Origin of the sequence: Pedobacter terrae (assembly GCF_036946585.1) — a bacterium.
GTDB classification, from domain to species: domain Bacteria; phylum Bacteroidota; class Bacteroidia; order Sphingobacteriales; family Sphingobacteriaceae; genus Pedobacter; species Pedobacter terrae_C.
Map to the genome: position 1 here is coordinate 115,344 of NZ_JAQIIV010000009.1, position 55,022 is coordinate 170,365.

At 38.9% G+C, this 55,022-nt stretch carries 47 protein-coding genes, 1 tRNA gene and 1 pseudogene (1 of these 49 only partly in view); 22 read left to right on the plus strand and 27 right to left on the minus strand.

The annotated features are described in order from the left end of the window. From PGN18_RS13760 to PGN18_RS13775, 4 genes are all read left to right on the plus strand, one after another. Nucleotides 1-896: the 3' portion of a chorismate mutase gene (locus tag PGN18_RS13760; RefSeq protein WP_134203313.1), read on the plus strand. Its footprint begins 244 nt before the window's first position; the window shows 896 of its 1,140 coding nt (coding positions 245-1,140); the start codon falls outside the window, past its left edge; its stop codon occupies nt 894-896. A gap of 136 nt (nt 897-1,032) precedes the next feature. Beyond that, entirely contained in the window at nt 1,033-2,322 is a 1,290-nt protein-coding gene (gene aroA, locus PGN18_RS13765) for a 3-phosphoshikimate 1-carboxyvinyltransferase (protein WP_335320101.1), read from the plus strand. Between the two features lie 95 nt (nt 2,323-2,417). After that, the gene (gene aroC, locus PGN18_RS13770) at nt 2,418-3,515 is read left to right on the plus strand and encodes a chorismate synthase (protein WP_335320102.1); all 1,098 of its coding nucleotides are present in this window, start codon (nt 2,418-2,420) and stop codon (nt 3,513-3,515) included. A gap of 10 nt (nt 3,516-3,525) precedes the next feature. Next, on the plus strand, nt 3,526-4,128 hold the full coding sequence (locus PGN18_RS13775; protein WP_335320103.1) for a DUF1684 domain-containing protein: 603 nt from the start codon (nt 3,526-3,528) through the stop codon (nt 4,126-4,128). A 201-nt stretch (nt 4,129-4,329) separates the two neighbouring features. On the opposite strand, the gene PGN18_RS13780 is transcribed toward PGN18_RS13775, so the two are convergent. Continuing rightward, the gene (locus tag PGN18_RS13780; protein ID WP_335320104.1) at nt 4,330-6,750 is read right to left on the minus strand and encodes an alpha-ketoacid dehydrogenase subunit alpha/beta; all 2,421 of its coding nucleotides are present in this window, start codon (nt 6,748-6,750) and stop codon (nt 4,330-4,332) included. Between the two features lie 171 nt (nt 6,751-6,921). Between PGN18_RS13780 and PGN18_RS13785 the strand changes: the two genes are divergently transcribed. The 3 genes from PGN18_RS13785 (at nt 6,922) to PGN18_RS13795 (ending at nt 10,437) form a co-directional block, all read left to right on the plus strand. Beyond that, the gene (locus tag PGN18_RS13785) at nt 6,922-7,314 is read left to right on the plus strand and encodes a DUF1573 domain-containing protein (RefSeq protein ID WP_090987962.1); all 393 of its coding nucleotides are present in this window, start codon (nt 6,922-6,924) and stop codon (nt 7,312-7,314) included. A gap of 62 nt (nt 7,315-7,376) precedes the next feature. After that, entirely contained in the window at nt 7,377-8,576 is a 1,200-nt protein-coding gene (locus tag PGN18_RS13790; RefSeq protein WP_335320106.1) for a pyridoxal phosphate-dependent aminotransferase, read from the plus strand. Between the two features lie 658 nt (nt 8,577-9,234). Further along, a complete protein-coding gene (locus tag PGN18_RS13795) occupies nt 9,235-10,437 on the plus strand; it encodes a hypothetical protein (protein WP_335320107.1) in 1,203 nt (400 codons plus the stop codon). On the opposite strand, the gene PGN18_RS13800 is transcribed toward PGN18_RS13795, so the two are convergent. Then, entirely contained in the window at nt 10,434-10,664 is a 231-nt protein-coding gene (locus PGN18_RS13800) for a hypothetical protein (RefSeq protein WP_335320108.1), read from the minus strand. The genes PGN18_RS13795 and PGN18_RS13800 overlap by 4 nt on opposite strands. Nucleotides 10,665-10,984: 320 nt before the next feature. On the opposite strand from PGN18_RS13800, the gene PGN18_RS13805 reads away from it, so the two are divergent. From PGN18_RS13805 to PGN18_RS13815, 3 genes are all read left to right on the plus strand, one after another. After that, on the plus strand, nt 10,985-11,563 hold the full coding sequence (locus PGN18_RS13805; RefSeq protein ID WP_335320109.1) for a hypothetical protein: 579 nt from the start codon (nt 10,985-10,987) through the stop codon (nt 11,561-11,563). A 155-nt stretch (nt 11,564-11,718) separates the two neighbouring features. Further along, complete coding sequence (locus PGN18_RS13810) at nt 11,719-12,144, plus strand: MauE/DoxX family redox-associated membrane protein (protein WP_335320110.1); 426 nt, start codon at nt 11,719-11,721, stop codon at nt 12,142-12,144. Between the two features lie 131 nt (nt 12,145-12,275). Further along, entirely contained in the window at nt 12,276-12,596 is a 321-nt protein-coding gene (locus PGN18_RS13815; RefSeq protein WP_335320111.1) for a hypothetical protein, read from the plus strand. 36 nt (nt 12,597-12,632) lie between these two features. On the opposite strand, the gene PGN18_RS13820 is transcribed toward PGN18_RS13815, so the two are convergent. The 4 genes from PGN18_RS13820 to PGN18_RS13835 are packed head-to-tail and all read right to left on the minus strand — an operon-like array spanning nt 12,633 to nt 18,578. Continuing rightward, nucleotides 12,633-13,988, minus strand: coding sequence for a RagB/SusD family nutrient uptake outer membrane protein (locus PGN18_RS13820; RefSeq protein WP_335320112.1), 1,356 nt, complete (start codon nt 13,986-13,988; stop codon nt 12,633-12,635). Between the two features lie 15 nt (nt 13,989-14,003). After that, nucleotides 14,004-17,192, minus strand: coding sequence for a SusC/RagA family TonB-linked outer membrane protein (locus tag PGN18_RS13825; RefSeq protein ID WP_335320113.1), 3,189 nt, complete (start codon nt 17,190-17,192; stop codon nt 14,004-14,006). Nucleotide 17,193: 1 nt separating this feature from the next. Then, nucleotides 17,194-18,447 (minus strand): TlpA family protein disulfide reductase, encoded by a 1,254-nt coding sequence (locus PGN18_RS13830; protein ID WP_335320114.1) that lies wholly within the window; start codon nt 18,445-18,447, stop codon nt 17,194-17,196. Beyond that, entirely contained in the window at nt 18,444-18,578 is a 135-nt protein-coding gene (locus PGN18_RS13835) for a hypothetical protein (protein ID WP_335320115.1), read from the minus strand. Before PGN18_RS13835 ends, PGN18_RS13830 begins: the two co-directional genes overlap by 4 nt. A gap of 1,246 nt (nt 18,579-19,824) precedes the next feature. On the opposite strand from PGN18_RS13835, the gene PGN18_RS13840 reads away from it, so the two are divergent. Continuing rightward, nucleotides 19,825-20,082, plus strand: a complete 258-nt coding sequence (locus tag PGN18_RS13840) for a helix-turn-helix domain-containing protein (RefSeq protein ID WP_335320116.1) — start codon at nt 19,825-19,827, stop codon at nt 20,080-20,082. A 201-nt stretch (nt 20,083-20,283) separates the two neighbouring features. Then, entirely contained in the window at nt 20,284-20,721 is a 438-nt protein-coding gene (locus PGN18_RS13845; protein WP_335320117.1) for a hypothetical protein, read from the plus strand. Between the two features lie 358 nt (nt 20,722-21,079). On the opposite strand, the gene PGN18_RS13850 is transcribed toward PGN18_RS13845, so the two are convergent. The 8 genes from PGN18_RS13850 to PGN18_RS13885 form a co-directional block, all read right to left on the minus strand. Further along, complete coding sequence (locus PGN18_RS13850) at nt 21,080-22,429, minus strand: alkaline phosphatase family protein (RefSeq protein WP_335320119.1); 1,350 nt, start codon at nt 22,427-22,429, stop codon at nt 21,080-21,082. 9 nt (nt 22,430-22,438) lie between these two features. After that, complete coding sequence (gene eboE / locus PGN18_RS13855; protein WP_335320120.1) at nt 22,439-23,605, minus strand: metabolite traffic protein EboE; 1,167 nt, start codon at nt 23,603-23,605, stop codon at nt 22,439-22,441. A 3-nt stretch (nt 23,606-23,608) separates the two neighbouring features. Continuing rightward, entirely contained in the window at nt 23,609-24,772 is a 1,164-nt protein-coding gene (locus PGN18_RS13860) for a 3-dehydroquinate synthase (RefSeq protein WP_335320121.1), read from the minus strand. 24 nt (nt 24,773-24,796) lie between these two features. Next, a complete protein-coding gene (gene eboC / locus PGN18_RS13865) occupies nt 24,797-25,681 on the minus strand; it encodes a UbiA-like protein EboC (protein WP_335320122.1) in 885 nt (294 codons plus the stop codon). Between the two features lie 4 nt (nt 25,682-25,685). After that, nucleotides 25,686-26,666: a TatD family hydrolase gene (locus PGN18_RS13870; protein ID WP_335320123.1), complete on the minus strand. Its 981-nt coding sequence runs from the start codon at nt 26,664-26,666 to the stop codon at nt 25,686-25,688. A 24-nt stretch (nt 26,667-26,690) separates the two neighbouring features. After that, nucleotides 26,691-27,548, minus strand: a complete 858-nt coding sequence (locus tag PGN18_RS13875) for an EboA domain-containing protein (protein ID WP_335320125.1) — start codon at nt 27,546-27,548, stop codon at nt 26,691-26,693. 21 nt (nt 27,549-27,569) lie between these two features. Further along, the gene (locus tag PGN18_RS13880; RefSeq protein WP_335320126.1) at nt 27,570-27,950 is read right to left on the minus strand and encodes a transmembrane 220 family protein; all 381 of its coding nucleotides are present in this window, start codon (nt 27,948-27,950) and stop codon (nt 27,570-27,572) included. Between the two features lie 137 nt (nt 27,951-28,087). After that, complete coding sequence (locus PGN18_RS13885; protein ID WP_335320127.1) at nt 28,088-28,954, minus strand: LysR family transcriptional regulator; 867 nt, start codon at nt 28,952-28,954, stop codon at nt 28,088-28,090. Between the two features lie 72 nt (nt 28,955-29,026). Here PGN18_RS13885 and PGN18_RS13890 point away from each other — a divergent pair, with 72 nt between their 5' ends. The 3 genes from PGN18_RS13890 to PGN18_RS13900 are packed head-to-tail and all read left to right on the plus strand — an operon-like array spanning nt 29,027 to nt 31,710. After that, entirely contained in the window at nt 29,027-29,566 is a 540-nt protein-coding gene (locus PGN18_RS13890) for a GNAT family N-acetyltransferase (RefSeq protein ID WP_335320128.1), read from the plus strand. Continuing rightward, entirely contained in the window at nt 29,566-30,468 is a 903-nt protein-coding gene (locus PGN18_RS13895) for a DMT family transporter (RefSeq protein WP_335320129.1), read from the plus strand. Before PGN18_RS13890 ends, PGN18_RS13895 begins: the two co-directional genes overlap by 1 nt. A gap of 42 nt (nt 30,469-30,510) precedes the next feature. Continuing rightward, the gene (locus PGN18_RS13900) at nt 30,511-31,710 is read left to right on the plus strand and encodes a winged helix-turn-helix domain-containing protein (RefSeq protein ID WP_335320130.1); all 1,200 of its coding nucleotides are present in this window, start codon (nt 30,511-30,513) and stop codon (nt 31,708-31,710) included. A gap of 70 nt (nt 31,711-31,780) precedes the next feature. Here PGN18_RS13900 and PGN18_RS13905 read toward each other — a convergent pair whose 3' ends face one another. Then, complete coding sequence (locus tag PGN18_RS13905) at nt 31,781-33,478, minus strand: S41 family peptidase (RefSeq protein ID WP_335320131.1); 1,698 nt, start codon at nt 33,476-33,478, stop codon at nt 31,781-31,783. A gap of 153 nt (nt 33,479-33,631) precedes the next feature. Here PGN18_RS13905 and PGN18_RS13910 point away from each other — a divergent pair, with 153 nt between their 5' ends. The 3 genes from PGN18_RS13910 to PGN18_RS13920 all read left to right on the plus strand — a co-directional run bounded on the left by PGN18_RS13910 (nt 33,632) and on the right by PGN18_RS13920 (nt 36,462). After that, complete coding sequence (locus tag PGN18_RS13910) at nt 33,632-34,702, plus strand: sensor histidine kinase (RefSeq protein WP_335320132.1); 1,071 nt, start codon at nt 33,632-33,634, stop codon at nt 34,700-34,702. After that, nucleotides 34,699-35,388 (plus strand): LytR/AlgR family response regulator transcription factor, encoded by a 690-nt coding sequence (locus PGN18_RS13915; RefSeq protein ID WP_335320133.1) that lies wholly within the window; start codon nt 34,699-34,701, stop codon nt 35,386-35,388. The genes PGN18_RS13910 and PGN18_RS13915 overlap by 4 nt, the downstream gene beginning before the upstream one ends. Nucleotides 35,389-35,595: 207 nt before the next feature. Further along, nucleotides 35,596-36,462, plus strand: a complete 867-nt coding sequence (locus tag PGN18_RS13920) for a DUF5694 domain-containing protein (protein ID WP_335320134.1) — start codon at nt 35,596-35,598, stop codon at nt 36,460-36,462. A 541-nt stretch (nt 36,463-37,003) separates the two neighbouring features. Here PGN18_RS13920 and PGN18_RS13925 read toward each other — a convergent pair. From PGN18_RS13925 to PGN18_RS13935, 3 genes are read right to left on the minus strand one after another with little or no spacing between them, the layout of a single operon-like run. Further along, entirely contained in the window at nt 37,004-37,531 is a 528-nt protein-coding gene (locus PGN18_RS13925) for a DUF892 family protein (protein ID WP_335320135.1), read from the minus strand. A gap of 17 nt (nt 37,532-37,548) precedes the next feature. Then, the gene (locus PGN18_RS13930) at nt 37,549-37,911 is read right to left on the minus strand and encodes a response regulator (protein ID WP_335320136.1); all 363 of its coding nucleotides are present in this window, start codon (nt 37,909-37,911) and stop codon (nt 37,549-37,551) included. 23 nt (nt 37,912-37,934) lie between these two features. Further along, complete coding sequence (locus PGN18_RS13935) at nt 37,935-38,771, minus strand: PAS domain S-box protein (RefSeq protein WP_335320137.1); 837 nt, start codon at nt 38,769-38,771, stop codon at nt 37,935-37,937. A 495-nt stretch (nt 38,772-39,266) separates the two neighbouring features. Here PGN18_RS13935 and PGN18_RS13940 point away from each other — a divergent pair, with 495 nt between their 5' ends. After that, entirely contained in the window at nt 39,267-39,902 is a 636-nt protein-coding gene (locus PGN18_RS13940) for a hypothetical protein (RefSeq protein ID WP_335320138.1), read from the plus strand. Nucleotides 39,903-40,152: 250 nt separating this feature from the next. On the opposite strand, the gene PGN18_RS13945 is transcribed toward PGN18_RS13940, so the two are convergent. From PGN18_RS13945 to PGN18_RS13980, 8 genes are all read right to left on the minus strand, one after another. Further along, nucleotides 40,153-40,704 (minus strand): hypothetical protein, encoded by a 552-nt coding sequence (locus tag PGN18_RS13945; protein WP_335320139.1) that lies wholly within the window; start codon nt 40,702-40,704, stop codon nt 40,153-40,155. After that, nucleotides 40,704-41,945, minus strand: a complete 1,242-nt coding sequence (locus PGN18_RS13950; RefSeq protein WP_335320140.1) for an AAA family ATPase — start codon at nt 41,943-41,945, stop codon at nt 40,704-40,706. Before PGN18_RS13950 ends, PGN18_RS13945 begins: the two co-directional genes overlap by 1 nt. A gap of 595 nt (nt 41,946-42,540) precedes the next feature. Beyond that, the gene (locus tag PGN18_RS13955) at nt 42,541-42,825 is read right to left on the minus strand and encodes a GIY-YIG nuclease family protein (protein WP_335320142.1); all 285 of its coding nucleotides are present in this window, start codon (nt 42,823-42,825) and stop codon (nt 42,541-42,543) included. A gap of 37 nt (nt 42,826-42,862) precedes the next feature. Next, nucleotides 42,863-42,946 (minus strand) — tRNA-Leu (locus PGN18_RS13960). 112 nt (nt 42,947-43,058) lie between these two features. Continuing rightward, nucleotides 43,059-43,823: an MBL fold metallo-hydrolase gene (locus PGN18_RS13965; RefSeq protein ID WP_335320143.1), complete on the minus strand. Its 765-nt coding sequence runs from the start codon at nt 43,821-43,823 to the stop codon at nt 43,059-43,061. Nucleotides 43,824-43,948: 125 nt separating this feature from the next. Next, complete coding sequence (locus PGN18_RS13970) at nt 43,949-44,221, minus strand: hypothetical protein (RefSeq protein WP_335320144.1); 273 nt, start codon at nt 44,219-44,221, stop codon at nt 43,949-43,951. A gap of 1,732 nt (nt 44,222-45,953) precedes the next feature. Next, nucleotides 45,954-46,604 carry a LolA family protein gene (locus tag PGN18_RS13975; protein WP_335320146.1) on the minus strand — a complete coding sequence of 217 codons (651 nt, stop codon included), beginning with the start codon at nt 46,602-46,604 and terminating at the stop codon, nt 45,954-45,956. Between the two features lie 60 nt (nt 46,605-46,664). After that, complete coding sequence (locus tag PGN18_RS13980) at nt 46,665-49,259, minus strand: FtsK/SpoIIIE family DNA translocase (protein ID WP_335320148.1); 2,595 nt, start codon at nt 49,257-49,259, stop codon at nt 46,665-46,667. A gap of 1,098 nt (nt 49,260-50,357) precedes the next feature. Here PGN18_RS13980 and clpB point away from each other — a divergent pair. The 3 genes from clpB to PGN18_RS13995 all read left to right on the plus strand — a co-directional run bounded on the left by clpB (nt 50,358) and on the right by PGN18_RS13995 (nt 54,366). After that, nucleotides 50,358-52,958, plus strand: coding sequence for an ATP-dependent chaperone ClpB (clpB, locus tag PGN18_RS13985; protein ID WP_335320149.1), 2,601 nt, complete (start codon nt 50,358-50,360; stop codon nt 52,956-52,958). 245 nt (nt 52,959-53,203) lie between these two features. Next, a complete protein-coding gene (locus PGN18_RS13990; protein WP_335320150.1) occupies nt 53,204-53,857 on the plus strand; it encodes an outer membrane beta-barrel protein in 654 nt (217 codons plus the stop codon). A gap of 11 nt (nt 53,858-53,868) precedes the next feature. Next, on the plus strand, nt 53,869-54,366 hold the full coding sequence (locus PGN18_RS13995) for a hypothetical protein (RefSeq protein WP_335320151.1): 498 nt from the start codon (nt 53,869-53,871) through the stop codon (nt 54,364-54,366). 279 nt (nt 54,367-54,645) lie between these two features. Here the strand turns inward: PGN18_RS13995 and PGN18_RS14000 are convergent. Beyond that, nucleotides 54,646-55,022 (minus strand): annotated as a pseudogene (locus PGN18_RS14000) (MFS transporter); the annotation flags it as partial.

Here is a 55,022-nt window from a genome sequence, read left to right on the forward strand (position 1 = left end):
AAACCGGTTTACCAACAGCTGTAGAGGTTGCAAATGCAAAACATGTTGAAGAAGCTTTAGCAGCTGGTGTTGATATTCTTTGGATCGGTGCACGTTCTACGGTAAACCCTTTCACTGTTCAGGAAATCGCTGATGCTTTAAAAGGCCATGATGTTCCGGTATTGATCAAAAACCCGGTTAACCCTGATTTACAACTATGGATCGGTGCAATTGAGCGGATCAATGGAGCAGGCATTACTAAAATAGGTGCTATCCACCGCGGTTTCTCCTCATTCGAAAAAAGTTCTTTCCGTAACGAACCGATGTGGGAGATGGCTATCCAGTTAAAAACATTATGTCCTGAACTTCCAATCATTAACGATCCAAGTCATATCTGCGGTAACCGTGAGTTAATCCCTTACGTTGCTCAAAAAGCATTAGATTTAGATATGCAAGGTTTAATGATCGAGTCTCACGTAGATCCTTCAGTAGCCTGGACAGATGCCAAACAACAAGTTACACCAGCTGCTTTAGCTGATTTGGTAGACCGTTTAACCGTACGTGAACCTGAAGTACCAAATGAAGCATCTGCTGATAAATTAGCTGAACTGCGTAAATCAATCGATAAAATTGATGATATTTTATTACAGAAATTAGGTGAGCGTATGGCCATTGTAGAAAAAATCGGTGAGTTTAAGCGTGATAACCAGGTGACAATTCTCCAGGTTAACCGTTGGGATGCCATCATTAAAAAAGGCCATGCTTTCGCAAAAGCTTTAAAATTAGACTTAAACTTTACAGAGAAATTCCTGGAATTAATGCACGGTGAATCCATCCGTAAGCAGACTGAAATTATGAATGCTGGCAAAGCTGAAAAAGGCATCGCTGCAGAACAACATAACGAGGTTAAAGCGTAATTGAGGTGGAGGGTTTAAAGGTTTAAGGTGGAGGGTGAAACCTGACATTAAAAAGAAATCTTCTACAGATAACATTATTAATGAAGTGTCAGATGGTAACATCTGACAATTCATTTAAGTATAAAACAGAATAAAAATGTTTAAAAATGCCTTAGTTTCTTTTAAAGGAATCAAGAATATTAATGCGGAAATCCAATTAACAGGCTCAAAAAGCGAATGCAACAGAGCACTAATTATTAGCGCTTTAAGCAAGAAACTGGTTAAAGTAGAGAACTTATCGAATGCCGCTGATACCGTTACCTTAAATGGTATTCTGAACAAATTGGGAGTTGATGGTGGTGAATTGGAAGGAAACTCCAAACCGAAAACTGCAAACTCCGAACTGGTCGATGTAGGCCCCGCAGGAACGGCGATGCGTTTCTTGTCTGCCTATCTTTCAGCTAAAAATGGTAATTTTTTACTTACAGGGACCGAGCGCATGAAGCAACGTCCTATCGGTATTTTAGCTGAAGCCTTAAAAACCATCGGTGCTGATATTGCTTATGCTGAGGCTGAAGGTTTTCCGCCACTCAATATCAATGGTCCATTAGATCAGAAAACAAACCAGGTGAAAATTAAAGGCGATATCAGCAGTCAGTATATCTCGGCCTTGCTGATGATTGCCCCTATCCTACCTCAGGGTTTAACTTTAGAAATTGAAGGTGAGCTTACTTCTAAACCATATGTAGATATGACCCTGGATATGCTTGCAGAAGTTGGGATCGAACATCACTGGGAAGGAAATTCAATCTCCATTAAACCACAGGCTTTTAAACCAGGTACCTTGGTTGTAGAACCTGATTGGAGTGCAGCATCTTATTGGTATAGCATTGCCGCTTTAGCGGATGAAGCAGAAATTAGTCTGCCTGCCTTAAAGGAAAAAAGTTTACAGGGCGATAGCCAGATCAAAAACATCATGAAGATTTTTGGCATTGCCACCAGCAAAACCGACAATGGAATTGCAATTAGCAATTTGGGCCTTTCTTTAGATACAAAGCAAGTTTTAGACTTAAAAACCTGTCCGGATTTAGCACAAACTGTTATTGTTATTGCTGCAGCTTTAGGTAAAAACATGGCTTTTACAGGTCTGGAAACCTTAAAAATTAAAGAAACAGACCGTATTGCAGCCCTTCAAAACGAACTTTCTAAAATTGGCGTTACTTTAACTGAAGATAACCTGGTTTATACGCTGAATACCGATAATCTTTATTTCCCGGATAAAATTACCGTTGCCACTTACGAGGACCACCGTATGGCCATGGCTTTTGCGCCACTTGCCTTGTTGATCAGAGAAGTTGAAATTGAAGACATGCAGGTAGTAGAAAAATCTTATCCATATTACTGGGAAGATTTGAAGAAAGCAGGGTTTGAGATTAGTATTAAGTAGCAAGTATAAGTATCAAGTAGTAAGTAGCAAATAGCAAGACTGGGAGTTTGACCCCATTCTATCATTCAAAAAATTAACCATTCACTTATTAAAATATGGCAGGCAACTCATTCGGGCAACTTTTTCGCATCACAACCTTTGGCGAATCTCATGGTGTGGCTATCGGTGCAATTATCGACGGCTGTCCGGCACAATTGGATATTGATATGGATTTTATCCAATCAGAACTGGACAAACGTAAACCAGGTCAATCCAAAATCACCACACAAAGAAAAGAAAGTGATACCGTTCAGATCTTATCAGGTGTATTTGAGGGAAAAAGTACGGGTACACCGATTGCACTTTTAATTCCGAATGAAGATCAGCGCTCAAAAGATTACGGGCATAATGTTGATATTTACCGCCCAAGCCATGCCGATTATGTTTACGACGCTAAATATGGAATCCGCGATCACCGTGGTGGCGGGCGTTCGTCTGCGCGCGAAACTGCTGCCCGTGTAGCAGCCGGAGCCATTGCAAAATTATTTTTAAAACAACAGGGCATCGAAATTTTCGCTCATGTAACTTCAGTAGGCACAATTGAAGCGCCAAATTTGGAAAGCAACGATTTATCTGCTTTATTGCAAATCAGAGAAGAGAATATTGTGCGCTGCGCCGATCCTGCCACGGCACATGAAATGATTGAATTTATTGATTCAGTTAGAAAAGATGGCGATACCGTGGGCGGAAAAATAAGCTGCGTAATAAAGGGCTGTCCGGCAGGTTTAGGCGAACCTGTTTTCGACAAATTGCATGCAGATTTAGGTAAAGCCATGCTCAGCATCAATGCCGTTCATGGTTTCGAATATGGTTCTGGTTTTGCCGGAAGTGAATTAAGGGGATCCGAGCATAATGATATTCCCCAGCCAAAAGCTGCAGATTCCAAAGTGTTTAAAACCACTACGAATTATGCTGGCGGCATTTTAGGAGGTATTTCTAATGGAATGGATATCACCTTCAAAGTGGCATTTAAACCTGTTGCAACCATTATGCATAATCAACAAACTATCAATGCCGCAGGCGAAGCTTCGGAAATTAAAGGCAAAGGCCGACATGATCCTTGTGTGGTACCCAGAGCCGTAGTTATTGTTGAAGCCATGGCTGCACTCGTTTTAGCCGATCAGTTTTTAAGAAACAAAGCTAGTGCTATTTAATATTTTGTAAATGAAAATCATCACCCTTTTATTGCTATTAGTCAGCATAAATAGCTTTGCCCAAAGTTACACTGAACAGATTGCAAAACACCGTGAAGCTTATAAACAGGATTTTATTAAAGACGAACATTCACCGCTTAAGAAGAACGATCTGCAAAACCTGCACTTTTATGATGCGGACAGTACTTATAAAATTTTGGCTACTGTAGAATTATTAGAGAACGAAAAAGTTTTTAAAATGCCTACTTTTAACGGCTCGAGCAGCGATTATTTTAAATATGCACATGTAAATTTTATTCTGGATAACAAAAAAATCCAAATGACGCTATATAGAAGTGTTTCTTTATCCAATAATCCCGTGTATAAAGATCACCTCTTTTTGCCCTTTACGGATGAAACCAACAATAAGGAAACTTATGGTGGTGGCCGATACATTGATCTGGATGCTAAAGAAATCGTGGATAACCATATCACAATCGATTTTAATAAAGCCTATAACCCTTATTGTGCCTATAGTGATGGCTACCGCTGCCCTGTACCACCAGAAGAAAACGACTTACAATTGCCTATAAAGGCAGGAGAAAAATTGTATACAGGAAAAAAGAAACATTAAGAAAAAAAATAACTTTACCTTTGTGCCGTGCGGCACATGTTACACCGCACTTTTTTCCAAGTTTGAAATGGTCCACGTTTATTAGCACAAAGAGCATTTTCAAAAAACTTTTCACCATAAGCCTAAATGGCTTAATAGTTTGATCTACAGTAAAGTGCACAACACCGTAACAACCGGCACTTTTCCCCGAATTTTATGTCTTTAGAATAGCGAAGGGTATTTAGTTGGATTTGCGTCATGCATCATCTGATAAACGGCTTCGATTACATCATCAACGGATGGCTTACTGAAATAATCACCATCTGATCCGAATGGTGGGCGGTGTGCTTTAGCCGATAATGTTTTGGGCTGACCATCTAAATGGAAATAACCCTTTTGTTCCTCCAAAACTTTTTGAAGGATATATGCAGATGCTCCTCCTGGAACATCCTCATCTACCACCAATAGTTTACTGGTTTTAGCCAGCGAGTTAACACAAACCTGGGTGGTATCGAAAGGCAAGAGCGTTTGTGGATCTATAATTTCTACAGAAATACCCATTAAGTTCAGCTCCTCCGCCGCCTCCTGTACTATTCTTAAGCTAGAACCATAAGAAATAACCGTAACATCAGTTCCTTCTTCCAAAACCTCTGCTTTGCCTAGCGGTACGGTAAAATCGCCAGCATTATTTGGCAGTTTTTCTTTAAGGCGATAACCGTTTAAACATTCAATCACAATGGCTGGTTCATCAGCTCTAAAAAGAGTATTATACATACCGGCAGCTTGGGTCATATTTCTTGGTACGCATACATGCATCCCTCTTAAAGTGCTTAAGATCATACTAATTGGTGAGCCGGAATGCCAGATTCCTTCCAAACGATGACCACGGGTACGTACAATAACCGGCGCTTTTTGAATTCCTTTGGTTCGATAAGAAAGTGAAGCCAGATCGTCGCTGAGCACATTTAATGCAAAAATCAGATAATCAAGATATTGAATTTCGGCAATGGGCTTTAAACCCCTCATAGCCAAACCAATACCCTGTCCCATTATCGTCATTTCCCTAATTCCGGTATCGGTAATCCTTAGTTCGCCATATTTGGCCTGCAAACCTGCAAAACCTTGATTTACGTCTCCAATGTTTCCTAAATCTTCTCCAAAAGCCACCAGCCGAGGATCTCGTGCAAAGTTTTCATTAAAACAAGCGTTTAGCACTTCCCTACCATCAACCATTTTCGGTTGCTCATCATATACAGCTTCAACCAGGGCAATGGTCTCCGGACTTTCTTTACCGTTGGTATGCAATTTGGAGTTGTAACGGTCATAATTTAATTGATTCTGTTGTTTATACCATTCCAATAAGTTGGTACGTTCAGGATTGTTCAAACCAGCTGATAAACGTATGGCTTTGCGTGCAGCAGCAAATACTTCCCGGCGTTGCGCATCGGCAATTGCCGCTAAACTCGCAGCAAGTTTTGCTAGCTCGGGCTGATGTTTAGCTACGCCGCTAACTAAATCAACCACTTGTTTCTGTTCAGGTTTAATACTATCCAAAAATTCATTCCATGCTTCTTTTTGTGCATTACGAACAAAAATCTTTGCATTTTTTTCAAGCGCTGCGATTTCCTCTTCTGTTGCCAAGGCGGATTCTAGCATCCAGGAACGCATTTTCTGAATACAATCGTATTCGGTTTCCCAGGATAAACGTTCTTTTGATTTATACCTTTCATGGGAACCAGATGTAGAATGCCCTTGAGGTTGAGTAAGTTCGGTAACATGAATTAAAACGGGAACGTGTTCATCTCTACAAACCTGTATGGCCTTTTCATAAACCTCGCACAAAGCCGGATAATCCCAACCTTTTACTTTATAAATTTCATATCCTGGCTGATCAGCATCACGTTGAAAGCCCTTTAAAACTTCTGAAATATCTTCTTTTGTAGTTTGATATTTTGCAGGTACAGAAATGCCATAGTCATCATCCCAAATAGAAATGGCCATTGGTATCTGCAAAACGCCAGCAGCATTAATGGCTTCGAAAAATACCCCTTCCGAAGTTGACGCGTTACCAATGGTACCAAATGCCACTTCATTTCCGTTTACGGAAAAGTGTTTTAAATAATTGAGTTCTTTATTCTGTCTGAATAACTTAGAGGCATAAGCCAAACCTACCAAACGGGCCATTTGGCCGCCTGTTGGTGAAATATCAGAGGAGCAGTTCTTAATTTGCGTTAAATCGTTCCAGCTGCCATCTTCATTTACAGATTTTGTTGCAAAATGACAGTTCATTTGCCTTCCCCCCGAAAATGGATCAGCTCCTTCGGTTGGATTGGCATAAAGCTGCGCAAAAAATTCTTTAATGGTAGAAATCCCTGTGGCAAACGCAAAAGTCTGATCACGGTAATAACCCGAGCGCCAATCACCATTTTTAAATGCCTTGGCCATAGCCAGCTGTGGGACCTCTTTACCATCTCCAAAAATGCCAAATTTAGCCTTGCCTGTTAATACTTCCCTACGGCCTAAAATACTGGCCTGCCTACTTTCGAAGGCAATTTTATAGTCGTTTATAACGATGGATTTAAAATCGTTAAAACTAAGTTCGGAAGCATCAATAGTTTTGGTCATCAATTTTTCATTCGGCATAGTAATCAAAGATTGGTTGCGGCAAATATATGCAAAATTAAAAGCTTGCCTTTATCCTCCATTGTAAAATTATATATGGATTAGCAAAATATATTTGGAATAGTTTTTGTTTTATGGAGAAAACATTAAATTTGTTTTAGAATTTTTAAAAATAAATTACACCCACATAACATGAAAAAGATCTTAGTATTATTCGCTTTTGTTTTAGGTTTGGGCCTTGCAGCAAATGCGCAAACCAAACCTGCAGAATTCAAATTTGAATCAGAAACACACGATTTTGGTAAAATTGTGTTAAACAAACCAGTAACTTACGATTTCAAATACACCAATGTTGGCGAAGCACCTTTAATTATCACCAAGGCTGAAGCAAGTTGTGGATGTACAGTGCCTAAATATACTTCTACCCCGATCAAAAAAGGCGAAACCGGTGTAATTTCAGTTACGTTCAATGCAGCTGCTGGTCCGTCAACTTTTTCTAAAGCCGTAACCATTACATCAAATGCTAAAACGCCAATTAAAGTGCTTTACATTAAAGGTGAAACAGTTGCCGCATCTTCAAAATAATTTTTTAAACGATAATATTTAAAAAGTCCGGATTTTCATCCGGACTTTTTTATTTTTGTGCCATGCCAAAAATTTCACAAAAAGGTGTGCAGATGCCTGCGTCACCAATCAGAAAGTTAACTCCATTTGCAGATCAAGCTAAAAAAGATGGTAAGAAAGTTTTCCATTTAAATATTGGTCAGCCAGATATAGAAACCCCTGAAGGAATGTTAAACGCCATCAAAAACATTGATTTTAATGTTTGGGCCTACACACCATCAGAAGGTACGCTAGCCTACCGTTTAAAACTTACCGAATACTACAATAAATTAGGTTACAATATTACGCCAGAAAATATCCTGGTAACCGTTGGTGGTTCAGAAGCCATCACCATAGCCATGCAAACCTGTGTAAACGAAGGGGATGAAATTATCATTCCAGAACCTTTTTATGCGAATTACAACGGCTTTGCCTGTATGAGCAATGTTGTGGTGAAACCAATCCTTTCTTATATCGAAAATGGTTTTGCATTACCTCCAATTGCCGAATTCGAAAAATTAATTACAGAAAAAACCAAAGCGATTATTATCTGCAACCCTAATAACCCAACCGGTTATTTATATTCTAAAGAAGAATTAGAAGCTTTAAAATCACTCTGTGTGAAATACGATCTGTTTTTGTTCTCTGACGAAGCTTATCGCGAATTCTGTTATGATGGAAGGGAATTTATTTCACCTATGCATTTAGATGGTTTAGATGAAAATGTGGTGATTATGGATACGGTTTCTAAACGTTATAGTGCATGTGGTGCGCGCCTAGGCTGTTTAATTACCAAAAATAAAGAAGTTATTGCGTCAGGATTGAAATTTGCGCAGGCCAGATTAAGCCCTGGTATGGTGGAACAGATTGCTGGTGCAGCGGCTGTAGATACGCCTGACAGTTATTTTGAAAAGGTAAATACTGAATATACTTTACGCAGGGATACGTTGGTCAATCGGTTAAATAGTATCAATGGCGTTTTCTGTCCTAATCCAGGAGGTGCATTTTATGTCGTGGCCAAATTCCCTATTGATGATGCCGATAAATTCTGTCAATGGATTTTAGAAGATTTTAACCATGATAACCAAACGGTAATGATGGCACCTGCCACCGGCTTTTACTCTACTGCTGGTTCCGGTAAAAATGAAGTTCGTATGGCTTACGTATTAAATACCGATGATTTAAATACCGCTATGGACTGTTTAGAGATAGCGTTGAAGCAATATCCTGGAAGAATGGATTAACAATATGATTATTTAAGCCGATTGATTAGTTACTGAGCATTAGCTCATTTATACAATTAATCGGCTTAAACAGTTAATAAAAAGTGTCGAAAAATACATTTTAGCATTTAAACATCCAATCTTAAAATATTTCTTTGAACTACTTACCAATAGTAGTTTGTTTAACCTGAACCTACCCTTACCAAAACAATAAGCGAAATGCAGTGATTTTTAAATCATGACTGCATTTAATATTGAAATTAACCATGACGATCAGGTACTAACACTGACGATTACCCAAAGGATGATTATGTTAGCATCGTTTACTTAGCGGAGACTTTACGCGTTTTAAGAAAACAGGGATCTGATTGGATCTTAATGAAAGCAGAAGAGATCGATCCTGAAACGCGAGCTGATCATAAACTGACTGGAAATGGTCATCATATTTCATTAGGCGTAGTGAGATAAATCAGATATCGGGCGCAATAAAAAATCATCTACAATCATAAATCAGTGGATAACTACCCGATTTAAAAATTCCGAAAGCGTTGTTCATTTTCCTTACCGTCTTGCTTTAAATGCGTATCTAACTTTTAACATCAACAAAACCTGCCTATAATTGCCCACAACCGTTAAAATTTAGTTTCACCACGTTAACGCTGCGTTTTACCAAGTTAATTTGAACAATGAAAATAAAAGTGCTAAAATTAAGCAACTGGCTGTTAAGCAAATGATGTATGAAATTATAAGCTTCAGGGAATTGATTTTAGATGCGATTAAAATTGGAACGGCGTATCAATGCCCTAACAAAGCATTGCAAGACAAAATTTTAAAGGAAAGCAAACGGATAACTAATTCCATTTTGCATCATGTTGCGCAAGTTGAGCCCGACAAATCAAAAACATATGTTAGGCAACATCAAAGAGGGTTGATGCAATTAATAAATGAGTTAGAAACTGTGATAACTGATGGTGAGCCTTATGCTGATCAAGCACAGAGAAATGAGGAGATTAGTAGCATAGTCAACTTACTCCATCAGATGGTTTTGGACCTTCAGCAACATTTACCTTATTATTTTGACTTTGATTGCCCCGTTTCAGCATTTTGCCAAAAACAACTCTTTTTAGATATTGCAGCGAATTCCAGCCAGGTGCTAAAAAAAGTTGAAGAATTGCAGGCGGATCATGAAACCATTACCTTATTTAAGCAGATGTTCGAAAACTTGAATAATCATCCAGGCCGTTTTACTTTTGAACAGGCCGGGTATCTGTACGACTTTTTCGAATCCCTGAAAATGGCATTAGATAATTTTTTGCTGCCTTTAGATCTATCCCAGATTATTCTTTTACTCGTATCGTTAAATTTTAATCATCCCTCTTTTTATCATGCCTGCTGTCAGCACCTTAATCTTGAACTTCAGAACTGCGAAAATATTAGCGAGCAATATAGATTAATCCATTTCTTTAAAAAACTGATCGGGCAGGTTTTTAAAACCATCAGCACACCTTACAATAGAAATTTGCCAGATATTGATGAAGCCATATTGAGATATATTGAAAACGAAATCAGTTACCTCCGATCAATAGATACCATCGCCGAAGACCTGAGTCGCGGTGGGATTTTAGAAAGCAACTTTAAAGTAACCTTTACCGTTAGGCAGCTTGCCCTGTTTGTCAATCTACAGGTTGAGGCAGGCATTATTACAACACAGAGTCCGAAGCTGCTGCATCAATACATCACGAAACACTATAGCACATCCGAAAAAGACATCATATCAGAAAAAAGCTTTAAAAATGCATACTATGGTAATGTTGAGAAAGATATTCAAAAAGTAATCGAAAAAATCGCGACCATGTTAAGCATTGCCCAGCTCAAATGCTAGCCGAGCAGATTTAATAATTCTTTTCTATATAAGAAATCTACAAATTCAAGATACCAGTGTTCTGAATAATCCTCAAGCGTAGATAACTCTCTTTGTTTTGCTCCAATGATATCCTGAAGGGTAAAAAAGCCCATTAATTTGCTTCTAAGCTTAAAATTCTCGGATAGCGGAAGTTCTGCAATAGGCAGGTTGAGGAGAAAATAATTCGACTGGGAGGAACTGTCCATAAAAAGCGTGGGTTAACCCGATATCTGCTTTAGAGGCACCGCAAAATGCCTAGACACAAGATAAACAGGCACCCACGCGTAGCGTAGGCAACCATCTATTTTATCCTGTGTCTTTTTGAAGTTTTGCGGTTTTCTAAAACAGTAAAATAGCTATTGCTACAATATCAATATATAATTAATTTTTATTTCATGGCTCAAATATAACAGATCTGCGCCTTTTATTTTCTTAAAACAAAAAAATAACGGGGTTGCCGGGGGTTGCTGCAACAGCAACTTGACAAACTTTAAAATATGCATTTCTTTACCCTTAAAAACAGGTTATGGAAAAAGAACAATACCTCACCAAATTATCCTCCTATCAAAAACTTTCGGTCGGCTTAAGGGCTTACCTTAACTACTCGATGTATCAGACAGATTTCAATAGAATGGAAAAAATTTCATCCAGCAGTATAGCACTTGGCCGTTTTTGTTACCTGGCAAAAGGCGGTGGAAGAATATTTATTTATGACATTGAAAATGAGCAGGAGATTACCGTTATGTTCTTCCAATCACAAGATATGTTGCCAGATTTTAAATCCATCTCTAAGTATATGCCAGGGCAGCTTTTTATACAATTTTTAGAAGACTCAGCTGTCTTAAGCATCCCCTTAAAACACAATGATAACATACACAAACTCTTCCATGAATCTGCCAATTTGTATGACGAAATAGATGCGGAATTACTGGCAAAATTGATCATGATAACAATTGGCTTAAAAACGCAAAATGCTAACCAAAGGCTAAGTAAACTTCTTGAATCTATTCCGACAGTTTTTAGCCAGACTGCAGTCAAAGATGTAGCATCATACCTTGGCATTCATAGCAGTACTTTGAGTGCTATGAGAAATAGAAATAAATAGTACGCCCCATAATTTATTTGCCAACTGCTCAATTACACCATTATAACCCGCGTAGCTGGCATCACTTTACTTCAAGATTCATGTTTTTCCCATTTAGCTGTGAGGTGGTTTAGCAGATAATAATCCAATTTCGAAATAGCAAAGAAAAATTGGATATGAAAACATCGCTAGTACAGGTTATTTCTGCAGCATTCATTTTACTCTGGATATATACCGCGGGGAGCAAATTGGTTGACTTTCAAGCTTACAAACAAGAGATGAGCCTGCAAGTTTTCAGTCCAGGTGTAACACTCGTGCTATTATATGCAATACCACTGTTGGAAATCCTTGCCGCAATACTGCTATTGGTTAAAAAAACAAATAAGGCAGGCATGATTTTGTCGCTCTTACTCATGCTGGTTTTTACGGCATATATTATACTCATCATTTCAGGATATTTCCCTAAAAAACCATGCAGTTGTGGTGGCATAATTAAAGCCATGGGCTGGAAAGCTCACCTCATTTTCAATATTTTTTTTATTAGCGCCTCAATTCTCTCACTATTTATTACACTAAAGCCGGAGGTAAGTGACAACGATTAAAAGCTCTACAATGGTCCTGGCCGAACCAACAGATCAAAAACTACAAGCTGTATTGATGGCCAAAAAAAATCAAACAGCCGGGCTAGCTGCTTAAGCCCTATTTGATAAGCAGGATATCAAACTTAAAAACCATGTTAAAAAAAATCAATTTAGGCCTTGTAGCCCTCGTATTGGGGTTCGGCCTTATCGCAACACAAAGTGCTTTTACTACCACCAGAGCAACTACTTTCTGGGCTTACCAGCCAAATCCAGACAATAATTTGAGAGACCATACAAAGTATGTACATACCTCAATGCCTTCAGCAAAGTGTACTGAAGATAATGAGCCGTTACCATGTGTTATCGAAGTTCCGGAAACAGTTGTTACCCAATCAGATCTTCAAGATTTTTTTGTAGGTAAAACCAATAGCGATATAATTGCGTTATCGAATCAACGTACACCAGAACAATAGTCTTAAAATTAGTGGGGGAAAATTCCCCCACTAATTTTATCTAGGATTTTGCTCAATACCACTTATTGCAATCACATCTTGCGGAATTTCAAGGGCATACCTTTCATCATTGGGTTTAAGTTCATAGTTAATTCCATTAGCCGTTCTTTTTAACGTAATATTTGCGCCTTCAAGATTAAACCGTTTTAAATCAGTCCAGCGCAGGCCCCTCATCACAAGTTCCTTTCTTCGCTCTTTTAAAATCACGCCTAAAATATCCAATGAATTTACTGTGTAAGGAATGTAGGCACCACTTTTGAAACGTTTGATCAATAGGGTATTCAGATCATCTACCGCAATTTGTAAATTTCCCAAACGGGCATTACATTCCGCCCGGATGAGGTATTGCTCATCAACGGTAATACCTGGGAATACACCCTGCCCAGCCCGGTAACTCCCTCTCCAACCATAGGTTCCATTATTGTTATTTTTAAAATAAAGTACTTTCCTCAGGTCGTTATCGGTATATTGGCTAATAAGTTCAGGAATAATCTTTGCTCTTGAATTATTCAAAATCTGCGGGATAGAAGCAGCAGATTCATAAATAACCTCGGCATTGAACCTGGCAAAAGGAAATGTAGGCGTAGTACTGATCAGGTTATAATCCAATAAAACAGCTTTAATCTTAAGACATGAATCTGCGTATAAGGCTGCATTTCTATACTCTCTCATACTAAGGTAAACACGGGCCAGAAGGCCAAACGATGCCTGCTTACCAGGGCGGAGCGGATGTACCGATACATTTGGCAGCAAGCGTTTAGCTTCAAAAAGATCAGCAAGCACATAATTGTAGCCCTTGGCTACCGATGATCTGACTGAAGTTTTATTAAAATCAGTAGATTCTCTTATTACCGGGCCTAAATCGGTCTCTGCTGTACTGCTATTATAACCTACAGACCAAAGTTGTAACACATTGTAGTAAGCACGTGCGCGATTAAAATATGCCTGCCCCTTTATATTATCATATTGGCCAGCATTTGAAGAAGTCCGCTCGATTTTCTCCAGATTCTCCAGAACAGTGTTAGCGGTATAAATTAATCTGTACAAGTATTCCCAGTCATTGGGAAAGTTTTCACTCGTAAATAAATTGTCCTTTTCCCATGTGTACAATCTTTTATTCTGCTCAATTGATAAACTATTCAAGTCTGCATCAGTAACAAAATAGTCATCAGCACTAACTTCAGCAGCGCCCGGATCTACCGCATTGTTTAAATTTTCGTTATTCAGCAGTGCCTGCAGATCGTCCAGTCGTTCTGGTACGGCCAACTTCATATCAGATTTTTCATCCAAAAACTTTTTACAGCCAAGTAATGACATCGTCAACACAATAGCTACTAGATATAATATTTTCATAAAATTCATTTAAGATTAAAAGCTCGTCCGAAGGCCAATTGCAAATGTTTTAGGAGGTACCAGACCAGTTAGACCGATTTCATAGTCAGGATCTAAACCCTGCCTGTTTGCCGCCCATATCAGGCCTAAATTCGAAACGGTAGCATAAACCGTAAAACTTCTGAATACCTTTGAACGGATTTTCGGACTATAACCCAGATTGATATATTGTAAGCGGATATGATCACCTTTTGTGATCAGTACCTCTGACCCCCTGTAGAAATTATCTCTGGCACTAACGGTGGGGTATATCTGGGAAGGAACGTCTGTGTTGCGTTCATCTCCTGGTTGTTTCCAACGCGATTCATAATCTGCATGGCCCAGTCCCGCAATATTCAGATTAGCATACTGAATGGAATTTCTTCTAAAAAAATAACCAAGCTTAAAACTAAACTGAACATTAAGTTCGAGGTTACCATAGTGAAAACCGTTGCCTAAGCCACCAAATATCCTGGGTACAGCAGAACCATAATAAACCAGGTCTGAAAGCTGTGTACCCTGCCCTGTAATCAGGTTATAATCCTTACTCGTGTTCCCATTGAGGTAACCGATGGGATCGCCGTTAGCTGGATCCAAGCCGCCCCACTTGTAACCATACATCGAGTAAACCGGACTTCCAATTACGCCAGAGATTGAAGGTCCCCCTGCAATGCCTAAAAAATTGCTCCCCTGGTAATTTGACAATAAATATTTATCAACCTTATCCCTGTAACCGCTTATATTAAAACTGCTTTTCCAGATTAGCCTGCCTTCGGTATTGATGGAGTTAAGCTGAATCTCCCAGCCATTCCCGCTCATCTCAGCCACGTTTTTTACAATAGATTGTCCTACACCACCCGAATAATCTAAGCTCGCAACACCAAATAAATCTCTTCCCTTCTTATGGAAATACTCCAATGAACCCGACAAGTGGTCGTTCCACATCGAAAAATCCACACCCAGATTTGTCATTGCGGAAGTTTCCCATTTTAATGACGGATTTGAATAGGTATTGAACCTGGCATATGGTAGTCCGGTATTGGAAGAATTTCCTACGTAAACGATAGTTGAAATTGAGGTCATGGCAGGATCAATGTTACCGGTAAGCCCATAAGTTGCCCTGATCTTTAGCGAACTGAAAAAGTCTTTGTTAAAAAAATGCTCATTTGACAGGTTCCATAGTAACCCTGCTGACCAAAGTAAATTCCATTTATCATTGGTGTTAACCCCAAAAAGATTTGAGGCATCCCTTCTGCCGCTCATGGTAACGGTATATCTGGATTTATAGGAATAAGATAGATTTGAAAAAACGGAAACAAATCTTGTGTTTGTGGCTATTATTCCATTTCTGTCTGGTATAAACGAATTATTTCCGGTGGTAAGCGAGGGATATGCAGTTGTATAATCAACTACTCCGGCAGAAATAATATCATCCCTAAAGCCATACAACCTGGAAGACAGCCCATTAACCGACGCCCCCCTTGTTTCTGCACCAATAAATCCTGCTATAACATGAACCGGTGTATTTAAGCCATAGTTAAGCTGCCCCCGCATATTATGTACCTGTAAAGAATTGAAAGCATTATCCAGAATTCCTCCCTTCGGTATCTTATAACTTAAAGTGTTGTTTGCATATTGAGCGAAATCATTAACTAGGTTCCGTGCAAAATAACTTTGCTCATCGCTAAGCACCGGATTTTTACGCTCCTGGTTTTCATATTGGTATTTTAATGTAACAGAAAATCCATAAGGTAATTTTTGTATTAAAGCGGCGTCAAGAAGCAGGTCTCCTATCTTAGTTTGGTTGTTAACATGCTGATAATCGGTCAAAGGATAATATTTCCAATCGCCCAAACGGCCACCTGCCAATCCACTCAGATACGATGCACGCCTATCCTTTGGAATAGCAAGGGCGTTGCCACCGGCATCCGCGAATTCTGCATAAGGATAGAGATTTCCTGATACAGAACTGATGCTGCCATAATCTGGCTTTCCTGTACGCGCAGTGCTATTGGTATAATAAAATCCGGTGCTAAGCTCGAGGCTTTTATAGGGCTTGTAAGTCATGCTCATTTTTGAATTCAACTTCCTGAAAACAGCATCTGTTACCGATCTGTTATCATCAATGGCAACGGACGAGTACCATTTAAATGATTCCTGCCCACCGGAGATATTAACAGAAGCCTGATTATTTAACCCTGCTGAATAAAAATACTGCTTATACTGGTCCCTTACATCCAACGATTTTAACCGGTCAATCTCTGCCTGTGCGGCATCATTCGATACCATTCCATTCTCTTTTTTCAGCAACAGTTCTACAATGGGGCTTAAGGCCGGCTGTTGAGCATTATTGATTTGAGATTGATAAAAACCTTTTGAAAAAAGAAAGATTTCGTTATCAATATAATCAGTCGAAGTGATCTGCTTTAACCTGGAAAAGTCAGGGCTTTGGACGACATTGGTATTGATATTTGCATCGATCTTGATTTTCGAATTAAATCGCCCATTTTTTGATGTGATAACCACCACTCCGTTTCCAGCACGTGCGCCCCATATACTTGAAGCAGCTGCATCTTTCAAAATTGTGATACTTTCCACATCGTTAGGGTTTATATTGTTGATATCGCCCTCATAAGGAAAATTATCAAGTACAATCAGTGGCGCTTTGGGCCCCTGTATCGAACTTAATCCACGGATCATCAGCCTTCCACCGCTGTTGGTAGACCGGTCAACGATCAGACCTGATGAAACTGCCTCTAATCTGGAGATAATGTTAGGCCCCACCTGTTGCGACAATAGTTTATTGTCTAAATTGGTAAATGAGCCCGTAGACCGTTCCTTCGGCAAGGTCTGGTAACCTGTATGTACCTGTACCTCGTCCAGCAGCCTTACCACAGGCTGTAAGTAAATGATCAGATCAGCTTTTAAGGGCAAATTTAGCTTAACTAAAGTTTTTTCATAACCCATGCGGCTTACTTCAATGGTGTATTCTCCGGTATATTTCGGAATTAAAACCTTACCCGTGCTATCACTAAGGAAAGTTTTGTTAATTGTTGTAAATTTTAAGATCGCTCCTTCCGACGGTGTTTTTGTTTCTGCATTAAGAACCATTATGACAGCTAATTTCTCTTGGGCAGCTGTGCTTAATGCAATGAGGAAAGCAGTTAAAAATAAGATGTATCTCATATTAGTTTGTTTTATCGGTTTTACTAACTACAAGCATTTCCAATTCCTGATGATCGACTACCAGCGATAAACCATAGGGATTTAGCAATGCATTTAATCCTACCATATCCTTTACGGCTGAAAGCTCCAGATCAATTAAAAAATCGAGATGAGTATCATTCAAAACCGGATATTTAACAAAGGCACAGTCTTGAATATTATTTATCAGGTTGGCTATGGGTTGGTTGATAAATTTCGATCCTTTGTGAAAACCCAAATTAGCGGGTCGTCCACCCTGTGTTTTCAGTTCACGAGTGGCCTTTGATGGTAAATACTTTAACTTATACACTGCGGTGTTGATTACTTTTACTGCGGCCGAGTATCCCGAATTTTCGTTCAGGTACTTCATCGTCAGTTTTTTTAATGAAGCAGATTTTTCCTTTGGTGCCCATAAGTCTACAGTCCAAAGATCTTCTGGCTTTAAAGACGGATTATTAAAGCCATCCACATCATCAAAATCAAGTTTAAACCGCTGATCAGAAAACCACGGGAATTCTCCCATTGCCAGCACAGTGTAAGTCCAACGTAGTGGATGATTAAAAATGATCATTCCAGTGTTCGATCCATTGGAACGGACCGTTGAACTTGAAATACCTGGTATTCTACCTTTAATTAATAAGTTAAATGATTGCATTCCCGTAGGGTTCTGGTTCATCATCAAAACCGTATTCGGGTAGATGTAATCTAAGGGAGATAAACTTAAATTTCCAGATAGGGCTGCCTTAATATTTGCTTCAGATAGCGCATTACCCTCGGTGGTATTCTTCACTATGCCACGGTTATCGATCCAAACCAGATGTGGAATCTTATTGTGCAGAAAAAATTGATTTAACTCTTTATCATCTACAATTGAAGTAAAATCCCTGCCAACGGGATTTCTTTCTGAAGAATAAAATGTCGAAATCAGTTTCTCGTTATCAGTAGTTACGCTTACGATATTAACTTCGCTGCTGAACAACCTGGAAAGCCTTTCTTGTTCTGGCATCCCTTTAATACATGGAATACAGAAGGTAGCCCAAAAATCTATAATCAGGAGCTTGCCCCTAAACTGTTCCATACTCCGCTGCACTACCTTACCACCTACCATAAATTTTCTGGGTGTAGTCCAAAAAGCATCTGGTACCCTATCGCCCACTTGCAAAGCCTTAACAGGCGATTGGGCATATAAAAAAAGAGAAAAAACAAGCATCATGCCCGTTGTAATAATTAGTTTCATAAAGTTGAGTTAATAAGCTTAATCGGAATTTTAAAAGCTTTAGGCAGTTTTAAAGCTGCACTAAAGCTTGCCGTACCTGCTTTGCGGATCAGGAGTACCGGCATCAGATAATTTGTTAATCCGCTTAACATTTTAAGGATAAAAATGCTATACCGAAATCGTTGCTAATAGTTTTGTATTGGTTAGTTGAAATGTAAATAAGAAAGTCCTGCCATTAGGTTCCATTGTCAAGAACCAATTGTTGTAAAACAATAAAAGCAGGACCACAATTTTGTTTGGTGTAGGCTTTATCGCACGCAGCAATGAAGCCAAAACCACCTAATTTTCCCTAAGCACTTCGCATTGATCAGCTTTATAAAAAACAAATGGAATGTCTCTATCTCTAAAAGTGCAACCTTTATGATGATATCCCATCTTAAACCTATATGATTTATAAGTGAAAGTGGAACACTCAAAATCCGATGCATTATCACGCTTGTGATGCGTAACCTTCGAACCAACAGTGTTTGAATTTTCATTTTGTTCAAAAGCATACCATATCGCCAATGGGCTGTACAACAAAGCCCAGCAAAAGAAAAAAAGCGGCAAATAAGCGTTGTTGAACTTCATTATTTGATTGGTGTGACCCGTTAATTTGAACTTTAAAAATTCGGTTTAATAGGAAAGAGCAAGGATTAAGCGAAAATTTAGACATAACAATCCCATTGCAGCATAAACCACTTATTGTTTATAAGAGATGCTATTAAAACCCAGTTTTATCAGCACATCAAATAATCTCTGCAAAGAGGAATAAGGCAGGCCATCATCATTAAAAAACCTAAATTTTCATTAACCTTTAAGGCTAGCCTGCCTTATCAAAAAATCATTCGGGATTTTTAGGTTTCAAGGCATACAGCCTATCGAATGGACAACTTAACAGAGACTGGTATAGAAATATTTGAAAAAGGCGAGTAAATAAAATAGCGTATTGGAAAACACTTACTTTTGGAAGTATCTGCTCGTTTATCCTATCGATTTTTTGCTTGCCCATAACCATATGTTATGAGTCTTGCCGGAGAGAAGAAAAGTGGGCTTCCCAAACCATAACCTCATATTGGTTCTCACGCCTTACGTTGAAATGGAATTACAGCAGAAGCCCACTCTTATTTTGGAAAGCTAAAGATAGCAATTCCGCTATAAGAAATGGGGTAAAATCTGCTGTCTTGCTTCAACGGCGTGAGATTTGAGGTTGCAAGACTCTTAATTTTACCTTTTTATTGGTTTTTATTTTTTCGTTACGTAAATGTAAACAATAAAAAGACAAATGTCAAGTAATTGCATGACGTTTTTAAATAAAATATAAATGACATTGCCAATTGTATTTTTATCAGCAATGAAATGATCAGTGAGAAAGAAAAAAAGATTCTGAAAAGCTTTGGCGACCATTTAAAATCCTTAAAAGAAAAACAGGAACTTTCTTATCGCGAATTTTATAAAAGAAGCGGGGTTAACACCGGAGATATCATCAAATATGAAAACGGAGAAACCAGCCCAAATTTTATTACCATCATGAGACTAGCTATCGGTTTAAAAGTTCATCCAACAGTACTTCTTGATTTTGACTTTGGAGTAGATTTTAGTGCTGGATTGGAATAAAACAATAAATCCAGTCGAATAGCCAATATAAAGTCTTTTTGTCCTTTGCTATTCTTTATAATAATCATAAAACTTCCGCTTCACCCTCATTATATAGATAAATACCATTCTATGCTGATAAGGTAACGCGAGATTGACGTCCGTATCTTTTTTTAATAAGTATTCAAAAACAAACAATTAAATCCAGGTCTTTAGTAGCGTTTGTACATCCATCTTCGTATAAGCTGTAAATTAAAGATTTATGAAAAAAATATTACTTCTTTTAGCAATTGTAACCATCAATATAATGTATCCTGCAAAAAATCAGATCATACTAATGACGGACCTGGTGAAGTTTACGGCAAATGGAAACTGACCGAAACGTTTTTTGATATTGGTAATGGACAGGGTAAGTACACAAAAGTTACCGGCGAAGCCAAATATCTTCAGGTAGAAAAATCAGGCAATCAGGCTGGGAAATTTCAAGGAGATGCTATGCCAAATTTACTTTCATTTAAAATTTTGGATAGTGTAAGAATGGACGTGTACAGTAGCAACTATCAAATGCCGATAGTTTACCATTATAAGGTTTCGGCAAAATCGCTGGAACTTAACCCACCCTGTATTGAGGGTTGTGGGTATAGGTTTTTAAGAAAATGATAATTCCTTTGCGGTAGTTATTGAAAGTAATTTCACTAAACCTGAAAGAAAAACTTTTTCTCTAATTCGGCCACTTTGCGATTTAATGTGGCTTCTATATCTATTCTTTAAGAATATTACTCCTATTTTCACCACCCTGAACCGAGCCTTTGCGAGCTCACCAAAGGTAATTCATTTCAGGGTCTTGGCAGCAGAAATAATGCTGACCACGAAGTAGGTACAAGGCAATTGAAAACATCATATCTACTTGTAAAATAAATTCAGCATACGATCTCGAGAGATAAAGCGGGTTTAAATACTCACTATGATTCAAAATTAACCGAACTTAGGCTTTCAAGTCTGCAGAACAAAAATTTTGTTAAACAGTTAAACTATCCCAAATTACCTGATAAACATCTGGCGCCTGCAATTTTTTATCAATTGCTTTTGAAGTAACCAGAACAGGCTTATATTGGTCGGCTATATTAATGCCGCCATGCGATCCTTTAACCAGAGTAGCATCAAGTGGAATCACATCCATCACATAACGGAATCCTGCTTTTTTCCTCAAAAGTTTATACCCAGCCCTCAGTTTTGAGGTCATAAACATTTCTACCGGATCGTATCCGGGTTTTTTATGGATATCCACCACCCTGGCGTAATCTGGTGCCTTAGCATCATCTAACCAGAAGTAATAGGTAAACCAGCTGTTTTCTTTTGCATCCAGTACCAGATCACCCGAACGTTTATGGTTAATATGGTATTGTTCCTGTGCTGCTTTATCAAGTATCAAATCAATACCAGGTACATTTTTTAACAATGCTTTAACCTGTTCCGTTACACTTTTATCATTGATATAAACATGCGCAACCTGGTGATCGGCCACTACAAAGGCTTTCGAAGCACCCGCGTCAAGCAACTCTAATCCTCTTTCTTCGCGGATCTGGATCAGGCCGTTCTCTCTGAACAAACGGTTCAAATGAATTGGCTGATTTACTGGTGCAATACCATATTCGGAAAGTAAAATAATGCGCGCTCCCCTACTTTCATAAAAATGCACGAGTTCTTCCACCACCTGATCAATTTCACTTAGCTCAGCACTAATTTTATCGAGCTCAGGACCAAACTTTTGCAAACAGTAATCTAAATGGGGTAAATAAATTAAGGTAAGCGTCGGATTGTGAAGCTTTTCGGTTTCCATCGAGGCATCGGCAATCCATCTTGTTGATTTAATATTTGCACCAGGTCCCCAAAACTGAAACAAAGGGAACTGCCCAAGCTTAGCCTGCAAATGGTCGCGAAGTTCAGCCGGTTGTGAGTAACAATCGGGCAATTTACGGCCATCAGCAAGGTAATTAGGCCGAGGCGTTACCGAAAAATCGGCTGTTGAATACATATTATACCACCAGAACATATTGGCACAGGTAAAATCAGGATCTTCTTTTTTAGCCTGATCCCATATTTTGTCAGCATCAACCAGTTTGTTAGATTGTTTCCAGAATTTGATCTCCGCATCTTCATGGTCGTACCAGCCGTTACCCACAATACCATTTTCTGAAGGGAATTTGCCCGTCAGATAGCTTGATTGCACAGCTGTAGTAACTGCAGGCAATAAAGGTTCAATAGTGGTGAGATGGTGCTCAGCTATATACTTCTGAAGAAAAGGTGTATATTTTCCTATCACAGCATTAGATAAGGCTACAATATCGATAACAACGGTTTTATGCATATGCTTAACTTATAATAAATTTTTAACCCAGGCCAGTTCCCTGATAATGGAATTGTTTAAGGGTGCTTTTAAAGCAATTGGTAAAACTTCCCAGGTATAGGTTTCTACTTCTAAATGGGTAGTGAACGGATTACTTTTTTGCAGTTTTAACACTTCCATAATATCCGATTGTGTAGATTGAATCAGGCCCATATCTTCCACAAAAATAGGCACATGAAAATGCGCTCTCCATTCCTCTACTCCAGGATTTTCACTTTCTGCCAATGCTTCTTTTAGGTCAGGATAACGGATTAAACTCCCATCGCTTTTTCTGGCAATTACCTGGTGGAGATAAGTTGGTTCATCAAAACGGCCAAGCTGATCCAATACCGCACTTCTTTCTACATCAGAAGATGGTAATTTAGCTTTCAGCGCCGCACTAATCTGGATTTTGCCAATTTTAATACCTTTTTCCTGCAATTCATTAATGATGGCTGTATGTGGTTCATAACCGATGGCGAAATGACAAACATCGTAACATAAACGGACATGGTTTTTGATCAGGTTTTCATTATTTCCGGCAGGTAAAAGCACATTTTCATACCAGTCAATAAATTCCGTCCCAGATTCAAGAAAACCATCCGGTTCAGGTTCGATATCCAAATGGATGACCTTGCCACGTTGGCTATAAATGTGATGTAAACCCTCGGCCACTTTTATTATATTAACCGTTGCGCTGGTTGTAGCATCTCTTTTGGCTTCATCACTATTAAACCAGGGTTTATAACTCAATGGCGAAGTTGAAATGCCACCTTCCATATCTTCAGGAAGCAGTTTTGAAAGGATTTCGGCCAGACGCAATGTATATTCAACGCGTTCTACCGTTGTCCAATCAGGTGCATGTACCTGATCTTTGACCCTCGTATGGTGAAAGCCGCCATAAGGAAATCCGTTCATGGTAAAAACATAGCCATCTTCCTGTGTAAGCCATTGCTTAAACACTTCAAGATGATTTTCCTGCAACAGTTCAATGCTCGCCAGGTTGGAAAGGCGTAAACCGATACCCATTGGTGCATCTGGCGATAATTGTGCCTTTAATATTGGAAAACTAGATTTTAACACGTCGAAATGTGCCGTCCAGTCTTCGCCCGCATAAATATTGGTACAGAAAGTTAAATGCCCGGAATTTAATTTCATAGCTTAATGTTGAGTAATAGCCACCTGTTGATTTAAAATTTCTGCAGCCTGTTTCAAAATGTCGGTATCTATTTCATGAACTTCCTCCCCACTGCCTAAACCGGTAAGTAAAGTAATGGTGAGTTGACCGCCAAGGTGCTCGCGGAATTCCTCCAATCCCTCCAAAATCGGACTATTTCCTTCTGTAACCTGTAATAATGGGTGTGTAAGTTCAAAACCAAGTTGCTGAATCAGGTTGATCACCCGTTGTGCATCATCAGCGCTGATCCTGCCTGATAAATGGGAATATATCGTATCTAAAGCAATACCCATGGCCACAGCCTCCCCATGTCTTACTTCAAAATTGGTGAGGTATTCTAATTTATGCGCACTCCAATGGCCAAAATCCAATGGCCGGGCAGAACCGTTCTCAAAAGGATCGGCACTGCGAATATGCTCCATATGGAGTTTTGCACACTTCCAGATCTGGTAATTCATGGCTGTAGTATCGCGATTTGCAAGGGCAGCCGCATTTGCTTCCAGCCATTCAAAAAATTCAGCATCTTTAATCAGCGCTACTTTAATCGCTTCAGCAATACCTGAACGCCAATCGCGATCGGATAAAGTGCTTAAAAATACGTCATCGTTAAAAACGGCAACGGGTGGTGAAAAGGTCCCTAAAAAGTTCTTCTTATTAAAATAATTGATCCCGTTTTTAACTCCAACACCCGAATCATTCTGTGATAGCACGGTACTCGGTATCCTGATGTGTTTAATGCCGCGGTGTGCAACCGTAGCCGCGTAACCCACCATATCAAGCACCGCCCCGCCACCAATTGCAGCCACGAATGAATGCCTGTCTATACCATGAACATTAATCGCTTCCAGTACCTGATCAAAATATTTTGTATTGTTTTTCACCTGTTCTCCACCTGGGATGACCAGAATATCGTGAACCAGCTGCGTTTTATTATGCTTTGAAAAATAGGCTTTAATTTCCGCTGTAAGTTCTTGGTGTGCATTGGCTACGCCTTCATCAACTACAAATAAAATTTTCTTAACGGCGACAGCCGGATTGAGGTTAACCAAAAAACTGTTCAACAACTCGTTTCCAGGCAAAAAAAGCGAAGAAGTAAAGAAAACGTTATAATGATATTGTACAGTAAAGGATTGATGTAAATGTTCCATAACAATTGATAAGGTGTTTGACGGTTAAGTAACTGCGAATAATTTAGAGAGCCACATGGATAATGGCAATAAAGCTGCTATGATAAAAGCCAGCCCCAAGGCGTCGAACGTTACCGCCCACGCAGCGTCCATCAAAATAAGCGAAATTACGCCGGCTTTTACAGCCCCGCCAATATTTTTCCCGATAGGCACCCTTATGGCTTTTAAAAGTGGCCTGAAAATCATAATGGTAAAAGGAATCAGAAACAATAGTGACCATAGTAACCTATCGTTTACAAAAGCAAAATAAGCAATAGCGCCGATCACTATAGCATACAGAAAGGCAGCCAGATACAGGTTTTTAGCATGGCCGCCATGAACTTCACCACGGCTGGTCATGGTAATGGAAAAAATATAAACGACGGGGATAATGGCCAGGTAATAATGACTCCATAGCATCTCAGGCAAAATACTTATACCCAATAACAGGTTAAAACCGCGGCATAAACCCATATTCAACGGCCCTAAAAAAGAATGGTGTTTGCCAATCTTGTTGTAAAGTAAAGCAAATAGGGCTACCAATAATGCAAATAATCCTGAAGTAAGACTATTTAAAGTAGCTAAAGCAATTCCCGCAAAAAGCAATATACTTCCTAATATGGTTGCATGCTGCAAACTGATCATGCCACTTGGAATGGCCCGTTCCGGACGTTCGATTTTATCCAGATCGGCATCAAAAACGTCGTTAAAAACAATACCTCCACCATATAAACAGGCTGTTGATGCAGCCAATAATATAATAGACAACCATGGAATGGAAGCACCAGTACTCAAAACGCCGGAAATGGCAATCCCCGCCAGTATATCGGCAACAGAGGTAACGATATTGGCTGGGCGCATCATGCGCAGATAGACAAAGATTTTTTTCAATATTTTAACTTATAATAATAGAAGATTTGTCTGTTCTGGGCTGTTGTCCGCCACGTAAAATGGTATTGCCTTCAAATTTCTCGGTAAGGTCTATCTGTGCATTAAAATCCGCTTCATCCAGTTGTCCGCTCTGCGCAAAAGCCTTTATTGCATTACTGTAAGTAACCAACTTGATATCCTGATCGCTTATACCACGCATTTTCATCAGCGCAGCAGTTTTAGGCACCGCCAATGGATCGCTAATGCCCCAATCGGCGGCAGAATTTACCATAATACGTTCGGCACCATATTGTTTTACAATTTCTACCATACGCTCATTTCCCATTTTGGTAAACGGATAAATGGTAAAAGCCGCCCAAAAGCCTCTATCCAGCACTTCTTTTACTGTTTCTTCATTGTTGTGATCGATAATAATACGGTAAGGATCAAGGCCATGCTCCAAAGCAATATCCATACTGCGCTGGGTGCCCTTCTTCTTGTCGCGGTGTGGTGTATGTACCTGTACAGGCAATCCTGCATCTTTAGCAAGCTCCAGCTGCAAACGGTAATATTTTTCTTCCGCAGCGGTCTGATCGTCGAAGCCGATCTCTCCAATGCCAACCACACCTTCCTTATAAATAAACAAAGGCAGGATTTCCATCACCTGTTCGGCCAGGCTTTCGTTATTGGCCTCTCTTGAGTTAAGACCAATGGTGCAATAATGTTTAATGCCAAATTGAGAAGAACGGAAACGCTCCCAACCAATCAGGCTGCTGTAATAATCCCTAAAACTATCCAACCCGGTGCGGGGCTGCCCCAGCCAAAATGCGGGTTCTATTAAAGCAACCACACCTGCATCGGCCATGGCCTGGTAATCGTCTGTTGTTCTCGAAGTCATGTGCACATGCGGGTCGAAAAACTTCATTCCTTTTACCGCACTGATGTCGAAAGCTTCAGGGGCTCCCATCATGGCTTTATCTCTTTCTATTGAACTGCTACAACACATATCTTGATCTTAGATTTTTATAAGTTAAAATGAATTCCAGTTTAAGCTTCCATTAGCCAGGGCCAATTTCAGTTCCGGAAAGGTATTGACATAATCTTTGGCAGGCTGGTAATCAGACTGCGAAACCGCTAAGGCAATGGCGCGTTGTTCCGCCTGGTTGTAATGTCCCAAGCCGATTCTAAGGGTTTCGAAAATTTCTGCATTGATAAATTTACCCACCAGGCGCCACAGCTGGGGATGTACTTCCCTACCGGCAGCCCAGCGTTCCTGAGCATAATCTACCAGCGTTAAAGCAAGCTTTAAATTGGCACGTAAATCCAAACCTACAATCAGGTTGATATTTTTCTCTGTAAAAAAAGCTTTTAACACCAGCTGGTTCCATGCGGCTTCGTCCAGGTTGGTTGCCGGATAAGGATTATTTTCCATAATGGCTTCGAGTACAGAACCAATATTGCTCCTGATCCCTTCGGCACAGCGCTTTACCCAAATTTCGGGATGAGGCAAAAACGGGAGCGCTGAGTATAAAGCTACAGCTTCGTTCACCTCTGCCGCCAAAAATAACCGGTTGATAGTCGAAAATAAAAGTTCTTTATCGTTCAGGTTCAAACCTGCCAATAACCATACCCGGGTTAGCCGATCAGTGGTCCAATTACCAATGTAGCCAAAACCTGCGGCATTAAGTAATTCTTGCTGATCTTGGTTAATGGCAACTGGTAATTTACCGGTTTTACGCGGCAACATGACGAATACCTTGGCAAATTGTGTCGATTGGCCTGTTGCTGACTTAAAATCTTCAAGCCACTTTTCAGCTTCTAAACTGATATTGTTTTTAACAATAGCCCCTAGTATTTCTTCCACCGCCTTCATATGATCATCTTTCATAAATAAAATATCGAAAGGCACTTATGCAGTAATACCTGCAGAAAAAAAATAGTTGATCAACAGTGCACCTGCAATAATCAACAGGCCGAAAAATTCACGTGTTTGCTCGATATAAGGTTTGGTAGCCTGCATACTCTGCACCAGGCTCTCGCGCCTGTACTTGGTGATCCAGTCGCGCACGCCATCTTTTGCAAAGAACAGGATAACCGCATAAATTAAATAAAAAGCAATTAAAAACAAGTAAGCAAAAGGATAATATTTACCAGCCGCCGCTAATCCGCAGCATATTGCAGCACTTAAATAAATAGATACCCATAAAAAAGCATCGTTATCATTAAGGTTTACATAAGCAAAGCCCAAAAAGGAAATACAGAAAATAATGTTAAGAATAATTAAAGGCATTTTAGTTATTTGGTTTAAAATAAATTAAATCGATTCCCGATTTTTCATTAAAAAACAAAGTTATCTAAACTGAATGCTTTTTTTGCCTATAAAATGTAAATTATATACTGCACTAAAATATTTTTTTGATTAAGTTTCTATTCCTCAAATACAAGCTTCAAAATATTCGCAAGTACCGGATTGTGATCTTCAGCCCGCCAGTTGATCCATAAGTCTGTTTGAAATGGTAGCGGGATAAAGCGCAAACCAGGACTTTGATGGTGCATATAAGAGTCGGGTAAAATGGCTATGCCTAGGCCCTTCCTCACCAATGCGATAATGGTAGAACCAAATTCAGAGTGTAAAAATACATCCGGAACAAAATCGTAGAATTTGAATAATGCCTGTATAATCTCGCTATAACTACTTCCCTCATCTTTAGTCGGCAGTATAAATTTTTGTTTTTTCAGGCTTTCGGTGGATAGGTCTTCGAACACTTTAAAGGGATGTTCTATTGGAACCACCAAGGCAAGGTGATCGGAATACATTTTTTTTGCCCTGATCCCAGGTTCGCTGGTGATATCTCTTGTGATGGCCAGGTCAATTTTATAGTTTTTCAGAAAATCCAGTTGATTCTCAAATAAAACCTGCACCAACTTGATCTGGAGCTGGGGAAGTGCCTGCGTAATCTTAGCCAGCATATCGGGCATGAGCGAAGCGGATATGGAATCTGGATGCGCAATAGTAATGGTTCCACGTTCACCTAAATGGAGCTGTTTAGCAAATTGATGGATATATTCCAGTTCATTTAATTCGACTTCCCACTTTTCTTTCAGGAATTTACCTGCCGGGGTAAGTTTCACATTACGCTTGTTACGCTCAAAAAGCTGCAAGCCCAGTTCATTTTCGAGCGACTGAATCTGGCGGCTAAGTGCCGACTGCGTAATGCTTACCTTCTCTGCGGTTTTCCAATAATGAAGCTGCTCTGATAAGGCTAAAAAATATTTGATTCGTTGGAGATCCATTAATGCAAAATATGCATTAATAAATGAAATAATAACATTTTAAATCATTTAACAACTCATTACATTCGTGCCATGAAGATCAGTATTGAAAAGGTAACCACAAACGACATCCAAAAACTTCAGGAAATTGGGAGAAGTACGTTTTATGAAGCTTTTGCCGATGTGAACACGGAAGATGATATGAAAGATTACCTAGAAAAAAGTTTCTCGGAGAAGAAATTAAAAACGGAGCTGAATAATAAGGATTCGCAGTTTTATTTTGCAAGGGTAGATGGCAGTGTGGTGGCCTATTTAAAAATCAATTTTGGCCAGGCACAAAACGAAAAAATAGATAACGCAATCGAAATTGAACGGATTTACGTTTTAAAGGCATTCCATGGTAAAAAAGTTGCACAAGCCCTCTATCAAAAAGCCATTGATATTGCTTATGAACAACAGGCTGCCTGCATATGGCTTGGGGTATGGGAAGAAAACCACCGGGCATTAAGGTTTTATGATAAAAACGGTTTTAAAGCTTTTGGTAAGCACGCGTTCTGGCTCGGCAACGATAAACAAACCGATCTGTTAATGAAAAAAGAATTGGCTCATACAAACGAATTAAAGACATTATAATGGAAAAAAGAACACTTTTTCTGATTTTACTGATTTTGGGTACCGCTTTCTGGGGCATTTCTTTTTCGGTTACCAAACTGGCCATTGGCCATGGTCAGCCACTGTTGTTTTTATGCTATCGTTTCCTCCTGGCTACCATGGTTTTATCGGTAATTTTCTGGAAACATGTAAAAAAACTTAACGCAACTACTATAAAAACCGGTGCCAGCCTGGCAGTTTCGCTTGTACTGGGCATTTACCTGCAAACATTGGGCATTACACATACTTCAGCATCACAATGCTCCTTTGTAGCCGGGATAACCGTAGTGATCATTCCCGTAATTAAACTAATGATTTACCGAAAAGCTGCACCGCTGAAAATATGGATTGCCGGCTGCATAGCGCTTATTGGCCTTTTCGTCATATCAGTAACTGAAAAATTGAGTATTGGTATCGGCGATTTATATACCATTATAGGTGCTTTTTGTTTCGCCATATATTTAATTCAGGTTGAAAAGAAATCTAAAGAAGGTGATATCGTGCCCACTATTGTCCCCATGTTCGCCACCTGCGCCATGCTTACCTTTTTATTGGCCTCCTTTCAAAAAGACACCGTCTGGATTCCTGAAACGCAAACCTTTTGGTTCGGTATTATTTTCTGTGCATTATTTTCTACCGCATATATGTATACCATATCGAATATCGCTCAAAAGTACATTAGCGCCGAAAGGGTATCAATCATTTATCTTTTCGAACCGGTTTTCGGTGCTTTTGCTGCGCATTTCATGTTGGGTGAAGCCATTACCTCCCGTTTATTGATCGGCGGCGGACTGATTTTTACAGCCACGCTGATTTCGGAACTTAAATGGCGGATGCCTGGCCAAATGGCCATAGCAGGCTTATCCAAACAGAAAAAGGGATAAGCCAATATTTGATGCCTGATAAATGATCAATATCTTAGTATCATGGAAGCTATTGAACTCAACAGATCGCAGGCACGAAAGATTATTTTACACGCGGCAGGACTATCAAAAAAAGGACTGTTTGGAACCGGAATTGAAGCAGTTTATAAAGTAATTGATCATTTGGGCTATGTACAGTTAGATACCAATTATGTGGTAGAACGAGCTCACCATCATGCTATATTTTCACGGGTTCCTGATTACCAAACAGAATGGCTTGCAGCCCTTTGTGATGATGGTGATGTTTTCGAATACTTTACCTCTGATGCAGGATTTCTGCCCATGCACGATTTCCGCTTTTTACTTCCGGTAAAAAAGGCTTTTGCAACGCAAGGTAGCCCCTTAACAAAAGCACAATCGGATTTAATGAAGCAGATTTTAGATCAGGTGGAGCGAGATGGAGCGGTGATGGTTGGCGACTTTGAAAACGACCGCGTAGAAGCCAGTTCAGGCTGGTGGGATTGGCGACCGGCAAAGGTTGCATTAGAAAGACTTTACCTGGAAGGCAAATTGATGATTAACCGAAACAGCGCTTTCCAAAAAGTTTACCACCTGCCATTAGACGTTGTGCCAACAGATACCGACCAAACCATGCCTACCGATGAAGATTATGCACGTTATGTGATTAAACGCACCCTTGGCACTTTGGGCATCTCATCTGTAAAGGAAATGGCCTGGCGTGCCCGCCGTGTAAAGGGGAATCTGGTTAAAAAAGAATTGGAAAAGATGCTTCAAACGGGAGAAATTAAAACAGTGATTATAGATGGCGTTAAAGGACCATTGTACATACTTGCTGATACCAGTATTAATGCGAATATTGAAGACGAAGTTTTTATTCTGTCGCCCTTTGATATCCTGAATGTTTTTCGGTCCCGTTTAAAAGAATTTTTCGACTTCGATTATCAGATTGAATGTTTTGTACCCGCTCCAAAACGAAAATTTGGTTATTTCTCTTTACCAATTCTAGCTGGAGAAAGATTTATTGCCAGAATGGATGCTAAAGCAGACCGTAAAAAGAAAACATTAATCGTCCATAACCTCCATTTTGAACCCATTGAAATTGATGAAATTACGCTGGATAAACTTGTTTATAACTTAAAGGAGTTCACTCTTTTCAATAAGTGTAACGATGTGATTTTTAAAAAATCAAACCGCAGCGACTTGCTTAAATTGATCAGTGAAGCATTTTCTGATGGGTATTAAACAAAACACATTGGCCATCATATTGCGATCATTGCGGATTAAGGTTCAAATAATCCGTATAGAAAATCATTTATGGTTTTGCTCTTTGATTCAAAAATCTTATTGCGCGGTCAAATATCGGATCATGGTTATTTACGATATCTTTCAGCTTACACTTCACCTCAATATCAATTGGAATTCCGCTTCTTTGCGTTTCGGCTCCATCTGGAAAATAAATGCCCAATCCAGAAAAGTTGATTTTATAATTTCCTGGCAATATGGTGCGGGTAACATTTCCATCTGCTCCAGCCGTTTGGTTTCCAATAACGGTTACATCGGGTGCGGTCATCAATGTCATACATGCCCATTCAGCTGCACTCTGGGTTCTGTGGTCTACCAATAAAATGATTTTACCCCGATAAGGTTTGGGATTATTTTTCCCTACCCTTGAGACATCAGTATCATCGTTAGCAATTTTATATTTAAACATACCCGGAAAAGTAAAATCAGGATAGGTGTTCCGGGCATAGATTTGCGGTTGAATTAAAAAATAATCGGGTAAGTAATAAATTCCATATCCATTTGTTGGATAATTGCGCATATCAAAAATAATCGACCTCGTATTGCGTAAAGCATTCATTGCGCTGTCTAAATTTTTTCCGTTAATATTACTAAAGTAAATGTAGCCAATATTCCCATTCATCACTTTAGCAATTATCGGGCTTTTCATATTCATAAAATCAGTATATTCTTTGAGAAAGTTTCTTTCAATCTGTTGAATGCTTGCCACTACCTTCCTTCCGTCAGGGTTACGAAAAGCATATAAGGCTCGCGGAACATGACTGTTCAAAATAAAGGAGAGCAGGGTTTTAAGTTTACCCCCGTAGTTGGATGCAGGTACATAATCTACATTTGCTTTGATCCTGCGTTTAATGGATACGTGATCAATGGATGAAATTACACTGCCAACCCGGATATTTGCGTTCTTGCATACTAGGCTATCAATAATTTTGGTCACCACTGCTTTTTCATTTATCAGCGTAAAATTAAAGGGCGGGGAATATTTTCCGGTAAATGATGTAAAAACCGCAGGCCATAAACCTCCATGCGAATCATTAATGGAAGCCGACATTTTAGCGAGTGCTTTATGATAAGAAAGGGTATCGGTGGCATCTATCATTACAGGAATCATCTCTTTTAAAACAGCGTTCCATGATTTACCTATAGCGTATTTGTAGGGATAATAATAATTAATTACATTCCAAAACCTAAACAATGAAAGCAAACGGTAGCGAACATCCGGATACAACATTTCTTTATAAGGTTTTTCGTTTGGTGTAAATACCGTGCTATCATTCTCCGGATTTGCCTGTGCATAAAAATTTAAGCCATTGTAAGGATGTTTTGTATTAAACATCAGCAACTGCTTTTGTGCTAAAGAAAGGATTTTACTCTGCCTGATCCAGGAATGATCATAATTTTTAAGCGATATAGGAAGCTCGTTTTGGGCGATGCGTTCAGGAGCCGTATTTTGTCCGGCGATCTTAAACAACTGGCCTAGCTCCGCCTTTACCTGACTACTTTTTTTTGAAACCAAAATATTTTGAATAGCGCTAATCAACACACTATCCCAGTTGTGCCTACCAACGGCAATCTCCGGATGATAATATTTGAGGTGTCCCCAGGTTTTCGCTAATGCAGCCAGTTGAGCCGTTTTATATTTATTTTGAGCAACCGCCAGCTTGATTCCAAAAGTTGCCAATACCAATAGGATAAAATATTTTTTCATGCCCAAAGATGGCAGACAGTATTTGATGCGAAAAATAAGTTAGTTGAGCTGAGTTTTTTTCCCGACGAACGTCAGTCAGGCAATTTCAACGAGAAAAAATCAGCTTTCATCTAAAAACTTTACTTCATATTAATAAACTGCTTACATTCAGCCATGCAATTTTCATTCTCAACACTAACCTATAAACAAAAGGGCCTGCTTGCAGAAATGATCTATCTTGCCTTTATTGGCATCGTCAGTCCTTTTGCGGTTGGTCTCCAGATTTTCAACCACCTATCATTTACCTTAAGCCTGGTATTGCTCAATATTTTGGGATTGCCTGTTATCGTGCTCTTTTATCGCGTCTATTTGCCCTACACCATTGGTAAAGGAAAATATGTTCTGGCTTCTTTATTATTTCCGGTTTATCTAGTGCTATATGAATTGAGTTCTCGGCTAAGCTGTATCATGCTCATCCATCTGCCCATCATACCTGAAAAATACAGGCTCAACCTGATGTCGGCACATCCGGACGACTTTACTAAGGGCTATTTCAACCAGTCGTTGGGTTATACAGGACTGGTGCTATTAGCGGCAACCTCACTTTATCTAGTTAAACTGCTCTTCAAAAACCAGGAAAATTTAATCAATGTAGAAACAGAAAAACTTAAATTGGAACTTAACCAGTTAAAATTGCAGATCCAGCCCCATTTCTTCTTCAATACGCTGAACAATATGTATGCGTTAAGTGTTCAAAAATCGCCTGAAACGCCAAAGATGATCAAAAACCTTTCCTCCATTATGAGGTATGTACTTTATGAAAGCAACCAAGACAAAGTTTCTTTAGAAAAAGAGGTAGATTTCATAAACAGTTATATTCAATTAGAAAGTTTTAGGCACACCCCATCAGATTTGATTGAATTTTCCACACAGGGGAATTTTTCGCACGTGATGATCGAGCCACTGCTGTTCATGCCGCTAATTGAAAATACATTTAAACATGTGCTGCATCAAAATATAACAGATAAGTGGATTAAAATCGTATTGTCTGTTGATGAGCAGGAACTCATCTTCCAAACCTCAAATGTGCTGCCTCCATCTATCGGAATAGCTAATGAATCAGGAGGTATAGGCCTGAAGAATGTAAGAAAACGGCTTAACCTGCTTTATCCTGACCAGCATGAGTTGACCATTTTTGAAGAGGAAAATAGCTTTACGGTAACTTTAGTGATCAACTTAATATGATAAACTGTATAATAGTTGACGACGAGCCTCTGGCCAGACAGCTTATCGCGTCCTACATCAACGAACTGCCTGAATTACACCTTGCAGGCAATTATGAATCTGCCGCCGAGGCATTTACAATCTTACACAGCCAGCAGGTAGATGTGATGTTTCTTGATATCGAAATGCCGGGAATTAACGGAATAAACTTTGTAAAATCGCTGAAGCAACATCCTAAAATCATATTTATTTCGGCACATACTGCATTTGCCGTTGATGCTTTCGAAATAGCGGCAACCGATTACCTGGTAAAGCCAGTAACATTTGATCGTTTCCTGAAAGCAGCAGCTAAAATTATAAAACCAAATGACCTAAAGGATATGGAAGAAAACCCGAAAGAAGCCTCCAGTATATTTTTAAAGGTAGACCGCCGTTTGGTAAAAGTCGATTTTTCGGCTATTGTGTATATCGAGGGCATGGGCGATTATTTAAAAATACACCTGACCGAAAAGACTTATATCACTTACATGACTATGAGCAAAATAGAAGCTTTGCTCACACCTAATAAATTTATCAGGATACACCGGTCAACCATCGTCAATATCGATCTGATCCAATACATTGAAGGTAACCTGGTAGTGGTAAATGGCATAGCACTTACCATCGGACTCACCTACCGTGAAACTTTTCTAAAAAGAATCAATTGATTTACATTAACTATTAAGGTGAAAAATTAATCTCCCATCTCCCCTATCAATAGCAGAAATACCTTAGCCTTTTTAGAAAGGTAAAACGAAGATTCCGCATAAAACCGGATATTAATCATCAACTTTCCCTAAGTTACCCATAAGCATGTTTATGTGTGCAACATTCACAACTTATCGCTGTCTTATAGGTAAAAACCATCACAATAAATGAAGAAAACATTTTTTGGCAGGTTAGCAGCCTTGGTCATGCTAACGCTAATTTGTAGTTTAACCGTTTTTGCACAGAAAAACAAAACTGTATCTTCTACGAAATCATATTTCCCCCAGGAAAGCACAAAAGTGTTATTTGTTGGATCTTTTCATTTTCACTATCCCGGATTAGATGCGCATGTAACATCAAACGATGCTAAAGTTGATGTTCTTTTACCATCCAGGCAAAAAGAACTTACTGATTTAGTAAACTATATCAAGAAATTTAGACCTACGAAAATTGCTATTGAGGCTTTTCCTGAATGGAAAGCGACACAGAAATTAAACGCATACAAAAAAGGAGCCTATCGAACGGAACGGGATGAACGCTATCAGCTTGGTATGCGGATTGCGACTGAACTGAAGCTTGATACCATTTATTCGATTGATGATCATTCAATGGTTTCTAAATTGAGCAAAATTGACCCTGAATATTTTAAGGCTTTGTTCAAGGATTATGACTATAAAAGTGAAGACCCTTACTCCAAAATGTATGAGCATTGGTATAAAGCTGAAGACAGTTTACGCGCTGGCACCTCCCTGTTAGCCTACTTTAAATATACAAACTCGAAGCGCTATCACCAACTTGGGCATGGTGCTTACCTGGTTGGTGATTTTAAGTTGGATCATAAAAGAGGGGCAGATGCCCTTGCCATAAACTGGTATAGCCGGAACCTGCGGATCTTTAGAAACCTTCAAGAGATCACCGAAAGTCCAAAAGACCGGATTCTGGTAATCTTCGGGAACGGACATGGTTCTATCCTCCGACAATTATTGGAGAGTTCACCGGAATATGAGTTTATTGAATTCGATAGCCTAAAATGAATCTGATAGCGCCTTTGTACTTGTTCAGCCTGATTTAAACCTTTAACGCTTCAACTGACGTTTTGGATAGAAACATCATATAAAGCACAGTTGAATAACGTAGCTAAAAAGCCAAAACTTATAATAGTAAATAAATGGCTGTGCTAATAACTAAACTAAGTAAAAAGATGGTGGCAAGTAATATCGCCGTTAACTTTTCAAATGAATCTAAACTTTCCATAAAAATAAACCAGGTATTAATCAACGGTTTCTAAAATCAGATGGAAAATTAAGACAGCTTAGCTAAGGTCATGCCAAGGATGGCGCTGATGAATAAACAAATGAAAAATACATGTAAAATGATTGAAAGTAGCTTTTTAAAAGTTTCCATGCCCTAGAAACGAAATCTTAAGCATTTGGTTTTTGAAAATTTCAAAAAAATGAACCCTTCAATTCCAGTCGTCTACTTTCGGGTAAAGCTATCGCTATAATGCTTGTTATCATCTCCAAAATATTGTAGTAATCTACCCAAGGCAACGTGTATCCAAGCGTAAACTTTGGCTTAGCTCACGATGTATTTCGAAGAAATTAATAAGAGCAATGTCCTGTCAGACTTTGCCTCTTCATAGTTTTCTTTCAGTAGTTTATTGATATGCGGATTATGGAGCCTGATTGCCGCCATCTGCAAAATCTGAAAAGAGGCCATTTCTACACTTTCTATGTTCTGGAGGTAGAATATAATGGAAAGGTCCTGAAGTTCTGCTTCTCCCTTTTGTTCGTTAATGGCTTCGAAAGCATCATCAATTAATCCGGAGAGGCCATGAATACTGCCTTTTGATGGATCACTGTCTAACAGGGTATAAATAAGTTGTAAGCGGGCAATCTGCTTCTCCACATTTCCAACGGTATCGAAAATGGCATTGCGAAGATCTTTAAAACGGGCCTCTTCGGCCAGCAGGGGTAATTTATGGGTTAAATGTATTTTAGCGGCATAAATACGGTCGAGATGCTTGATGAAAAACAGCTTTAACCTTTCAGAACCGAGATTGATCCTTTCCCAGGCATTTGGTGGATTGGTTTGTTCGGACATAGTATTTTATAATTGCCCTAAGTTAGCAGTTTCTTTACTTTATGCATCAGATAATCGATATTAAAAGGTTTTGCAATAAAATCATCAGCACCACAGCGCCGGGCCAGTGCATTTAAATCCGATTCTGCCGATACCAATAAAACCGGTTTATCGAAGAGGTGCTTATTGGCTTTGATTTCTGTACAAATATCAACCCCGCTTTTTGCATAACCGATAATGTTCACATCGAGTAAGACCAGATCGGGTGCTGCAGCAATAATTTCTGCTAATGGAATTCCGGATTGATAAGTAACGGTCTGAATTTGCTCCTGGTTCAGAATCGTCTCGAAAAGCCATAAAAGTTCTTTATCGTCGTCAATAACTAATACTTTCTTATCCATATACCCAGATTAAATTTTTTAATTTACAGCAGCGCTGTAACATCAATTCCATAAATATTATAGAACATTTTTTTAAACCGGCTGGTGGAGGAAAAACCTGCCATTCTACCTAAAGCAGCCGGGCTGTGTTCTTTTCCTTTCGAGATCATCTCCCACACCATGTGCAGTTGCACCATAGTGATCAGTTTTTTCGGGGTCATTGAAACAATCCTATCGATGTAACGGTAAACCTGGCGTTCGCTCATGGCCATTTCCGCACTTAAAAACTTTAAATTCAGGTTTGCCGTACCTGCATGTTTGCGCACAAGCATTTCAAATTTTTCCATCCACTTCTGGTCGGCGACCGCTAAGGTCTCATTAAGCCCCAACCACCTAAAGTCTGGCACTTCAGGGTGGATTTCGGGATTGATAAAAGCAATTTCCTGCGAAAACCTGGCCCTTTGCTCTTCTCCCAAACGGTTGAGAATAGAAATGATATGACTTTGTTCTTCTTCTTTTTTTTTGCCGGTGATATCTTTCGCAATGGAGAAAAAAACCTGATCGCGCTCTATAAAAACCGAAGACCAGGAAAGCCATACAATTTTACCATCTTTGGTCAGCAAGCGGTTATCATACTCGGCGAAATGTTCGCTATTTACCTGTGCAATTCTCACATGAGAAGCAACTTCCCGGTCATCGGGATGGATAAAATCATCTATAGGCGAATTAAACAGCTCTTCATCCGAGTAACCCAATAAATTTTGAACGGCAGGATTCATTTTCTTCAGAAATCCGTCCTCGCCCACAATGCACAGCAGGTTTGGGTATTGTTCAAAATAATATTCGAGGTCAGCCTGGTTATTAACGTATTTATCTTTCATTTTACATGTTTCTGCATGATAAACAGGCATGTTCCCCGTTCATACCTTCTGCATTTGCAACACATAGTTATAGCTATTGTTTCATAATTCCATGAGATATAAAATTTTGTCAGTTTTTGATTTGATATGGCAGTTTTATTACTGGATTTTAACCCAAATTATCACATCATTAATGCTTAACTGTGGTAATTAAGCTACATTTTGATAGAAATTTGTTGCGATGTGGGTAATCCATAACCCCATTCAGACTGAAAAACGATCAGCCAAAATTCTTCGGGTAATTTTTCAATTATTATTTGCGATTTGAAATTTTATTTCGATATTGCTGATGCAAACTGTTAAATAATATATTTTTTCATCAAACATCAGAGATCCAAAACAGCAATTAATTTTTAACAATATTCCTGGTCGAGTGGTAGCCCCACATTTCCTATATCTCTGAAAAGAGTTATTTGGCAGTTTGCAGCGATCAGGATACTTTTTAATTTTTAGGTTATGCAAACTGCCAAAAGTAAAAATCAACACATACAGCTCCCTGTTCAGGTTGCAGCTGTACCGGCCAACATTAATGTATTGCCTGCCATTTGCGCGGTAAAGGCTACCTTACATCACATTGATGGGCATGTTTCAGAAATCACCATGACGTTGCCACGCTACAGCGGTTGGGCAGAATTTTTAGAAGATGGGCAAAATGCCGTTCGGGAATATGTGTACCAGCTCACCCGGCATTGGATACAGATTAGCCATTTCTTTATCGAAACCGGAACCATCAACCCCAACGGCACAATAGCCTCTTGTTTTTTGCCCCGCCGGTTTGATATCCCTTTAGGCAAATTTTATAAACCAATGGTACCTGGCGCCTGGGTAAGCGCCGATCAACATCCGCACCATCCCAAATACAACCAAAAAGGATCGGGCAAAAGTTTATCCGCATTGATGGCTATTGCAAACCTTAGAAATGATGTAGTTTATCATCAGGAAGAACCTGATACCATCCTTTGCGGTATTCCATTTGAAAGTAAATCGGCCTACTTTGAAAAAGGTGATATTCCGATCGGGTATTTTGAAAAAAATGGAGTTGAGTATGTAGTGATTTATAGTTATGTGGTTGGGAAAGGGAGTTTTGAGTGATGAATGGGTAACTAAATTTAAGCCCTTGCGGAGATTGTGAGGGCTTGATTGACACTTAAAGGGCAACTATTGTGATAGGCAAAATTTTTATAAGTCTTCACACTTTCAAAGTGTGATTGCTGATTACCTTATAATACAATATAACAATCATATATAAAAAATACCTGATTGGGATGGCTTAAATGCTACTTGGTATTACAGGATTTTAAAATTTTCAGAAGCTCTTGTAGTTCAATAACTCGATCCCTAATCATATCCAAATTGAGTGAATCGATAAACCCCTCAACTCTTTTGCCTTTCTGATAATGTTTCTTGTATCGATGGAATAGTGCAGAAAGAGATCTGTTATGCACACTCTCAACATTTGGGAAAATTTATACTTCCTTTCATTTGTGGGAACTTTTAAATATTTATAGATCCCTTCAATATCATGATAAAACCAGCTTTCCAAATCCTGTGTTGCAACAATATGATTGATGGATTTTATTCGTGACTTTTTTGAAATAAATTTTTTCCTTAATCCTGAAATATCTAACAATGGTTGTTTTGATCTAATCCCTTCTCTATCATAAGCAACGATTACGTGAATAGATTTAAAGTCATCATAATCTTTGTTTGTTAAGTATGCTTGAATCTTATTTTCAACTTTAATGCTTAGACTATATACGCCATGTAAATTGCCTTTATTTATTCTAACGGAACGAGGTGGAATATTTAGATTAAAAAATTTTTGATAAAATTCTCCTTCAGTATCTCCTTCAAATAAGAACAATATTGAATGCTCATTTTTGTCTTTAGCCATCAGTTGAACTCGTCTTTAGGGTCTACTCCAAAAAATAATTCATCACTAAAATTCACATAGGCTGATTTGAGTCTGCTTTTTAAAATTTTCCTATCTGATACATTTAATATCTCACTAGTACCATTTGGCAAAACGCTGCTTGTTAATATATCGTCAATTTGCGTTTTGTTAAGTAAAGCGATTGAATGCGAACTTATAACAAATTGTTTTGTCTCTGTGAAACTCTGTAGAAATCCGAAAAGATCGATTAATGCTTTAGGATGAATTGAATTTTCCGGTTCTTCGATAAAAAATACATCTTGATGACTCGTTAGTATTTTAGTTATTAAGGCTATAATTAATATCGTACCATCAGACATTTGATCAACACTTTTTAAGCTTCCAAAATGATCAAAATAAAGAAACTTTTGTTCCTTTTTATCTTCCTTACTAGAATTCGATTTAGATGAATAAGTATGAATAAACACACCATCAATGTTAAGTATATTTCTAACCGAATTCGTGAAAATATCCCATTGGTCACCATTTTCCATTCCAATAATCTCTTTTTCTAAATCAAAAGCAACTGTTCTGCCATTGAATACGTTAACTCTGTCAATGGTATCAGACTTCATTAGCTCTGTATTTGAAAAATAAAAAGTTGGAGTTTTTATTATACTATTTAAAGTGTTTGCAGCATCAGAAAATTGTTTGTTTCCAGGAATGATTTTGAGTAAACGTACAACACTTAGATAATCTGGTAATTCCTTAATTGCGCCAACTCTTCCCAAATCTGAGCCAAATTTAATTTTCGATTTTTTACGAGAGAATATATTTGTTGCTTTCCCTGGCTTCCCAAACTCTTTAGCCTCGAGGCTTTCAGAAATTATTTTAAAGTCCGTATCATTAAAAATACCATTATTGTATTCGAGCCCCAATTCATATCTAAAATTGTTATTAGTATTTGTATTTGAGAATTTAAGCTCAAATAATATTTTATCTTTTTTTGGAGCCTCATCTGCATATAACTTGTTAAAAGGGATTATGCCATTAAAATGAGTCGACCTAAATCCATTTAGAAAACTTTTTTCCAGATCGTCCGTGGAACCGTTAACAATATAGTTTAAGAAGGAGATTGACTGTAAGAAGTTAGATTTGCCTGAATTATTGGGACCAATAATTACATTCATGTTATTTAAACTGACATCAACTGATTCTAAATTTTTAAAGCCGTTAACTCGATAATGATCTATTTTTATCATCTGCTGCGTTTTTTTACTCTATTATGCCTTTTTTCTGCTCTTTGAGTATACAATTATAGTTAATTGCTTCAATATTTAAGCTAGTTACTAAATTAAATTTACATGAATTTGTTTTGTGATTTTTATTTTAATAGTTGATAGTGCTATATCGACACCTTGCGCTACCTATCTTTAGAGTTAAGTACAACGACTCTACGGATAATATTATAGTGTTGATTTTTTAAACTCAAATGGTCCTCTCCGATGTCCTTAGTCTTCCTATGATCAACCTAAGCTCAAAACTATGGACAGATGGGTTTTATAATGGAAATAATTCTTCAAAGGTAAGCCCCTCTGTATGGAAAGCTCCCGCACCGAAGTAGTTACAAACTATTGAACGTTGCCTAATTTGTAATGCTCATCTAGTCGTTTGGTTAAATCTAGACAACTATCCACATAAAAACAGTCTAATATTTTGAAAAAGAATATAAACTGATGTCATATAACCCAGAAGCAGTCCCAATAATTTATCGGGATAAACTGCCACGCCGTTGCAGCGCCACCCCCTCAAAATGGTACGTCTACCACCTATAGCGAGCTATCGGGGTCGCCACCATTATCTGTAAAGCATAATAAGCTTGGTTTGAATATCTTCGTATCTTTTTAGGTTTTCTATGTAAGTTCTGCTTTTCATTTTTTTAATATGCAGTTCAATCTGTCTGGCTTGCTGGTATGCCAAATCATTGATGTGAAGAAAAAGTTCCCAATCATTAGCTTTGCGGGTAAAACTATCCATATAACTACCTTGTAAATGCTCGTCCGGCCGCTTGGATAAATCCAAACAATTACCAGTATAAAAACGGTTCAATTTTTTGGAGAAAAGAATATAAACTGATGCCATGTAACAAGAAAGAGTTTGGTAAAAACCAAACTCTTTGTACCCAGAAGCAGATTCGAACTGCCACGCCGTTGCCAGCGCCACCCCCTCAAGATGGTGCGTCTACCAATTTCGCCACCTGGGTATTTGCTATTTAATCATTCCCGAAGGCGTCTAACATCCCGATAGCCATCGGGACCGCCCACCTGGGTTTGTGCTGCAAATATAATTTAATTTTGGATTTTCGAAACTATCATTTACAATTCTATTTTTAACCCATCATAGGCCAACCTGATGTTCGATGGCAAGTCTTTTTCCACATCAGCATGTTTACCCAGATTATGGCTGATATGCGTTAGATAAGTGGTTTCTGCGCCCACCTTTTCTGCAAAGCTAATGGCTTCGCTTAAAGTAAAATGAGAAATGTGCGACTCTTTCTGTAAAGCATTAATCACCAAGATCTTTGTGCCCTTTATCTTTTCGAAACTTTGTTCAGATATCGTTTTGGCATCGGTAATGTAAGTAAAATCATCAATTCGATATCCCGTAATGGGTAATAAATGGTGCATCACTTCAAAAGGGGTAATGGTAGTTTCGCCTATTTTAAAATCTTCGCCATTGGTTACCGTGTGGAGGTTAATCTGTGGTAAACCATGGTATTTGGTTTCAGCAAAAATGTAGTAAAATTCCCTTTTTAAAGCAGTTTGTACCCTTTCGGTCGCATAAACATCAATTACCTTATGCAACAAATAATTAAAGGGTCGGATATCATCTAAACCTGCAACGTGGTCTTTATGTTCGTGGGTGAACAACACCGCATCGAGGTCTTTTACCTTTTCGCGCAAAAGCTGGTAACGGAAATCAGGTCCACTATCTACTACAATGGTTTTATCAGCTGTTTCAATTAAAATAGATGTCCTTAAACGGTTATCGCGTTTATCGGTAGAACGACAAACGTCGCATTTACAAGCGATTACTGGAACGCCTTGAGAGGTACCTGTACCTAAAAATGTGATCTTCAAATTGCTACGATAAAAGTGAACAGTCTATTAAGCCGCAATTTAAAGCTTTTTATTTAAAAATCGCTTTAGATACCAAACCTGAGTAAGATTTTGAGATAATCAGGCATAACTTAAACTCCAGCTTATTAAAACAATTCGGTTTGTTGCAGGGAGAGGTAAAACTGTCGTTGTTTCTCCTCCAGCAGGTTTTCGTCGACAGTGGTTTGTTTTACCAGTGTGACCAGTGCCGTAATTTTACCTTCCAGATTAGAGAATTTATTCACCACAATTATTTTGTTATGCTCCAGCAGGCAAGAACCCGTTTTAAAGTTCCCTTTCTCATAACGTACCTTATAACCCATGGCCAAAAGCAGCGCTTCTAATTTCTCTAAAGTATGGTTTGTTAGCGGCAATGACATTGGAAACAAACTTAGAGAAATCTGCGCAGCATTCATAAATACGGGGGGAAAAATTTATCAACCAATGCGTTCATTTTCATCCTGAACAATGTTCTATCGAGTACAATGACGACGGCGATCGTCACGCTGAACTTGTTTTATTGGTTGTTTTCTATTGTTTTTAAACGTCTAATAGCTATTTCGTGGTCAGCATCTTTCCTGTTGTTAACTTGTCTTGATTACTTAAAATAATTTTAGTTTAATATTCATTTTTCCGCTCTATGCCGCGGTGGCATGGTAGTTTTTCGCAGTTCTTGTTGTTTTTAGCGGTGCTCAAGAATGCTTCGCATTTTGTCGCGCCAAAGTACCCAAAGCGCTTTGTCAATCCAGCAATGAGCCTTTTGCACAATCCCACACGCATCAAAAAAACAGCGGCACTTTATTTTGTGTTCAATTCTTTCAACGCTTTGAATCATTTCTTATGAACACAAAACCACTGCGTTTCAGGTTTGTTAGTGCCATTTTACCTGAACAGCAACTGTTTTTTTGATTTCTCCGGCTCTTGGGATTGACAGCGTCCTTCGGTAAAACCTGTGTATTATTAAAGCGAGCTAGCATAGCGTCGAAACTACGCTCAAAAAAGATCTCTCCCCGCCTGTTCGGGCAGGCGCTACGGTCGAGATGACGCCTTTTGTATAGTCGTCATCAACACTCCGATGTATTTAAAAATTTTAACCTCTATCAATGACAGAATGGAATAGAATGATCGTCTTTCCCCAGTTGGCCTATCGCGTGGACACATCTACATTAAACTGTATTTGTTTAGTAGATATTCGTAATGCGATCGTCATGCTGAATTAATTTATTAACAGTTTTTATTGTTTTCAAGATCTAATAGCTACTTCGCGGTCAGCATCTTTCTTGCTGTTAACTTGTCTTGATTACTTAAAATAATTTTAGTTTAATATTCATTTTTCCGCTCTATGCCGCGGTGGCATGGTAGTTTTTCGCAGTTCTTGTTGTTTTTAGCGGTGCTCAAGAATGCTTCGCATTTTGTCGCGCCAAAGTACCCAAAGCGCTTTGTCAATCCAGCAATGAGCCTTTCGCACAATTCAACCCGCATCAAAAAAACAGCGGCACTTTGTTTAATCAGTTTTTGTTTGTGGTTTCTTTGGGCTGATTGAGCCCTTCGGGGTTTGTGTTCAATTCTTTCAAAGCTTCGAATCATTTCTTACAAACACAAAATCACTGCGTTTCAGGTTTGTTAGTGTCATTTTACCTTAACAGCAACTGTTTTTTGATTTCTCCGGCTCTGGGGATTGACAGCGTCCTTCGGTAAAACCTGTGTGTTATTAAAGCGAGCTAGCATAACACCGAAACCACGGTTAAAAAGATCTCTCCCGCCTGTACGGGCAGGCACTACTGTCGAGACGATTCATGATAAACTGTCATCAAAATCTTCTAAACTCATTGTTTCTTAAAAGGAACAAGCCACTTAAACCCGACAGCAGCGGCAGCGCCCGATTCTTCATCGGGCCTATAGCAAATGGCGGGACTGCTGTAACCCAAAAATTACTGAAATTGCTTTCCAAAAGAAGCAATACCTTATCTAAATGACTTAATTAGATTCCATCAATAGCCACTTGATATTTAATACAAATTACAACTCTCAATTTAGTTCTATAAACAAAAAAGGTCCAGCTGTTTCCAACTGAACCTTTCAGGTTTCATCCCGCCTCGGCGGTAATATCTATTATCTTAAATCTACCACTTCAACACCAGGGTATTTTTTAGCATCGAAAGCAAAAGTAGTTTCCGGTACATTCACATTTGGTGAAAAAGTTTTCACATTGTAAGTGTATTTGTTTCCGTTTTTATCAAACAATACCACATTGGCAATTTGTTTTGCAGCTTTATCAATGCTTAAACGTACTTTAAAAATCGATTTTTTAGCATCTACAGGAGTTAAATCAATCATTTGATAAGTTTTAGCACCAGCTTTTTGTTCTCCCGTGTAAACGTATTTAAATCCTTTTTCGTAAACGGTGAAAATTTTGGCCGGGTTAATAGCGTCGCCGCTGTTATCTACATTACTTACCTGCACTTCTTTATCTTTTTTCAGGTAAGTCCACTGGCTTTTGCCATCGCTAAATAACTCCTGATTGGTCATGGCCACTTTATACTTGTCAGAATTGGCTTTAACGTATAAAGTTCCTTGTTGCGTTTCTTTTACTTTAGCTTTCGGGTTATCGAGCGTAAAGGTAAAATCTGTTTTAACTACATTATACGATTTGTATTTTTTACTCACTTCAGCTAAAATGGCTTTAGCTTTCGCATCAGTTTGAGCATAAGTTGAAGTTGTAAAAGCAACCACAACCATTAATGCTGAAATTAATTTCTTCATCTTTTCTTTTTTAAATTTTCGTTTGAAACGTTAGAGTAGATTTATTGCTATTGGTTTAATCTAATCCTTGTCATCCATGTTATTCAAGAATTGTTCCAAAGAATATTCATCAGGATATAAAACTTCACGCGCCTTACTTCCTTCAAACGGACCCACAATTCCGGCAGCCTCCAATTGATCGATAATTCGGCCTGCACGGTTGTAACCCAGTTTTAATTTACGCTGGATTAAGGATGTTGAACCCTGTTGATGCATGACAATCAGCCTCGCTGCATCTTCAAAGAACTTATCCCGCTCATTGGGGTCAAAATCGGCCTTGCTGCCCTCTCCTGCTTCATCAATATATTCTGGCAGCTGATAAGCATCAGCGTAACCACGTTGGTTGCCGATATATTCAGAAATGCGGTCAACTTCAGGTGTATCAACGAAAGCACACTGTAGCCTGATTAAGTCGCTCCCTGTAGATAAAAGCATATCACCACGGCCAATTAACTGATCGGCACCACCGCTATCTAAAATGGTCCGCGAATCAATTTTAGACAATACCCTGAAGGCCAGCCTGGCCGGGAAGTTGGCCTTAATGGTACCGGTTATAATATTTACCGAAGGACGTTGCGTGGCCAGCACCAAATGGATTCCGATGGCACGGGCCAATTGCGCCAAACGGGCAATTGGTGCTTCCACCTCTTTACCGGCAGTCATCATCAAATCGGCAAACTCATCTACCACCAGAACAATGAAAGGCAAAAAGCGGTGACCGTTATTTGGATTAAGCTTGCGCTTAACAAACTTTTCGTTGTATTCTTTTAAATTCCTCACCTGCGCATCTTTCAGCAAATCATAACGCTGATCCATCTCAATACAAAGCGAGTTTAGCGTATTCACCACTTTTTTGGTATCCGTTATAATCGCATCAGCCTCTCCAGGCAGTTTAGCCAAAAAGTGTCTTTCAATCCTGTTGAACAGGGTTAATTCTACTTTTTTCGGGTCGACCAGTACAAACTTAAGTTGTGCGGGGTGTTTTTTAAACAGCAACGAAACCAGAATAGAGTTAATCCCCACCGATTTACCCTGACCGGTTGCCCCGGCTACCAATAAGTGTGGCATTTTAGCCAGATCCGCAATAAATACCTCATTACTGATGGTTTTACCTAAAGCGATAGGCAAATCCATGGTATTTTGAGCCCATTTTTCGGTATTTAGAATACTGCGCATCGGCACCATTTCAGGATGCTGGTTCGGCACCTCGATACCAATGGTACCTTTGCCTGGCATTGGCGCGATGATCCGGATTCCCAAAGCAGCTAATGAAAGTGCAATATCATCTTCCAGGTTTTTAATTTTCGAAATCCTCACCCCCGGTGCCGGAATAATTTCGTAAAGGGTAACGGTCGGACCAATGGTTGCCTTAATCTTATCAATTTCGATATTGTAATGATTAAGCGTTTCAACGATTTTATTCTTATTGGCTTCCAGTTCTTCGGCATTTACCGAAATTTTATTGGTGCCATAATTTTCTAACAGATCAACAGTAGGGTATTTATAACCCGATAAATCCAGTTTTTCATCATAATTGCCGAACTGCTCAACCAGGTCTTCTGATTTTTTTTCTTCTTCGGTTTTTTCGATCGTAAAGGCAGGTTCCTTTTCCACTTCAACCGCTGGTTCTACCGTTAAAGGCATTGATGCAGCCGCAGCAGTAGCCAATGGCAAATTAGTGGCCAGTGGAGATAATACCACCGGGGCTACAGTTTCCTCTTCTTCTTCTTTTTCTTCATAACGGCTCGGCTGCAATACGACGTTTTGTTGTTTACGTTCATTAGTTACAGGCTTATCGCGCACCGGAAATTCAATAGGTGCTGAAGGTTCTTCGAAGGTTTTGTTTTTAACAGCCTGCTCCCTAATATCATTTACATAATCTGGTGTTTCATTATCCAGGTAAACTTCTTTCGCTTTACGTTCCGGAAATTTAAAATCGATATTATAGGCGATGATTAAAATGGTTAATCCGGCAAAAGCGATTAAGCCGGCAACACCAGCAGCACCAATTTGGGCACTTAATAATTTATTGCTCCAATAGCCAAACTCCCCTTCCAGATAATGTGGCGATTCTGACCAAAAACCGTGCGCAAAACCTAAGGTTAGTGAAATAAACAGCAAAAAGAAAAAGCTATATCCTAATGTTTTAGAGATAGAAAGAATTTTGACCTTGAACAATAAACGGTAGCCGATAATAAAAAAAGCCAAAACGAATAAGAACGATGCAATACCAAACCATTCGTAAATAAATTGGTGTGACAAGAGCGCACCAAACTTACCCAACCAGTTCTGAACAACAGGGGTGGTAACACCTGCACCCTTTAACTCTTCTGCTGTTTTAAAAAGATTGCTCCAGCCGCCGTTGGCATCGATTACATAACTCTGGTCATCCTGCCAGGTAAACAAATAAGAAGTAAAAGCGATTAGAAAATATAGTGATAATATCACGAAAAACAGACCTACAATTTTAACTGCGCGGCCATCTGCCAAATCGAAGCTTGGCAAAAAATCCATTTTTTGCTTGGACTGCCTGCCTAATGATGATCTGCCGGGTGCATTTTCTGCACCTTTTTCCCTGAATGTATTGGCTTTAAACTGGTTACCCCTTACCGACATTTTCTATCCTAAATAATTTAATATTGAACAAACTTAGATAAATCTGCGCAGCATTAACGAAAACCTGACAAAAAAAATAATCACATTTTATAAGCTTTGTTTTTATACACTTTCTACTACGCCTCCTCTTATTAACAACAATATATTAACCTGAGGAGTTATAATTACCATTTTTAATGTGCCTTAAATTAAATAAAAATTATTCATCAGGCATTAAACCTTAAACAGAAATTCTCGTCTATTATTTTAACAACACACAAGTTGTAACGTTTTATCAAATGAAACGGATTTTGTTTTAGGTTTTATCCCGTTTTGCCCGGATAGGTGAAACGGGATTTTTTTTGGTCATCCTAAGGAATAATTTATGTTATAAATATGAGTGCCGTTTTTCACCCTACGGCGCAGTCCTGCCTCGGCTCGCCGCCGCCGAAGGGCTCTTTCTTTTTGGCATCAAAAAGAAACAAAACCGAGGCTTTGCCGAGCTCATTAATACAAATGAAAACAACAGAAAACTATTAATAAAATGCCGGCTGAAAATTTATTCATTTGTTGTTTATCAATTAAGCTGCATTCATGAGGGCTTCGCCGTTTTCTTTCAAAGCTAGTGGCAGGGCTTGGTCAGTAGAGCCCGAAAAATTTATTAGGCCGGGTTTAAGTGAAACGAAGATGCTGTGCTATGGCCTCGCTAGATGGCAATGGACAGTTTCACAAGTCGTTCATTATTAATTATATATAAAACAACATCAATGGTAGCCTGTCGAAGGACCTTACAGAAGAATGATATCTTCAATATTTTAGGAAAGCAGGTTCCTGTTCGTTTCGGTCACGGCAATCCTGCTATCCCTTCAAGTCCTCGCTACACTCGGGGCTTTCCGTTTTATCACCTTCCCATACAGGCGGGGAGTTTATTTAACTTGGGCATGTGCTTAGTTGATAGCATCCTGAACACAATGGAGAATTTCTTATTAACATCAGACATTTTTTCAGTACAAACCATTAAAAATCAGTTAATTAGTCATTAACACCCAAATCTTACAGACAAAATTTCCGATTTAAAAATCAAAATTAACATGGCATTTGTTTTGATTTAAACGGGATATGAACTTCAACAATTTTACCATAAAAGCCCAGGAAGCAGTTCAACAGGCTTCTGAAATAGCCCAAGGCAATCAGCAACAGGCTATTGAAACGGCACACCTGCTTAAAGGTTTGCTTACTGTTGATGAAAACGTGGTTTCTTATGTTTTAAAGAAATTAAACGTCAATTTAAATGTATTAAATCAAAATCTGGATGCAGAGATTGCCAGGTTCCCTAAAGTGAGCGGAAGCAATGTATATCTGTCATCTAATGCCAATAGCGTTTTACAAAAAGCACAAACGTTTTTAAAAGAGTTTAAAGATGAGTTTGTATCAGTAGAACATCTGTTACTAGGCATATTAGCTGTTAACGACAGCAGTTCCAAGTTATTAAAAGAACAAGGTGTTAACGAAAAAGACCTTAAAAAAGCCATTGTAGAATTACGTGGTGATAACCGGGTAACCGATCAGAATGCCGAAGCCACTTATCAGGCTTTGAGTAAATATGCCCGCAACTTAAATGAATATGCGGAAAGTGGCAAACTGGATCCGGTAATCGGTCGCGATGAGGAAATCCGCCGGGTTATTCAAATTTTATCACGTAGGACCAAAAACAACCCAATATTGATTGGTGAGCCTGGTGTAGGTAAAACCGCCATTGCAGAAGGAATTGCTTTTAGGATTATTAAAGGAGATGTACCTGAAAACCTAAAAAGTAAAGTGGTTTATTCGCTTGATATGGGCGCTTTAATTGCAGGTGCTAAATATAAAGGCGAGTTCGAAGAGCGTTTAAAAGCGGTTGTTAAAGAAGTTACCCAAAGTGATGGCGATATTATCTTATTTATCGATGAGATCCATACTTTAGTTGGTGCCGGTGGTGGTGAAGGTGCAATGGATGCGGCAAACATCTTAAAACCGGCCCTTGCCCGCGGAGAGCTTCGTGCCATAGGTGCAACTACTTTAGATGAATATCAAAAATATTTAGAAAAAGATAAAGCCTTGGAACGCCGTTTCCAAAAAGTAATGGTTGAAGAACCAGATACGCAAGATGCCATTTCAATCCTACGCGGCTTAAAAGAGCGTTATGAAACACACCATAAGGTAAGGATTAAAGATGAAGCCATTATTGCAGCCGTAGAAATGAGTCAGCGCTATATCTCTGATCGTTTCTTACCCGATAAGGCCATCGACTTAATGGACGAAGCCGCATCTAAACTGCGCATGGAAATGGACAGTGTGCCTGAACATGTTGATGCTTTAGACCGCGAGATTATGCGCCTGGAAATTGAACGCGAAGCCATTAAGCGTGAAAAAGACGATAAAAAAGTTAAAGAACTTTCAGAAGAAATTGCTAACCTATCTGCAGAGCGTGATGAATTTAAAGCTAAGTGGCAAGGCGAAAAAGACCTGGTAGATGCGGTGAATAATGAATTGGAGCAGATTGAGCATTATAAATTAGAGGCAGAACAGGCTGAACGTGCGGGAGATTATGGTAAGGTTGCCGAAATCCGTTACGGAAAAATCAAGGAAGCCCAGGATAAGGTTGAAAAACTTAAAGCCGATTTAGAAAGCCAGCAAACCGATAGCCGCATGCTCAAAGAAGAGGTTACCGCTGATGATATTGCAGGTGTGGTTGGCCGTTGGACAGGTATTCCCGTTACAAAGCTGATTGCCAGTGAGCGCGAAAAACTGCTTCACCTGGAAGAAGAGCTGCACCAACGTGTAGCTGGTCAGGACGAAGCTATTGAAGCCATTTCTGATGCCATCCGCCGTTCACGTGCTGGTTTGCAGGATAAACGTAAACCTATTGGCTCTTTTATCTTTTTAGGTACTACCGGTGTAGGTAAAACGGAGCTTGCAAAGGCCCTGGCTGAATTTTTATTCAATGATGAAAATGCACTTACCCGTATTGATATGAGTGAGTACCAGGAGCGCCATGCGGTGTCGCGATTAATTGGTGCGCCTCCGGGATATGTGGGTTATGATGAAGGCGGACAGTTAACCGAAGCCGTTAGGCGTAAACCTTACTCAGTAGTTTTGCTCGATGAGATCGAAAAAGCACATCCTGACGTATTTAACATCCTGTTGCAGGTATTGGATGATGGCCGTTTAACGGATAATAAAGGTAGAACGGTAAATTTTAAAAATACCATCATCATCATGACATCGAACATCGGTGCACATTTGATTCAGGATAACTTTAAAGATTTAAGCGACGATAACCGCGAAGAGGTTATTGCGAAAACCAAAAACGAATTGTTTGAGGTATTGAAACAGACCATTCGTCCGGAGTTTTTGAACAGGATTGATGAGCTGATTATGTTTACGCCGTTAAATCGTAGCGAAATCAGAAACATTGTAAGCTTACAGTTTAAACAAGTACAGCAAACCTTGGCCGAAATGGGCATAGAAATGGAGGCCAGCGATGAAGCTTTAGATTGGTTGGCACAATTGGGTTACGATCCGCAGTTTGGTGCAAGACCGTTAAAAAGGGTCATCCAGAAAAGAATCTTAAACGAACTATCGAAAGAGATACTGGCTGGAAAAGTTGACAAAGACAGCAAAATTAAGTTAGACATGTTCGATCATAAATTTGTGTTCCTGAACCAGAAAGCAGATTAAAAACGTAATAACTAAGTGAAATCCCATAGATTAATTTCTGTGGGATTTTTTTTGTTTAATCCTTCTAAAAATAGCTGCCATATCCTGGAGTAAAGTTGGTCTGGATTTGCAATCCAGATCCACGAACTGTGGACTTTATAATCCAAACACAAAAAATTTATTTACGTAACTAACATAGTAGTTTATTCCCTTGCTTTTTATTTCAATAATGATTATTATTGATTACACACAAAAACACAAATAAAATGAAACCTAAATTAATCATTATGGTACTGCTATGTGCCGTTAGTTGGCGCAGCTATGCCCAGACCGAAAAAGGCTCCGCATTTGTTGGCGGAAGTTTAAGTTTTGGAACCTCCAGACAAAACAGCTCATCACCCAGCTTAAACACGTTTACCTTTACCCCAAGGGGAGGTTATTTTTTAGCCAATAATCTTGCCATTGGTCTGGAAATTCCACTTAATCTTTCGAAACTCAGGGGTGAAAACTATATTGCATGGAATAATGAATACGGATATTACGAAGAACAGCGTGGAGTTAAAGAATTCAGCTTTGGTTTTTCTCCCTTCTTACGCAAATACATCGATGTTAAAGATCGTTTTAAGTTTTTCATGCAAGCCAACCTGCTTTTACAGGTAAACACCTTTAACCGCATTGACGATGAAGGTTACCTGATCCGTACCGATGCTAAAATAAAGGGATGGGGTGCGAGCATTAGCCCTGGTTTTAGTTATTTCGTTTCGAAACATGCTGCATTGGAGTTTTCGGTGCCTGTTGTCTCTTTCTTCCATCAAAATTATTATGCTGAGGAGTCGCTATACAACTATGATAAAACCAATAACCTAAAGCTAGCGCTACAAAATTTCACACCAACATTTACTTTTAATTATCACTTTTAACATTCTCCAAGATGAAAAATACATTCACCAAAAGCTTTTGCCTGGCCGGCATAAGCTTATCATTGCTATTGGGTATCTCCTACCAGGCAAATGCACAACGCTTTCGTGGCAAAATAGAATATTACAGCAGTGTATTTCCATCTGAAGACGGTAAAATCAAATCTATAAATGATGTCAAAATTGAATATTATAATTCCGTTTTTAAATCGGAAGATGGAAAAGTAAAAACCATCGGCGATAAAAGCGTAGCATATTACAACAGTGTATTCCCTTCTGAAAACGGGAAAATTAAATCTATAGGTGATATTAAAATCGACTATTACAATTCCGTTTTTAAATCTGAAGATGGAAAAATCAAATCAATTGGAAATATAAAATTTGAATACAATAACATGGGATCTCAAAAAAGCAATGGCAAAATAAAATCGATCGTTAATGAAAACGAGGACCAGGAATCAGAAGAAGCGCTGGATACTTATTATTTTATAGAAAAACTGAATTGCCAATAATTTAATATAGCCAATTGGAGCTTAATGTTTGGTACAAAGCAAAAGTATATGACTTTAGCTAAACACCTGATATCCATTCCTCGAACCCAATTTCAACTTTAGATATAAAGGATTTTCGTCATTGCGAGGCACGAAGCAATCTTAAGGCGACCGCTGGTAGCGCTTCATGCTTTGAGATTGCTCGTCGGCTGAAGAAGCCCTCGCGTAGTGACGATTTTTCAGATACACTTAACTAATTTTCCTTAGAATAACAATCATATATTTTACAAGCTTCTGTTTCTATTTCTTCTTCGTTTCTATATTAGAAGAAAGCCGTTAATAAACCGATTAAAGGAAGAAACGCACAAACGTTAAATACGTATCCAATACTGGTAGAATCTGCTAGCCTACCTAACAAAGCCGATCCGATGCCACCCATACCAAAGGCAAAACCAAAAAACAAACCTGCAACCAAACCTACCTTTCCCGGAATCAATTCTTGCGCGTAAACCAATATGGCAGAAAAAGCCGAAGCCAGAATCATACCGATGGGAACAATAAGTACCCCGATCCAAAACAAACTGGCATGCGGAAGCAATAAAGCAAAAGGCGCAGTACCCAATATAGATACCCAAATAACATATTTTCGCCCTATTTTATCGCCTATTGGTCCGCCT

Excerpts from the sequence above, each read along its gene's own strand:
- PGN18_RS13980 (WP_335320148.1), bottom strand. The coding sequence starts at position 49,259 with ATGTCGGTAAGGGGTAACCAGTTTAAAGCCAATACATTCAGGGAAAAA.
- PGN18_RS13835 (WP_335320115.1), bottom strand. The coding sequence starts at position 18,578 with ATGTTAAGCGGATTAACAAATTATCTGATGCCGGTACTCCTGATCCGC.
- PGN18_RS13880 (WP_335320126.1), bottom strand. The coding sequence starts at position 27,950 with ATGCCTTTAATTATTCTTAACATTATTTTCTGTATTTCCTTTTTGGGC.
- PGN18_RS13900 (WP_335320130.1), top strand. The coding sequence starts at position 30,511 with ATGGAAGCTATTGAACTCAACAGATCGCAGGCACGAAAGATTATTTTA.
- PGN18_RS13885 (WP_335320127.1), bottom strand. The coding sequence starts at position 28,954 with ATGGATCTCCAACGAATCAAATATTTTTTAGCCTTATCAGAGCAGCTT.
- PGN18_RS13950 (WP_335320140.1), bottom strand. The coding sequence starts at position 41,945 with ATGATAAAAATAGATCATTATCGAGTTAACGGCTTTAAAAATTTAGAA.
- PGN18_RS13860 (WP_335320121.1), bottom strand. The coding sequence starts at position 24,772 with ATGGAACATTTACATCAATCCTTTACTGTACAATATCATTATAACGTT.
- PGN18_RS13945 (WP_335320139.1), bottom strand. The coding sequence starts at position 40,704 with ATGGCTAAAGACAAAAATGAGCATTCAATATTGTTCTTATTTGAAGGA.
- PGN18_RS13940 (WP_335320138.1), top strand. The coding sequence starts at position 39,267 with ATGCAAACTGCCAAAAGTAAAAATCAACACATACAGCTCCCTGTTCAG.
- PGN18_RS13840 (WP_335320116.1), top strand. The coding sequence starts at position 19,825 with ATGATCAGTGAGAAAGAAAAAAAGATTCTGAAAAGCTTTGGCGACCAT.
- PGN18_RS13820 (WP_335320112.1), bottom strand. The coding sequence starts at position 13,988 with ATGAAAATATTATATCTAGTAGCTATTGTGTTGACGATGTCATTACTT.
- PGN18_RS13995 (WP_335320151.1), top strand. The coding sequence starts at position 53,869 with ATGAAAAATACATTCACCAAAAGCTTTTGCCTGGCCGGCATAAGCTTA.
- PGN18_RS13870 (WP_335320123.1), bottom strand. The coding sequence starts at position 26,666 with ATGTGTTGTAGCAGTTCAATAGAAAGAGATAAAGCCATGATGGGAGCC.
- PGN18_RS13925 (WP_335320135.1), bottom strand. The coding sequence starts at position 37,531 with ATGTCCGAACAAACCAATCCACCAAATGCCTGGGAAAGGATCAATCTC.
- PGN18_RS13810 (WP_335320110.1), top strand. The coding sequence starts at position 11,719 with ATGAAAACATCGCTAGTACAGGTTATTTCTGCAGCATTCATTTTACTC.
- PGN18_RS13775 (WP_335320103.1), top strand. The coding sequence starts at position 3,526 with ATGAAAATCATCACCCTTTTATTGCTATTAGTCAGCATAAATAGCTTT.
- PGN18_RS13905 (WP_335320131.1), bottom strand. The coding sequence starts at position 33,478 with ATGAAAAAATATTTTATCCTATTGGTATTGGCAACTTTTGGAATCAAG.
- PGN18_RS13895 (WP_335320129.1), top strand. The coding sequence starts at position 29,566 with ATGGAAAAAAGAACACTTTTTCTGATTTTACTGATTTTGGGTACCGCT.
- PGN18_RS13850 (WP_335320119.1), bottom strand. The coding sequence starts at position 22,429 with ATGCATAAAACCGTTGTTATCGATATTGTAGCCTTATCTAATGCTGTG.
- PGN18_RS13890 (WP_335320128.1), top strand. The coding sequence starts at position 29,027 with ATGAAGATCAGTATTGAAAAGGTAACCACAAACGACATCCAAAAACTT.
- PGN18_RS13790 (WP_335320106.1), top strand. The coding sequence starts at position 7,377 with ATGCCAAAAATTTCACAAAAAGGTGTGCAGATGCCTGCGTCACCAATC.
- PGN18_RS13990 (WP_335320150.1), top strand. The coding sequence starts at position 53,204 with ATGAAACCTAAATTAATCATTATGGTACTGCTATGTGCCGTTAGTTGG.
- aroA (WP_335320101.1), top strand. The coding sequence starts at position 1,033 with ATGTTTAAAAATGCCTTAGTTTCTTTTAAAGGAATCAAGAATATTAAT.
- PGN18_RS13975 (WP_335320146.1), bottom strand. The coding sequence starts at position 46,604 with ATGAAGAAATTAATTTCAGCATTAATGGTTGTGGTTGCTTTTACAACT.
- PGN18_RS13800 (WP_335320108.1), bottom strand. The coding sequence starts at position 10,664 with ATGGACAGTTCCTCCCAGTCGAATTATTTTCTCCTCAACCTGCCTATT.
- eboE (WP_335320120.1), bottom strand. The coding sequence starts at position 23,605 with ATGAAATTAAATTCCGGGCATTTAACTTTCTGTACCAATATTTATGCG.
- PGN18_RS13930 (WP_335320136.1), bottom strand. The coding sequence starts at position 37,911 with ATGGATAAGAAAGTATTAGTTATTGACGACGATAAAGAACTTTTATGG.
- PGN18_RS13780 (WP_335320104.1), bottom strand. The coding sequence starts at position 6,750 with ATGCCGAATGAAAAATTGATGACCAAAACTATTGATGCTTCCGAACTT.
- PGN18_RS13815 (WP_335320111.1), top strand. The coding sequence starts at position 12,276 with ATGTTAAAAAAAATCAATTTAGGCCTTGTAGCCCTCGTATTGGGGTTC.
- PGN18_RS13805 (WP_335320109.1), top strand. The coding sequence starts at position 10,985 with ATGGAAAAAGAACAATACCTCACCAAATTATCCTCCTATCAAAAACTT.
- PGN18_RS13970 (WP_335320144.1), bottom strand. The coding sequence starts at position 44,221 with ATGTCATTGCCGCTAACAAACCATACTTTAGAGAAATTAGAAGCGCTG.
- PGN18_RS13910 (WP_335320132.1), top strand. The coding sequence starts at position 33,632 with ATGCAATTTTCATTCTCAACACTAACCTATAAACAAAAGGGCCTGCTT.
- aroC (WP_335320102.1), top strand. The coding sequence starts at position 2,418 with ATGGCAGGCAACTCATTCGGGCAACTTTTTCGCATCACAACCTTTGGC.
- clpB (WP_335320149.1), top strand. The coding sequence starts at position 50,358 with ATGAACTTCAACAATTTTACCATAAAAGCCCAGGAAGCAGTTCAACAG.
- PGN18_RS13935 (WP_335320137.1), bottom strand. The coding sequence starts at position 38,771 with ATGAAAGATAAATACGTTAATAACCAGGCTGACCTCGAATATTATTTT.
- PGN18_RS13920 (WP_335320134.1), top strand. The coding sequence starts at position 35,596 with ATGAAGAAAACATTTTTTGGCAGGTTAGCAGCCTTGGTCATGCTAACG.
- PGN18_RS13915 (WP_335320133.1), top strand. The coding sequence starts at position 34,699 with ATGATAAACTGTATAATAGTTGACGACGAGCCTCTGGCCAGACAGCTT.
- PGN18_RS13955 (WP_335320142.1), bottom strand. The coding sequence starts at position 42,825 with ATGGCATCAGTTTATATTCTTTTCTCCAAAAAATTGAACCGTTTTTAT.
- PGN18_RS13785 (WP_090987962.1), top strand. The coding sequence starts at position 6,922 with ATGAAAAAGATCTTAGTATTATTCGCTTTTGTTTTAGGTTTGGGCCTT.
- PGN18_RS13825 (WP_335320113.1), bottom strand. The coding sequence starts at position 17,192 with ATGAGATACATCTTATTTTTAACTGCTTTCCTCATTGCATTAAGCACA.
- PGN18_RS13875 (WP_335320125.1), bottom strand. The coding sequence starts at position 27,548 with ATGAAAGATGATCATATGAAGGCGGTGGAAGAAATACTAGGGGCTATT.
- PGN18_RS13830 (WP_335320114.1), bottom strand. The coding sequence starts at position 18,447 with ATGAAACTAATTATTACAACGGGCATGATGCTTGTTTTTTCTCTTTTT.